Genomic DNA, 57,671 nt, shown 5'->3' with positions numbered 1-57,671 from the left:
GCCATTGATTGGTCGTTTGTGAAAGCGTTCGCACCGAATTTCGATCTTGATGAATCAGATTTCATATTTGACAATCCGGTTGGTATCGAAATGCTCAACGACGTCATTACAAAACCGTATAATGTGACGATTGACACAAAGGTCGATAAACTTGCGGATGATCACGATGAAAGTTTCCTTATGCTTCTCGATAGAAATGGAAAATGGCATGTCAATACAGTTATTAAAGGGTTCGCAACAGGAATTCAAGGCTTTGCATCTTCGTATTCGAATACAGGGGATATTATCTTAATCGGCAAAGATAAAAAAGAAATGCACAATGCCTTCAAGGAAATTAAACGAATCGGTGGCGGTATGGTGCTCTCGGAAAACGGCGGTATCGTCGCGACTCTTCCACTGGCAATCGGTGGCGGTTTATCGGCAGAACCGGTTCAAAAATTGATTGAGCAGGAGATAGAATTGAAACAGGCACTGGCAGATCGTGGTTACACGAAAGGCGATGCAGTCTATACGTTGCTTTTCTTGCAATCAACACACTTACCGTACATACGCATCACACAGATGGGGCTGTACGATGTTATGAAAAAAGAAATGATTGTTCCGGTAACCGGAAGATAGGAGGCGTAAATGGAGAAGAAAATGAGAGGGTGGCTATTGTACATAGCTATCTTAATGTTGCTGTTAGCGGCGTGTTCGAAAGAAGAGAAGGCGGAGGACGTTGTACCCGAGCCGATAGAGGAAGAGGAAGAAGTAATCGTTGAAGAAGAACCTGTACAGGGGCCAACCTTGTATAAAGAACCGTTCACTGGTGTTCTATCAGAAGAGGAAAGTACCCGTCGCGCAGTTCTGATGACGATTAACAATCATCCACTTGCAAGGCCACAATCAGGCATTAGTGATGCAGATATTGTCTATGAACTTGCAGCAGAAGGCAACATTACAAGGCTTTTGGCATTATTCCAAAGTGAGCTACCTGAAGAAATCGGTCCTATCCGCAGTGCGAGGGATTACTTTGTCCAAATCTCAAAAGGACTTGACGCATTTTACGTGGCGCACGGATATAGCCCAGATGCCAAACAAATGCTGCAAAATCGTTTCGTGGATAATATAAACGGTATGCAATATGATGGAACGCTTTTCAATCGCTCCAAAGAACGAAGAGCTCCGCATAATTCATATATAACGAAAGATAATGTGCTAGCAGGTATGGAGAAAACCAATTCGTCGATAGAATTGTCCGTAATACCGGCATTTTCTTTCCTAGATTCGATAGAAGGTGCTAAAATAGGGGATATCGCATCGATGCTTGTTGTTCGTTATGGCACAGACCCGGACTTTACAAGCACGTATTCCTACGATGCCGAAAAAGGAACGTACAATAGAATGGTAAAAGGGATCCTAACAGTCGATAAATCCAACGAAAAGCCAGTGGAACTGTCTAATATACTTATATTCGAAACAGCTCATCGTACAATCGATAACGTCGGCAGACAGTCAGTCGATATTGAATCGGGCGGTAGAGGTATGATGTTCCATGCAGGTATTGAAAAGGAAATCGAATGGGAAAATATTGACGGAATCCTAACACCGATGGAAAATGGTGTTCCTGCGAAACTTGTTCCGGGTAAAACGTGGATTCACATCGTTTCGACTCAACCTGGAATGGAAACGTCTGTCACATATACCCCTTAGGAAATTCATTCAGAGAGAGGGAGACATATGCAAATCGACAAAATCCGTGGTCATCAGACGGACCAACTATTTAAAGCAATGCTCGAATTAAAAGACCTCGATGAATGTTATGAATTCTTTGATGATCTCGTCACGATAAGTGAATTGCAGTCACTCGCCCAACGCTTGGAAGTGGCGCAAATGCTTATGATGAAGAAGACGTACGATAAGATACAAGGTGAGACAGGTGCCAGTACTGCAACTATCTCAAGAGTACGACGCTGTGTGGATTACGGCTCTGGCGGGTATGGAAAAGTACTTGGACGCCTCTATCCGCAAGTGAATGAAGAGGAAGCGGAGACTAAATAAGCACTTCAGGTGCCTTACGCTTTTAGGTAGAACCGGACAGGGAAAGAATCTGTCCGGTTTTTTTGGTATACTAGAGAAACGTACATTATAAGATTGGGTGGTCAAACATGGATTTCACTACATGGCGTCATGCCTTTAAATTAGATCCTGAAAAAACAGTGACAGACGAACAATTGGAACTGCTTGCAGAGTCAGGAACAGATGGAATTATTGTTGGTGGAACAGATGGAGTGACGCTCGATAACGTACTCGATTTGCTCGTCCGTATTAGAAGGTATTCCGTTTCAGTTGCACTTGAGATATCGACAGTTGACTCGGTGACACCGGGTTTTGATTATTATTTCATCCCAACGGTGCTTAACTCAACGAAAGTCGAATGGATTAATGGACTTCATCATTCCGCGCTTCGTGAATATGGACATATGATGGACTGGGATGAAATTCAACCGGAAGGGTATTGCATTATGAACCCCGATTGTAAAGCGGCGAAATTGACTGGAGTGACAGAAGTTCCGGACGAAGAGGATGTCGTCGCTTATGCTCGCATGGCAGAACATCTATTCAAATTACCCATTTTTTATTTGGAGTACAGCGGTATGTATGGTGAACCTAAAATAGTAGAAGCAGCATCACGCGTGCTCGAAAAAACTCGCCTATTTTATGGAGGCGGCATTAGGAATGGTGAAGATGCTAAAAAGATGGCTGAAATTGCGGATACAATTATCGTTGGTAACGTCATCTATGAAGATTTCAAGGCGGCATTGGGAACAGTAGACGCGGTGAAAACGGTTTCCCGTTAAGGCCAAATCAGTGTATAATAAAAGAACAAATGTTCCGAGAGGGCGATAATAGATGAATAAAATAGCAGAAGACTTACTTATAGGTATGAACCCAGAACAAGCACGCGCAGTGAAGAAAACAGAAGGTGCACTGCTTATTATGGCGGGTGCTGGCTCTGGTAAAACACGAGTCCTAACACATCGGATTGCCTATCTCGTCGTTGAGAAAAACATTTATCCTTCCAATATTCTCGCGATTACATTCACTAACAAAGCGGCACGTGAAATGCGTGACCGTATTGATGGACTGCTTGGTGCTGGCACAGGCGAGCGGATGTGGGTTTCGACATTCCACTCAATGTGTGTCCGAATACTGCGACGTAACGTTGATCGAATCGGTATTTCAACATCATTTTCGATTCTCGATTCAGCCGATCAATTGTCGGTTATTAAAAGCGTTTTGAAAACGTTGAACCTTGATGCGAAACAATATGAACCACGTTCAATGCTGAATGCTATTAGCTCAGCGAAAAACGAGTGTATTGATGCAGAAATGTACCGCGCACAAATCAACCCTCATAACCCCTATGAAAAAACGATTGCAGACGTCTATGATGGCTATGCAAAGCGGTTGCGTAAAAACCAATCATTCGATTTTGACGATTTAATCATGATGACGTTGGTCTTATTCGAACGTGTACCAGATGTCCTTGAATTTTATCAAAACAAATTCCAATACATTCATGTGGATGAATACCAGGATACAAATAACGCACAGTATAGGCTTGTTAATATGCTGGCGGCTAAATTTAAAAACTTATGTGTTGTTGGAGACTCTGACCAATCTATCTATAGATGGCGCGGTGCGGACATCGGCAATATTCTGTCCTTTGAAAAAGACTATAAAAATGCCGAAATGATTATGCTTGAGCAAAACTATCGTTCGACACAACGCATCTTACAGGCAGCGAACGACGTCATAACAAATAACAAGAGCCGCTATGATAAAAAGCTACGCACAGATAATGAAGAAGGCGATTCAATTTATGTCTACAAAGCAAGCGATGAAAAAGATGAATCGCAGTTTGTCGTAGGTAAAGTTATTGAATTGCAAGAGCAGGAGAAACTAAAACTCGACCAATTTGCAGTTTTGTATCGTACAAATGCTCAGTCGCGCGTTATCGAGGAATATCTTGTGAAATCCAATCTCGATTACACAATTGTTGGTGGCACGAAGTTTTATGAACGGAAAGAGATTAAAGACTTGCTTGCATATTTAAAACTCGTATCCAACAATGACGATGATCTTGCACTGGCCCGGATTATTAATGAACCAAAGCGCAGTATTGGTGCTACTTCATTCGATAAAATGGCGCGCTTTGCAATAGAACATGACCGCTCCATTTTTGACGCATTACAAGAAGTTGACTTTATGGGCATTACGTCAAGAGCTGCAAATGAAGTTGCCAAGTTCCGAGAGCTGATCGCAGGATTTACTCGAATGCAGGAATACTTATCGGTGACTGAACTTGTTGAGCAAATACTTGATAAATCGGGTTACCGCGAAATGCTTCATCGTGAAAAAACAATTGAGTCAGAAAGTCGTCTGGAAAATATCGAAGAGTTTTTATCTGTAACGGAAGCTTTTGAAAAACGTGCAGAAGAAGATACAGGTGACAAATCATTAGTCGCCTTCCTGACAGATCTTGCGCTCATCGCAGATATTGATTCACTTGATAAAGAAGAGAACAAATCTACAGAGAAAATTGTCCTTATGACGATGCACGCCGCCAAAGGTCTTGAATTTCCTGTTGTCTTCATTATCGGAATGGAAGAAAACGTCTTCCCGCACTCCCGTTCAATGGGAGATGACGAGGAGATGGAAGAAGAAAGGCGTCTTGCGTATGTGGGAATCACGCGTGCAGAGCAAAAACTCTATCTAACTTCCGCATCGTACCGTACGCTTTATGGACGTGCGAGCTATAATAGCCCTTCACGTTTCATTGCAGAAATATCGGATGACATTACGGAAATTGTTTCAAGAGATTCCGGATTCTCCATTGGAGGCGGATCCAAAGCACGTAATGAAGCACCTGTGCGATCTGCTGTTAAAAAGCCTGTATATAATACCAGTGGTGGAGACAAAATGGGATGGAGCCCTGGCGACAAAGCGGTTCACAAAAAGTGGGGAACCGGCATGATTGTCAGCGTAAAAGGGACAGGCGAAGAAGTAGAACTGGACATCGCATTTCCAAATCCAGTCGGAGTCAAACGTCTCTTAGCAAAATTTGCACCAATTGAAAAAGCATGATGGCTGAAGGAGAGAAAAAATCGATGGATCGACTTGAACTCGAAAAACGGGTGGAAGAATTGAATAACCTGCTTCATCAGTATGGTCATGCTTATTATGCGCTTGATAAACCGCTTACTTCCGACGCAATCTATGACCAATATATGCAGGAACTGTTGTCGATTGAAGCGGAAAATCCTGACCTCATTTATCCGGACTCCCCCTCACAGCGTGTAGGTGGAGAGATACTGAAGGGATTTGGAAAAGTCGTTCACGAGTTTCCGATGCTTAGTCTATCGAATGCATTCAATGAAGAAGATTTGAGAGAATTTGACAGGCGTGTCAAGGCGGCAGCAGGACACGATGTTTCGTATATTTGTGAACTCAAAATAGATGGGCTTGCTATTTCGCTCAGATATGTCGACGGAAAGTTTGTACAAGGCTCAACTCGTGGAGATGGTACAGTTGGGGAAGATATAACGGCAAGTTTAAAAACAATCCGGACAATCCCACTTCGACTGAAAGAATCTGTTGCGATTGAAGTTCGCGGCGAGGCTTATATGCCGAAGCAATCGTTCGTGAAATTGAATGCAATGCGCGACGAAGCCGGCGATGAACCGTTCGCCAATCCACGTAACGCGGCGGCAGGCTCACTTCGCCAACTCGATCCAAAAATAGCAGCGAGCCGAAATTTGGCGATATTCGTTTATGGAATCGGTGGCGATGGCAGTTTATTCGGACAAGATAGCCATTCAGACTCACTGGATTACCTTGCTGCGCTTGGCTTTGAAACGAACAAAGAACGCAAGCGATGCGCCACAATTGAAGAAGTGATTGACTATGTTGGGGAGTGGGGGGAAAACCGTTCCGCTCTTGACTATGAAATCGACGGGATTGTTGTAAAAGTCGATAACTTTGAGGATCAGGAACAGCTTGGATTTACGGCGAAAAGTCCGAAATGGGCGACTGCTTACAAGTTTCCCGCTGAGGAAGTCGTCACAACGTTGCTAGATATAGAGCTTAGTGTTGGCAGAACAGGTGTAGTGACTCCAACAGCTATACTTCAACCAGTTCTTGTCGCGGGATCGACTGTAGGACGCGCATCATTGCATAATGAGGATCTCATTAAAGAGAAAGACGTTCGAATCGGCGACACAGTTATTATCCGAAAAGCAGGAGATATTATTCCGGAGGTAGTCGCTGCAATTGTGGAAAAACGTACTGGCGATGAAGTACCTTTTGAAATGCCAACGAACTGTCCTGTCTGTGATTCAGAACTCGTTCGAATCGAGGAAGAAGTTGCGATACGTTGTGTTAATCCACAATGTCCAGCACAGATGAAAGAAGCAATTATTCACTTCGTGTCCCGCAATGCAATGAATATCGAAGGAATTGGTGAACGGGTAGTTGACCTTTTGTACAAGGCAGATCTTGTCCACGACGTCTCGGATCTATATACGCTGACAAGAGAGCAATTAATTGAACTCGAACGCATGGGTGAAAAATCCGTCTCGAATCTACTAACTGCAATTGAAGCATCAAAAGAAAATTCACTTGAAAAAATGCTCTTTGGACTAGGTATCCGCCATGTAGGTGAAAAAGCGGCTGCAATACTTGCAGAGGAGTTCGGAACACTTGCTGATCTAATGGTAGCCGATGCAGAGCGGCTTATAACCATCCACGAAATCGGGGACAAGGTAGCCGATTCAATTACGACCTATTTTAGTAATGAAAAAGTTCTTGAAGTGCTTCGAAAGCTGGAGGCTTACGGATTGAATACAGCCTATAAAGGACGGAGGCGGCAAGATGTCCCGACAGACGGCCTATTTTCTGGCAAGACTGTTGTCCTAACAGGGAAACTATCCATTTTGACCCGTGGCGAAGCGAAAGAGAAAATCGAAGCATTCGGCGGAAAAGTGAGTGGTAGCGTGAGTAAAAAGACAGATCTTGTGATTGCAGGGGAAGACGCCGGCTCGAAATTGGCAAAAGCCGAGGAACTTGAAATTACTGTGTGGAATGAAGCAGAGTTGATTGAAGCACTTGGCGAAAAGGAGTAATTATATGATGAGAAAAATAGGTATACTACCTGGACTTGCAGCCATTCTTCTGCTTGGAGGGTGTCTTCCTTCATTCGGAACAGAGAAAGAGGAAGCCATCCAGGAGAACGACGAAAGCATTGAAGAGACTGTCATGATACCGGATGTCCAATTAAAAGAAGAGTTTTACAAGACACCTATCTCTTTCAAGAAAAGTGCGAGTCGTGGTCTAATCGTAAACAATATCTATACAAAATACGATATGCAGGAAGCAGAGGAAGGGCTCTTACGTCTTTCCAATCAGCATTTTAATCCGAAAAACCATTACTTTCAGGAAGGGCAACATATCGACAAGGAGACTGCCCAGGCCTGGCTATCAAGAAGTTCAGCGAATAAAGCTGGTTTGAATCCGCCCATCGAGGAAGGCATGAACGAAGAGACAGCCTCGGAAGTGGCGCCGAATTATCTGGCCCATATCGTCGAACAGAACTACCTCGTAATGACGGATGACAAGAAACTCCATCTTGCCGGGATTTCCGTCGGTCTAGCACTTAATTCAACCAGCTATTCGAGAAGTGGAAAAGAGACCAAAATAACGGATAAGGTACTTGAGAAGCAAGGTATGAAAATGGCTGAAGAAGTTGTAAAGCGGCTGCGTACACAGGAAGGGCTATCAGATATCCCGATTGTTGTCGGACTGTTTAAGCAAGAGAGCCGCAACTCCATTGTCCCAGGCACTTATTTTGCAACAGCCATCGCTGGAAAAGGGCAATCGGCACCGACAGGTTGGAAAGTAGTTAACGAGAAGTATGTTGTTTTCCCAGCGTCTTCTGCGAATGGCGAATATAGAGAAATGAATACTACATTTGATAGCTTTAAACAGGATATCGATGCGTATTTCCCGAGTTTCGTCAACGTCATAGGCACCGGATTTTATAAAGACAACAACTTAAAGTCGCTTGAAATAAAAGTACCAATCCAATTCTTTGGTACAAGTGAAACGATCGGTTTCACGCAATATATGACGGCACTCGTTAATCAATATTTCCCGAATGTGCATACAGAAGTAAGTATAACGTCCGTCAATGGACCGGAAGCATTAATCGTGAAAGAGGCCGATAATGATAAGCCATTCGTTCATATTTACGGCTATTGATCAACATAACTTTTCATCATAATAGGAAGATGATATGATTAACCGTACAATTCAAAGAGGAGGAGGAGAAACAATGACACAATTGACGATAGATGAAGTGAAACGTCACGCAGGTCTTGCAAGGATTGCTATGACAGACGCTGAGGCAGAAATGTTTGCTGAGCAACTCGAAGACATGATTGGATTTTCCATTAAACTAGAAGAAGTGGACACTGAGCAGATTGCTCCAATGACACATCCACTGCCGCTTTTCAATGTATTACGTAAGGATATTCCGACAGACGCACTTGACAGGGAAGAGATGCTGAAGAGCGTGAAAGAGCATGAAGACGGACAAATCAAAGTGCCGACTATCATTTGATGAATGGATTTAAGGAGGAAGAAAAATGACGTTATTTGAAAAGACGGCAACAGAACTTCAGTCGCTATTACATAATCGGGAAGTATCTGTCAAAGAACTGACGGAGGAGTCACTAGCCCGTATTGAAAAGATGGATGGAAAAGTACAAGCTTTCCTCTCAACAAATGGCGAACAGGCACTCGCTAAAGCGGAAGAATTGGACAACCAGCCATTAGAAGGACGGGGACCTCTATTCGGGTTACCGATCGGTCTGAAAGATAATATCGTTACAAAAGGCATTGTTACAACTGCTGCAAGTAAGATGCTTGAAGGCTTCGTACCAGTTTACGATGCAACAGTTGTTGATAAAATCAATGAAGCAGGTATGGTATCAATCGGGAAACTAAACATGGACGAATTCGCCATGGGTTCAACGACAGAGCGATCTGCATTCAAGACAACGCATAATCCATGGAATCTCGATTACGTTCCTGGAGGCTCATCAGGCGGTCCAGCGGCGGCAGTTGCAGCCGGCGAAGTAGCATTCGCACTTGGTTCAGATACAGGCGGCTCTGTCCGTCAACCCGCTGCATTTTGTGGTGTTGTTGGCATGAAGCCAACATACGGTCGCGTATCACGTTCTGGTCTTGTTGCTTTCGCATCATCACTAGACCAAATTGGTCCGATTACGCGCAACGTTGAAGACAATGCATTGCTACTAAGTGCAATTGCAGGCTTAGATGCAAAAGATTCATCTACATCTCCGCAGGCTGTTCCTGATTTCCGTGCTGCACTAACTGGCGACATCAAAGGCTTAAAAATCGGCGTTCCAGCCGAGTATTTAGGTGAAGGTGTATCTGAAGAAGCGAAAAATGCAGTATTGGAAGCGCTCAAAGTACTCGAATCACTTGGTGCTGAGTGGGAAGAAGTTTCACTTCCACATTCGAAGTATGCATCTGAAGTCTACTATGTCATATCATCTTCTGAAGCATCATCGAATCTTGCACGTTTTGACGGGATTCGTTACGGTTATCGTGCTGAAGGCGTCAAGGATCTTGAAGAATTATACGCGCGTACACGTTCTGAAGCTTTTGGCAATGAAGTGAAAAAACGTATTTTATTCGGTATGTATTCATTAGGGGCAGCTCAACACGGTGGTTTATATGTGAAATCGCAAAAAGTGCGTACACTAATTGCACAAGACTTTGCTACTCTTTTCGAAAAATACGATGTAATCATCGGACCTTCATCTGCGACAACGGCTTATAAAATTGGTGAAAAACTCGAAGATCCGTTGACGCTGTATGCAAACGACATTTTAACAGTTCCGATTAACCTTGCGGGTGTACCGGCAATTTCGGTTCCATGCGGATTTTCGAATGGACTTCCACTTGGTCTTCAAATTATCGGGAAACATTACGATGAAGCGACACTCTACAAAGTTGCACATGCTTACGAACAAGCGACTGATTTCCATACACAAACTCCAGTCATATGGGAGGGGAAATAATAATGAACTTTGAAACAGTAGTAGGACTTGAAGTCCACGTAGAACTTAAAACAAATTCGAAAATCATGTCCCCAGCTCATGCACATTTTGGTGCGGAACCAAACATGAACATTCATGTGATTGACTTGGCTTATCCAGGTGTATTACCGGTGATGAACGAACAAGCAGTTGATTTCGGTATGAAAGCTGCAATGGCACTTAACTGTGAAATTGCGCCTATTACTAATTTCGACCGTAAGCATTACTTCTATCCCGATAATCCGAAAGCTTACCAAATCTCTCAAGATGACCGTCCAATTGGTGCAAATGGTTGGGTAGAAATCGAAGTTGATGGTAAAAAGAAAAAGATTCGTATTGAACGCGTTCACCTTGAAGAAGATGCAGGGAAATTAACACATACCGATGAAGGTCACTCGCTTGTTGACTTAAACAGACAAGGTGTACCATTAATTGAAATTGTAACTGAAGCTGATGTACGGTCTCCTGAAGAAGCGTATGCTTTCCTTGAAAAATTGAAAGCTATCATTCAATACACAGGTGTTTCCGATGTCCGTATGGAAGAAGGATCACTCCGTTGTGACGCCAACATTTCTATCCGTCCGTTTGGACAAGAGGAATTTGGAACGAAAACGGAATTGAAAAACTTGAACTCATTCAACTTCGTTCGTAGAGGAATCGCATATGAAGTGGATCGTCAAGAAGAAGTTTTATTATCCGGTGGTAAAATCGAACAGCAAACACGCCGTTACGATGAAGCAACAGGTAAAACAATTCTTATGCGCGTCAAAGGTCCAGCGAATGATTATCGCTTTATTCCTGAACCTGATTTGACAGATATTCATATCGATGAGGCATGGATGGCACGTGTTCGTGCTGAAATCCCAGAACTTCCGGACGCTCGTAAGGACCGTTATATCAACGACCTTGACTTACCTGCTTACGATGCGATGGTATTGACACTGACAAAAGATATGTCTGATTTCTTCGAAGCAACTGTTACGGCGGGAGCGGATGCGAAGCTTGCATCTAACTGGCTTATGGGTGAAGTTTCAGCTTATCTAAATGCAGAGGCAAAAGAACTTGATGCTACGGCATTAACGCCTGAAGGACTTGCAAGTATGATTAAGCTGATTACAGATGGTACAATTTCATCTAAAATCGCGAAAAAAGTGTTCAAGGAATTGATTGATAACGGCGGAAATGCAGCAGACATCGTCAAAGAAAAAGGACTTGTCCAAATTTCTGATGAAGGCACGCTTCGCACAATCGTCACTGAAACATTAGATGCAAACGAACAATCGATTGAAGACTATAAAAACGGGAAAGAGCGCGCGGTAGGCTTCCTCGTTGGTCAAATTATGAAAGCGACGAAAGGTCAGGCAAACCCGCCACTCGTCAATAAAATTCTTCTTGAGGAAATTGCGAAGAGGTAATCAGAAAAGCGTAAGGCGCCTTGACACCATTTTTAGGCGAAAACTTATTATTTCCTATTTTTAATTGAGACGTTCTGCATAAGACTTTTCCAAGTCCCTGTACAGAGCGTCTTTTTTTAATCTCGTAATTTGATTCGCGGGAAGGGACGACGTACAATTAAAGAAAAGGAGTGTGGATGATTGATGAAAACTGAACAACAATACTTTGATGAAGCCATTTCACTCGAACAGTATATGAATAAGATGGAAAAACATAAAGAAGAAAGTTTTCGCATTTATGAACAATTCGAAGTGCCGGCAGATGATGAATTCATCGAGCTATTAAAAGTAAAGAAACCGAATATCTTAGTCATTACGGAAGATTGGTGCGGAGACGCTATGATGAACAATCCGGTTCTTCGAAGAATAGCGGAAGCCGCGGGTCTTGACGTACGTACGGCATACCGTGATGCAGATACGGACTTAATCGACAAACATCTGACAAATGGAGGTAGGTCGATTCCTGTATACTTATTGCTTGATGAAGACGGGGAAGTCGAGGCGAAATGGGGACCGCGAGCAGCTGCCATTCAAGAATATGTTTTAGAATTGCGCAAAGACTTACCTGCAGCTGGTTCACCAGTTTATAAAGAAAAACAGCAGGCATTCATCGAGCGGATTACTGCCGAATATACATCCAAGCCAGAGCTGTGGTTGACAGTATACGATGACATTCGTAAAACATTCTTACCGGTATTGCAGAAACAATCTTAAGTGCCAAGTGGCATGTCTTATTAATAGAGCATTTTAGCTGATTCTTTTAAAAAACATATGTACGAATAGAGGGAATTACGGATGAAACGAGCAAGAATTATTTATAATCCGACGTCGGGACGCGAAGCATTCCGCAAACACCTGGGTGAGGTACTCGAGAAGCTTGAAAAGGCCGGTTATGAAACATCTTGTCATGCGACAACGTGTGAAGGAGATGCAACAGAAGCAGCTAAACATGCTGTAGAAGCTGGTTTTGACCTTGTAATTGCTTCAGGTGGGGATGGCACATTGAACGAAGTCATCGCGGGCGTGAGTCCATTTGACAAACGTCCGAAAGTTGGACTTATTCCTACTGGAACGACGAACGACTTTGCGCGCGCGTTACGTATTCCTCGTGATATTAACGAAGCGGTAGATATTATCATTCGTGGAGAAACGATACCTGTCGATGTTGGTTTAATGAACGATCGCCACTTTATTAATATTGCAGGTGGCGGCAGATTGACCGAATTGACATATGATGTCCCAAGCAGATTGAAGACAGTACTTGGGCAGCTTGCTTATTATTTAAAAGGTATTGAGATGTTGCCGTCGATCCACTCTACTCACGTCAAGATTGAATACGATGGTGAAGTATTTGAGGATGAAGCAATGATGTTTCTCGTCGGCTTAACGAATTCAGTCGGCGGCTTTGAAAAACTTGCCCCAGGTTCAAGCATTAATGACGGGAAATTCACTTTGCTCATCCTGAAAAAGTGTAATATCGCCGAATTCATACGTGTTGTTTCGCTTGCTCTCAGAGGTGAGCATCTAGATGATCCGCTTGTTATTTCAACTAAAGCAGAAAAGATTACAGTGACATCCACTGAAAAGGTCCTCCTCAATCTGGATGGAGAATACGGTGGAGTATTACCGGCAAGGTTTGAAAATCTTTACAGGCATATTGAGATGTTTGTTCCTATGAGTGAATTACGGAACGAGGATCGAGTAGACCTACCGGATTCTTCTGTAGAGTCGTAAATTGCAGTCAGGATTAGGTAGTTAGTGGATTGGACAAAATGAGCTGTAAGGATGCCGAAAGTGGGCATTCTTACAGCTCATTTTCTAAAAGATAAGAAAAGATAAGAATTTCACTTTGGAGTAGTGTCTAGGGAGGTGCCTTTAAAGTACATCACAGCTGTGGCCTTGAAGTAGGCCCTGCAAGGATACAGGTATTAGTGGGGAGGGATTTGAATTACATCCCTCCTTCTTGTTGTGACAGGACGGCGCCTTTCGCTTTTCTTAAATAAATTCTATTGCCTGATCTTGATTGGCGGCTAGTTCGGGCAACTTGTTGATGGGTACCCAGCGATGGCAAAATATCATACCGTCGTCTTCACCACCTCCATATACACGGTGTTCCCACCCATCATGTTCTTTACCGATAAACGTGAGGTGGAAAATATTCCTCTCATAGATAACATTCTTATGTTCAGGGAAGTAATTCGATTTAATAACTTTCCCTTTCAACTCTAAATTTTCTCTATTAATACCTGTTTCTTCTTCGATTTCCCGATATAATGCGTCTATCAGAAGCTCGACCTCTTCAATTGTTCCTCCGGGGACCTGTAAGCCGGCGTTAGGATTATCTTTATGCTCGAACACCAGAATTTCACGCTTGGTACCCTCACCTTTTGTAATATAAGCTAATACTTTTCTTTTTAGTTCCACTGTGTTCACCCCGCTTTAGTTTATTAAATATACACAATATTCCGTCCTCCGGCAAGCAGGTACTTTGCTACATATTTGTTGAAATAAAGAATTTCATTGAATTCATTAAAGCTATTCATTGTTGAACGCCTTCGTTCACTTTTTATATTGGTATTCACTTGTTCAACATGTCTAGTCACAAATAGTTCATGTAAATCGTTTTAAACGTAACTACTGGGTGGTATAGAGGGTATACAATAGAATCATGATGTATTTGAAAGGACATGGTGCAAGTGTACAAAATACATGAAAAAAGACTTATATGGCTTGCATTTATTATTGCAGGAATTATGCTGTTATCAATTTTCGGTAAAATCTTCGGGAGCTAAAGGGGGATACGCAGATGGGAAATGAAGAAGCAGTCTTTTTTTCAAGGGTCTTAACCGAAACGACTTTATCATTCCATATTATTTATGCAACAATTGGCGTCGGAGTACCGTTGATGATTATGATCGCACAATGGGTTGGCATAAAGAAAAACGATGATCATTATATTTTACTTGCACGACGTTGGGCAAGAGGTTTTATCATTACAGTTGCCGTTGGTGTCGTAACAGGAACCGCAATCGGTTTACAATTATCATTGTTATGGCCTAATTTCATGGAACTTGCAGGGAACGTCATTGCACTCCCGTTATTTATGGAGACGTTTGCATTCTTTTTCGAAGCAATTTTCCTCGGTATTTACTTATATACATGGGATCGGTTTGAAAACCAGAAGAAACATTTTCTATTACTCATTCCGGTTGCCATCGGAGCATCCTTTTCTGCGGTGTTCATCACAATCGTTAACGCATTCATGAATGCACCAAGAGGGTTTGATATCGTTAATGGTGAATTCGTTAACGTCAATCCGCTACTTGCGATGTTCAATCCGGCAATGCCGACGAAAGTGGCACACGTTGTTGCGACTTCTTATATGACAGCTGCTTTTGTGCTTGCAGCGATTGCAGCGTTCCGCCTGTTAAAAGGTTCGAATCATGAGTACCATAAAAAAGCACTTTATCTAACGATGAAAGTGGGGCTTGTCTTTGCAATTGCATCCGCAATTATCGGTGACTTCTCAGGGAAATATTTAGCGGAGTATCAACCTGAGAAATTGGCTGCCGCAGAATGGCATCTTGAAACAAGTGAAAATGCGCCGCTGATAATGTACGGCATTCTCAAAGATGGAGAAGTTAAATATGCCATCGAAATACCATATGCATTATCATTCCTTGCACACGGTAGTTTTACTCAAGAGGTAGCTGGTCTGGATCAATTCCCTGAAGATGAAGTTCCGCCACTTTACATCCATTACTTATTCGACATAATGGTGTCGATTGGTATTTGGATGACCCTTCTATCGGGCGTATTTTGGTTGGGGGTTCAACGAGGTTGGAAAATGGTTTCTACGAAATGGTTCCGCTGGCTTATCGTACTCGGTGGTCCGCTTACGCTAGTAGCGATTGAAGCCGGTTGGTGGCTTGCTGAAGTTGGTAGACAGCCATGGATTCTAAGAGGCATTATGCGAACGCAGGACGCTGCTACGACGAGCGGACATGTTGACTCCATGCTTATCTTGTTCTGCTTGCTTTATCTTGTCCTAGGAGTCGGTAGTATAGTTGTACTGAGAAAAATGTTCCGCAACAATCCAGTTGAACGTGAAATTGAAGATCGTGATACGGAGAAAGGCGGCGACGTGCTATGACACTTGAGATACTAGGCATATCCGTTCTATGGACTTTCCTGTTCGGTTATATACTGATTGGTGCCATTGATTTTGGAGCAGGTTTTTTCAATGCCTACAGCACGCTCACTGGCCGTCAGCATATTTTGACCAACATTATTCAGCGCTATTTATCGCCTGTTTGGGAAGTGACCAACGTTTTCTTAGTGTTCTTCTTTGTGGGGATTATTGGGTTTTTCCCGAAAACAGCGTTTTATTATGGAACGACGTTATTAATCCCCGTCAGCATTGGGATTATCCTACTGGCCATCCGTGGTTCCTATTATGCATTTGAGACATATGGGGCGCGTGGACACAAAGGGTATTCGTTCATGTACGGCCTTGCCGGAATACTTATTCCAGCATCGCTGTCCATCGTACTTACCATTTCTGAAGGTGGATTTATCGACATGGTAAACGGCAATCCCGTACTCGATTATTGGAGGCTGTTCTCCAGTCCGTTGACCTGGTCGATCGTTGTGCTAAGCATCGCCGCAACGCTTTATATATCGGCGGTATTCCTGACTTGGTATGCGAATAAAGCACGTGATGTTGCAGCGACGAATATGATTCGGAAATATGCGCTCATCTGGGCATTGCCGACGATTATCACAGCAGGGGGCATTATATTCGAACTAAGAAATCACAATCCGGAACATTACTCTAACATCCAAAACTTCTGGCCGATGTTCCTTATCTCGTTTATCATGTTCATCGGAACGGTTTGGCTAATCTGGAAGCGCCGTAATTACGGACTCGCGTTCCTATTGCTAGTGGGACAGTTCGCCTTCGCCTTCTTTGGCTATGGTGCGTCCCATTATCCATACTTGTTGTACCCGTACTTGACGATTTACGACAGCTTCACGAACCCGGCCATGGCCATCTCGCTCATCGTGGTGTTCATCATGGGACTTGGTCTGCTGATTCCGTCATTGTACTTGCTCATGCGTCTATTCCTATTCGATAAAGACTACGTCCGCGGAAAAGGCGACTACCACGCATAAGGAGGAATGGTCCATGAATCACTTTTTAATGTTTTACGCACCTTTCATCGTCCTCATCGGGGGACTCGTCGTTGCGTTCGTTATCGCACCAATGGACGGAGCCATAAAGAAGCAGATTGAAAAAGAAAAGTAAAAGAGAGCAGACGTCGATTGTGGCGTCTGTTTTTTGTTGGTGATCGGTAGGCGGGCGTATGTGTGTGCGAACCGATCATATAAGAAGGCAACTGATCCTAAGCGTGTGCGAACCCGATCATAAAAGTAGGCAACCGATCATAAGTGCGTGCTGACCGATCATATAGGTAGGCAACCGATCACAAGCGTGTGCTGACCGATCCTAAAAGTAGGCAACCGATCATAAGTGTGTGCTGACCGATCATATAGGTAGGCAACCGATCACAAGCGTGTGCTGACCGATCCTAAAAGTAGGCAATCGATCATAAGTGTGTGCTGACCGATCATATAGGTAGACAACCGATCACAAGCGTGTGCTGACCGATCATAAAAGTAGGCAATCGATCATAAGTGCGTGCTGACCGATCATAAAAGTAGGCAACCGATCCTAAGCATGTGCGAATCGATTATAAAAGTAGGCAACCAATCCTAAGCGTGTGCGAATCGATTATAAAAGTAGGCAACCGATCCTAAGCGTGTGCGAACCGATTATATAAGTTGGTAACCAATCATAAGTGCGTGCTGACCGATCATAAAAGTAATCAATCGATCGTAAGCGTGTGCGAACCGATCATAAAAGTAGGTAACCGATCATAAGTGCACACTGACCGATCATATAGGTTAGTTTACCGATCATATGGGTGGACCAACCGAGCATATACAAGTGCAGACGAACCAAACAAAACCCGTTCCCACAGTAAAGTACATGTATTGTCTAATAGATGCCCACGCGACATCTGTTTTTTCACCCTCAGCATGGTAAACTAAAGACATCTGAAATTTGGAGGAAAATATAATGTCATATAGTGTAAATAGAAACGATCGTCTCAGCGTCTACGTAGAAGATTTAACGCACGATGGTTCGGGCGTAGCAAAAGTGGACGGCTATCCGCTTTTCATCCCCGGTGTGCTTCCAGGCGAAGAGGTTGATATACAAGTAGGTAAAACATTGAAAAATTACGGCTTTGGCAGGCTGTTAAATATAACGAAAGCATCCCCTGATCGTGTAAAACCGCCTTGTCATGTATTCTCAGAATGCGGTGGATGTCAGATGCAACACTTGTCTTACGAAGGTCAACTTGTGCAAAAGCGTAAAACAGTACGTGATGTAATGGACCGTGTCGCAAAACTCCCCCATGTGCCAGTGCACCCAGTAAAAGGGATGGACGACCCTTGGCGCTACCGTAATAAATCACAAATCCCTTTCAGTGAGCGGGATGGCAAAGTTGTTTCTGGATTTTATAAATCGCGTACACATCACATCGTCGACACGGATATCTGTCTCATCCAAAGTCACGAAGCAGATGACCTAATGGCTATGTTGAAATATGAGCTACATGCAATCGGCGTTGATGCCTATGATGAAAAGACTCACTTAGGTTTGCTTCGTCACTTAATTGTCCGTAAAGGACGTACCTCAGGCGAAGTGATGGTTGTTTTAGTAACGCGCAAAAAGAAATTTACGCAGAAAGATGCAGCCATAGAACTTATTAAACGTGTCGTTCCAAATGTAACGTCAATTATGCAAAACTTTAACACCGAGAGAACGAACGTTATTTTCGGTGATGAAACAGTTTTGTTATACGGGAAACCGGTTATTGTCGATTCAATCGGCAACATCGATTTTGAAATATCTGCACGCTCTTTCTACCAAGTGAATCCTGTACAGACGGAAGTCCTTTATGGACAGGCACTAGAATATGCTCAGTTGACAGGAAACGAATCCGTCATCGATGCGTATTGCGGTATTGGTACAATTTCGTTGTTCATCGCACAAAAAGCAAAAGAAGTTTATGGCGTCGAAATCGTTCCCGAAGCAATCGAAGACGCTAAACGTAACGCGGAATTGAATGGCATAAATAACGTTCATTTCGAAGCAGGCCCTGCTGAAGTCGTCATTCCGAAATGGTATGCAGACGGCAACCGATTTGACGTGCTAGTTGTTGACCCACCGCGTAAAGGCTGCGACGAAGAACTTTTGAAAACAATTTTGGAGTATAAGCCAAAACGTGTTGTTTACGTATCGTGTAATCCAGGTACACTTGCACGGGATTTACGCATACTTGAAGATGGCGGTTATCGCACGCAGGAAGTACAGCCGGTTGATATGTTCCCTCATTCGAGTCATGTGGAGTGTGTGGCTTGGTTGGAGATTTAATTTGAGGATAAGGAAACCGGGAAAAGGTGAATCTTTTCCCGGTTTTAAAATCATAAAAACTCAGACAGTTGCTGTTGACGTTTATCGAGCATAATTTGTTCTGGTTTGATCCCTTGTTCACGCAGCAATTCAATATTCTGCATGAGGAATTCGTCACTGCCAACTATATAGAACTGTCCGTCTTTATCGGCAGTTAGATTTTTCACTTCTTCATAGTAGTCTTTCCGATTATCGACGAACCGTGATATGAATTTCTTATCAGGTGCAGATTCAAAAATAGTAGAGAATAGGAAATCCTTTGACGAATCGATGTTTAAGGAATGAACTTGATTGACGTTTTCCGCACGTTCAAAGTAATCAAGTACAAGTGGTCTGAAAGTTGCCAGGCCAACGCCTGATGACAATAGATAAACATTTTTGTTTTCTCTTTTAAGTGGTATATTCGAATGAGTTTTAAATATTGCAACTTCATTGCCAACTTCAAGATTTCTTAAGGTCGCTTTAAACTCGGAGCAATGTTCTCTGATACGTGTTGTAATGCCAATTGAATTTTCATGAGGTAAAGTGGATATTGACATGTGGCGAATTAAGCCACGGTTCGGCTTATCTCCAGCGTTAAAACCTTTAAGTGCGAAATGAGTGTGGGAACCTTCCTCCCATGAAAAGTCCTCCGGACGATCGAGCAAGTATGTTTTCACTTCAGGAGTTTCTTCAATAATTTTATTTATTTTAGTCCAGTATATTTCCATTATACTCTCCCTTTACATTTATATTTTCTGTCACTATTAAATATATAGTAGTTGATAACGATTATCAATTAAATGGTTTTTTATTTCAAGTCTTGCAAAAAAACTTTAATTAAATCAGGTTAGCTAGAATGCTTAATAAAAAGTTCCTATGTAACATTGAACTATGAATCCAATGTTGCGTGCGAAAATTAATTTCTTCATGCTCACTTCTTGTTAGTTAAAGTATTTGATGACAAACAACTATTTAAAAGGGAAGCAACTGAAATAATTACATGAACGATGGTTTAGGTGAATACACATATGTCGAATGCGTTGCATGGTTGGAGATTTGAAACGAGATATTGAATGAAAGGTGAAGAATCGTTTTTAACTTGATTCTTCACCTTTTATGTTGAGTAATATATGCCACTCACCATGTAATTGGCTCTTATACAGACATAGTCAAACGATAAATAGGCAGGGTAATTGTGAATTGGTATGGGGAATTTCATCGGTAAACTGGTTAGATAGGATAAATAGAGAGGTGTAGCCAAAGTATATAGTGCCATCTTTTATCCAATTGGAGATTTTTATATAATTTCTTTGATGCAATTCGAAACGAACAGTTTTATATTGTTCCTTAAAAGCTTTATTCGAAGAGGTGGCATGGTTAGACTTACATACTATATAAATGTAAAAAGCTTGAGGATTCAAATTTGAATCCTCAAGCTTTTTACAATTCCGGTGATTAATATGTCGAATTTAAGAATTAATAAGAAACTAAATAAACAACATAATTGATTTAAAGATTTTAAGCTCTTCATAACGGGTATAGAGGTAATCAATAGGGCGTCCAAAATCAATTAGATTGCCCAAATAATCGGTCATCATCCCTTTACAGTTAATAGTTATAGGTCTGCTTACAAAGAAGGGAATATCACTCGGTAAACCTTCAAAACCATCAGTGGAACAAAAGGCGGTTCTTTTGGAAACTGTGTTCTACGACATGACGAGATGATTACACAGCTTTGTGTGAGACTATAAAATTGAAATCATGTATTCAATCTACTTAGAATAACTGTGAAATAAATGGAAGGTATTTAAGTTTTAGTTTTAACTCATCCTAAGTTATCTTGTCGAGCATTAATTCTTAACAATTTTTAACATAAAGTATCTTGCTTTTAATGAAATTTACAAAAGCTTTACAAAATACCTGTTGAAAATTTACACTAGGCGATTATTCTAGTATTAGACAAGATACGACATAGAAAAGTTCCTAACCTATTTCTAGGAGGTCACAAATGACTAGGTTGAAAAGAGTGAAAACGGGATTATTAATGCTGTCTCTAATTACTATACTATCCGCATGTACAAGCAATGATGAACCTAACGCACAAGCGTCAAAAGGTAGTAATGCCACCGTGTCTATTTCGGGTTCAACATCTGTAGGGCCGCTTGCTGAAAAACTAGCCCACAAATATTCAGAGCAAGACAATACGAATATTGAAATAAACCAAATTGGTTCATCTGCGGGTATTACCAACGCAATCAGTGGCGTGTCTGAAATCGGTATGTCTTCACGAGATTTAAAGGATGAAGAAATAGCGAGTGGATTGAACGAGGTCGTTATTGCTTATGATGGAATTGTAGTAGTGACTCATCCAACTAACAAAATAAAAGATCTTACGATGGAGCAAGTAAAGAAGATTTTTACTGGAGTTGTGACGAACTGGAAAGAACTTGGTGGAGATGATATGGAAATCGTTGTTGTCTCTCGCGAGGATGGTTCAGGTTCACGTGATGCTTTCCAAGAAATTGTCGATTACAGCTCTGGCGAATTAATAAGAAATGCAATTATTGCAAGTGGTAACGGTAATATTAAAACAACAGTAGGGAACAATAAACATGCAGTGGGCTTTATTTCATTTGAATATATCGATGACTCCATTTCGACAATCGACATTAATGGCGTAGCAGCAAATGCAGAAAATGTTCTAAAAGAACAATACAGTTTGTCTAGACCATTCTTATTTCTATATAAAGAAGGTCAATTAACAGAGGATGGCCAACGATTTATAGATTTCATCTTAAGTGAAGATGGACAACTCATTGCAGCTGAAGCAGGAGCCATTCCTATAAAATAAAAGATTCTTAAAGAAAACGGAACCATAATTTTGAGTGTGATTTTGGAGGAATAAAGTGTGTCTATCCCAACAACTAACGAGCAGGCCGTAGCAATCGGTAAAGCAAATAAAAGGAAGTATTTGTTAGAGAAGGTGTCTTCAAGAATTTTCTTGATTTGCGCACTTCTTTCAGTTATCACTTTATTGTTAATCATTGGATTTGTATTTTATAAAGGAGCTCATCCCTTTGTAGCAGGTGGCTATAGCTTTATAGATTTTATTTTTGGTACTGATTGGGTACCGAGTGAAGATAAATTCGGTATATTCCCAATGATTGTTGCATCAATTTATGCAACAGTTGGAGCATTAATTATTGGGGTTCCTATTGGCTTATTTACAGCAATTTTCTTGGCGGAAATTGCTTCTAAAAAGGTAGCTAGAATTATTTCACCGGCCATTCAATTACTAGCTGGTATTCCATCTGTATTATACGGTGTATTTGGACTTGCGATCATTGTTCCATTTTTACAAGATACGTTCGGTTTAGTGAAAGGACAAAGTTTACTAGCTGTTATTCTTGTGCTAGCAATCATGATGTTACCCACAATTGTGACTGTAGCAGAGACGGCGATTCGTGCGGTCCCTCATACATATCGTGAAGGATCATTAGCGCTTGGCGTATCTCATATTGGAACAATATTTAAAGTCATTGTCCCAGCAGCTAAGTCAGGAATTATGACGGCAATCGTATTAGGTTTAGGTAGGGCCATTGGGGAAACGATGGCAGTTATCTTAGTAGCTGGTAATAGTTTAATCGTCCCTACGAGCTTAACAGATAGTGTTCGTCCACTGACGACAAATGTTGCTTTAGAAATGGGCTATGCATTCGGTACACATCAAGAAATGTTGTTTGCAACGGGAATTGTTTTATTCTCATTTATACTAATTTTGAATTTTGTATTAGCCAGAATCAGTGCGAAGGGTGGCAACTAAGATGAGGCAATTTAAAGATAACTTGTTACGTGGACTTTTATGGTTCTCGGCTTTCTTATCGGTTGCTGTCCTCGTTATGATTGTGGGGTTCATCTTTTATAAAGGATTTCGTTTAATCAGCTTCGATTTCATCTTTGGCGATTATTCACCAACTGGAGGCGGCGGTATTTGGCCAATGATTGTAACAACGGTCTACACAATTGTTATTTCATTGATCATCGCAACGCCCATTGGGATATTAGCGGCCGTTTACTTGCAAGAATACGCGAAACAAGGGCGTTTGGTAAGAATCATACGTTTTGCAACAGAAAGTTTGACAGGAATCCCCTCGATTATTTACGGTTTGTTTGGGGCAGTATTCTTTGTAACAACCTTAAAGTTAGGTATGTCCATTATTGCTGCTTCATTAACATTAACGATTATTGTTTTGCCTGTCATCATCCGAACAACAGAAGAAGCATTGAAAACAGTACCGGCTTCCTATCGTGAAGGTTCGTTAGCACTTGGAACAACGAAGCTACAAACCTTATACAAGGTGATTTTACCTAATGCCATGCCGGGGATATTATCGGGTATCATCCTCTCTGTTGGACGAATTGTTGGGGAGTCAGCTGCTATTTTCTTAACAGCCGGAACTGTTGCTGCCATGCCAAATGGAATCTTTTCTTCGGCTCGAACGTTAACGGTTCATTCCTATTTAGTCACACAAGAATCGGGAGACATTGAACTTGCTGCAGCAGTGGGGATCGTCTTAATCGTTCTCATTTTGATCATCAACCTTTCAGCAACCTACATATCAAAAAAGTTAAACAAAGGAACCAACAAATAAGGAGTGCTTATCAATGAGTACAGCAGTAATGGAACCAGCAATCACACAAAATCAAGTAGGAAAGGTATTTGCGCATATGGAGCAACATAAAGTAGGTACATCGAAAATTAATGTAACGGATTTGAATTTATTCTATGGTGAGAAACAAGCGCTGTTCGGCGTCGATCTTGCTATTCGTGCAAATGAGGTTACTGCTTTAATCGGTCCTTCAGGTTGTGGCAAATCCACTTTTTTACGAACATTAAACCGAATGAATGATTTAATTGATGGTGTGAAAATTACAGGTGAAGTTGTCATTGATCAGGAAAAAATTTATAATTCAAGTGATGTAATTAAATTACGCACAAAAGTGGGAATGGTATTTCAAAAACCAAATTTATTCCCAATGAGCATTTACGATAATGTTGCCTATGGTCCAAAGGGGCAAGGCATAAAAAATAAAAAAGAATTAAATCGAATTGTGGAAGAAAGTTTACGCGGAGCCGCGATTTGGGAAGAGGTAAAAGACCGTCTTAAAACATCAGCACTAGGTTTGTCTGGTGGTCAGCAACAACGTGTTTGCATTGCACGTGCCATTGCAATGAAACCAGATGTTATATTAATGGACGAGCCTACTTCCGCACTCGACCCGATTTCTACATTAAAAGTCGAAGAACTAATCACGAAATTGAAAAAAGAGTATACGATTGTTATTGTTACTCATAACATGCAACAAGCTGCACGAATCTCTGATAAAACAGCGTTTTTCTTAAATGGAGAAGTTGTTGAATACGATGATACAGATAATATTTTCTCTACGCCAAAAGATCAAAGAACCGAAGATTATGTCACAGGTCGATTCGGATAACAGGGGGTAACAAAGGATCATGCGTGAAAACTTCGAGAAAAATTTAGAGGAATTAAAAAGTAAAATCACCGAAATGGGTGAACTATCAATTATTGCCTTAGAAAAATCAGTTAAAGCCTTGAAAACACAAGATGTTGAAATTGCTATAAAAACCATAGAGGGAGATACAGCAATAGATAAACTTGAAGTGGAAATTAACCAGTTTGCAATCTGGATTATGGCAAAAGAAGCGCCTGTTTCAAGGGATTTACGCGAAATTATTGGTGTACTTAAAATTTCGTCTGAAATTGAACGGATTGCGGATTTTGCCGTAAATATTGCAAAATCAACCATTAAGATTGGTCAGGCAACATCTTTACTGGAACTTACACATATAGAGAAGATGAATAAACTATCAATTGAAATGCTCCGAAAAGCACTCCAATCTTTTTTGGAGGAAAATATGGTACTTGCTAAAGAAGTTGGCGACTTAGAGGATGAAGTGGATCAATGCAGTCGTGAAAACTATAAAAAACTGACTACGTATCTAAGTGAACATCCAGAAGAAACAAATCAGCTTGTTCAATTATTATTTGTAAATCGTTATCTTGAAAGAACAGCAGACCATATCACAAATATCGCTGAAAGCGCAGCGTATTTGATTAAAGGTCAAATATATGATTTCAATTCATAAAAATAAACCGGAGGAGAAAAATGAAAATTTTTCTCCTCCGGTTTTATTTAAGGTAGCTCGTTATAAAAATTAAGGGTATTCTATACATAATGAAAAAGTAGGGGAGGAAACTAGTATGACAAAGAGAAATAAGGAGTTGTCACTAGAACAAGGTGAAGAATTACTCGAAATATTGAAAGCTCGTTTTGAGAAAAACATGAATCGCCATAAAGAACTTGAATGGAGTAAAGTCCAAGCGAAGTTGGAAGCGAATACTGAAAAACTATGGTCGCTTAATGAGATGGAAATAACCGGTGGTGAACCGGATGTAGTTGGTCATGATAAAAAGTCGGACGAATATATTTTTTATGACTGTTCAATAGAAAGCCCTAAAGGTCGTAGAAGCGTTTGTTACGACCTTGAAGCGTTGGAGTCAAGAAAAAAGCATAAACCAGAAAATAATGCTCTTGATATGGCTTCCGACATGGGCATTGAGCTTTTAACGGAAGAACAATACCGGGAGTTGCAGGAACTTGGAAAGTTCGATATGAAAACATCGAGCTGGGTGCAAACACCTGCTAATATTAGAAAACTCGGTGGGGCTATCTTTTGTGATTGGCGCTACGACACTGTCTTCGTGTATCACAATGGAGCAGAATCCTACTATGCTGCCAGGGGGTTCCGTGGCTCGCTGAGGGTCTAAATTTTGCACCCACTAAGCTTATAGACGATGAGATAGAGTGATGGGTGCCAGGTTCTTATTGATTTGTGAATTGTTTTAGAACCTGGTACCCTTCACAATGGTTTATTAAGAAGTTACTTTTTCATGGATATCTAGTGTTCGTTGTAGTGAACTTAGTTGTTCATCGTTTAAAGGAATCATAGGTAAGCGGACACCACCGACAGGGATTCCTTTTAAATTCAAAGCTGCTTTTACAGGTGATGGATTTGGAGCAGCAAAAAGCGCTTTCATTATTGGTAGTAGTCTACGATGATCCCTAGCTGCCTCTTGAATATTACCGCTTTTGAAATGTTTAATCATCGTTTGCATTTCACTTCCTATAATATGGGATGCTACAGAAATAACACCTGTTCCACCAATTGATAACACTGGGATTGTTAAACCGTCATCACCGCTATACAATGAAAAATCTTCAGGTGTATGAGTAATAATTTCGACCATCGCATCTAAATCACCGCTTGCCTCTTTAATAGAAACGATATTAGGTATTTTTGAAAGGCGAATGACTGTTTCAGCAGATATGTTGACAACACTGCGTCCGGGAACATTATAAAGTATAATCGGTAAAGATGTGACCTCCGAAATTGTCTTAAAGTGTTGATATAATCCTTCTTGAGATGGGTTGTTATAGTATGGCGCAACGAGCATAATACCATCGACACCTACATCTTCTGCAAGTATTGTTAGTTCAATTGATGCTTTTGTGTTGTTCGAGCCTGTACCAGCAATCACCGGAACTCTGCCATTCACAACGTCCACTGTAAACTTAAATAATTTGACCTTTTCTTCTTCTGTTAACGTCGGAGACTCTCCTGTTGTACCAGATACCACTAAGCCATCTGTTCCATTAGCAATTAAATAATTAATTAAGTTTTTTGTAGCTTGAAAATCAATTTCACCATTTTCATCAAAAGGAGTCACCATAGCAGTTAATACTTGTCCGAAATTCATTATTTCTCCACATCCTATAATTTATTTTAAAAAAATAGAGGAAGAAGGGCAGTTAGTGAATGAACGCAAAAAAGCAACAACAAGGGCTCGTTGTTGCAGTAGAAATAATAAATTATTTCTTTGCATAAGATAGCCCTCCATATAGTTTCCTATATGACAATTCTGTGTTTATTCAACACAGAACCAGCTTCAAGAAAATGAGATTCTCTCCACTTCGGCAAATTCCCCTTTCCACAAATGTCACAGGATCTCATCATCCTCCACGTGTGTACTGATGGTCTTTGCGCCTCTATCCTTACTTCAAAATTTTTGAAATAAGTGAATTTCTAATTAGACAAACCTTACCTCTATTCTAACGCAATTGCAAGGGAAAGGTGTCGAGTTCTAGAAAGGTTCTGAATTTAATGGGGACTTGATATTCTTTTAAATGTTATCACGTCTATTGATGACCCATTTATTTGAATAAAATACTAGTGAGAAGGGCTTGATGACCTTCATTTTCACTGGACTATTTCGGGTACTCTTGAACGTTGCATAATGTGCTTCTTGCTTACTTTTAAGAAAGACTATGCATCTAATCATGTGATGCCTAATAGAAAGTGACACTTCTTTACTATTAAAAAAGAGAAAATCATAAAGAAAGTTTCAGCCGACAAAATTGTATCTTTGGCGGATTATATCCAGATAAGAAGAACTGCTGTTCTTTCGTCCCAAAAAGCAGTTGTACACGAAGCGCCTGAATTACTCTACGGAGCGTTTGTTGCCAGAATGGTTAATACACACTAAGATGAATGTATCAGGAAGCGAATCGATGGATTGTGGCTAAGAATAGAAAGAAAACAGCGGATTAGTTAATAAACAAGAGTTAGGAATAAATGTATAAAGGTGATGTTAGTTATGAAAGTTGAAATTGAAAATGAAATTATAGAATTTAATATTCAGTATGGAAATAGGAAGAAGCTAGCGATTCAGATAGATTCGTTTGGTTTCATAACCGTTAAAGCTCCAAATGGCACAAGTAAAGAAATGATTGTCAGTGCAATAGAAAGTAAAGGGAAATTGATACTGGAGAAAACCCATGAAATTGCAGTAGCTCGAGAAGCCCCTAAGGCAAGAGAGTATCACGCTCAAGGGAAGTTCTTATACCTTGGGAAAGACCATTTTCTTCATGAGTTAATAGATAGTAGTGAGTTAAATGAAGAGGTACTTAAAAGAAATCTCAAGAAGTTCTATATCGCCAGCTGTAGGACGATTATAGAAGAACGGATAAAAATATATCAAAAACAACTAAAAGTAAAGCCTAAAATCATCGAAATCGTAGAGTCTAAAGCCAAGTGGGGTAGTTGTAGTTCGGATAAAAAGCTAACTTTTAATTATCGTCTAGCTATGGCTCCGGTTGAAGTCATCGATTATGTGATAATCCATGAACTTTGTCATATACATCATATGAATCATGATCGCTCATTTTGGAGACGTGTCGGAAGTATTATGCCGGATTATAAAGAGAAGGAAGAGTATTTGGCGAGGCATGGGTATTCAATGTCACTTTAATAAAAACGATCACATTTCGAAATGTGATCGTTTTTTTGTGTTCGAAAACGTATTCTCTATTGTTCTTGGTGATGTTTTACTTGTAGTTCCCCGATGGTTGAGGTCACAACTTACTTCAATTTGGTTAAATTGGAAGAGGTGAACAGATCCAGGGGATTTTAATCAATTTATAAAATTCGCATTGTTTTCTGCGAATTTAAATTAGTTTATGGTATTATTTACCTTGTATGGGAAGGGGGGAAGACATGAAAACTGAAAAAATCATTAAGACCACATTAGAGATAGTAGGTTTTCCGTTTGTAATGGCAAACATGTATTTTGATAAGAAGAATAGGGTAAGAGAAATAGGTGATTTAGTAAATATAAAAGATAGGGTAGTTCATACTGTTGTTTCTGAATGTGAAGAGGCTAAATGTACTGTAATATTAGACGCGGGGTTAAGTGTAACCGCTATACTAAAAGAGACAGTTTTCGCTCGAATGCCTTGAACACTTTCGCCAACAATCATGCCATCTAGTAAGCTAGGATTATTAGTTTACTGGAGGTAAGGACTTGGAGGAAAAGTTAGTGTTATACATCGAAATTCAGCAACTATACAAACGGAAAATGAAGATTGCACAGATTGCAAAACATTTGAAAGTAACGCGTGGAACTGTTTATAAGTATTTGAATATGTCATTTGAGGAAGCACAAGAATATTTGGGGAATCCTTTGAAGAAACCTAAGAAATTGGATCCCTACAAGGATTGGGTTGTCGCATGGCTAGAAGAATACCCACATTTAAGTGCAGCACAAATTCAAGATTGGTTAATCGAGCGCTATCCTGATTTGGTAATCGGAGAAAGCACAGTTCGTACCTATGTAAAAGAGATCCGTGAGATTTATCAAATTGAGAAAAAAGCGATTGTTAGGCAATATGAGGCCGTTCCTGAACAGCCGATGGGCAAACAGATACAGGTGGATTGGGGAGAAACAAGACAGAAAACGACGACGAAAAAAGAAGTGAAATTATACTTCATTGCCTTTGTTTTAGCACATTCGCGGTATAAGTACATGGAGTGGCAAGACCGACCTTTCACTACGAAGGATGCCATTCGTTGTCATGAAAATGCCTTTCGCTTTTTGGGTGGTCGTACGGAAGAAATTGTGTATGACCAAGATCACTTACTATCAGTCAGCGAAAACGCTGGGGATATCGTGTTAACAGCAGAATTCCAAGCGTATGTAAAAGATCAAAAGTTCCGTGTTCATTTATGTCGAAAAGCCGATCCTGAATCAAAAGGAATGATTGAAAATGTAGTGAAATACATAAAGGGAAATTTCGCAGACAGCCGTGTTTTTAAAGATATTGAGGACTGGAATGAACGTGCGCTCCAGTGGTTGGAACGCACAGGAAATAAAAATGTGCATAACACAACAAAAAAGAGCCCAGTCGAAGTGTTTCTCGTCGAAAAGCAACACTTAGAACCAGTCTCTTCACTACTTTCAAATGAAAGTACACATGCATATATTATAACAAGAAATGTAGGCAAGGACAATACGATTCGCTTTGCGTCCAACCGTTACTCAGTTCCATTAGGAACTTATGGAGTATCACCAGAGAATCAGGTTGTTTTAGACATACAAGGTGAGCAACAAGATACGTTGGTTATTCGTAAGCAGTCAAACGGTGAAGTGCTGGCCGAACATCAAATTAGTAGCGAAAAAGGAAAGCTTATTCAAAATCGTAATCATACCCGAGACCGTTCTAAAGGAATTGAAGAGTTAAAGAAAACCGTCATTTCATATTTTGAAGAACAAGAAGACGCATTGATGTATGTGGACGAAATTTGTATGAAATACGTGCGTTATCGTAGAGATCAATTAATAATTCTACAAAAGGTGATTAAAGAAGAACCCGAATGGATTGATTCAGCACTTCAAAAGTGTATGCGTGAAAAATTATATAGTGCGAATGACTTTAGAGACGTAGTGCGTTACTTGAAGCAATCGAATCTAGAGGAATCAGCCCTACTCCATGAGCAACAGAATGTTTCAATGACTCCAACGAATATTCAAGTAGAAACACGCCCCTTAGAAACGTATACACGAATTCTAGGAGGGATTGTCTCATGAATAAAACGGTGAAAGACTTACAGAATCATTTTCGTCAGCTACGGCTGTCAGAAACGGCAGAGGAGCTCCCGCAGCTCCTTCGCGAAGCTGAAAAAGAATCATGGACTTACTTAGAATTTTTGGAAGCTATCACATCATTTGAGCTAGGCAAACGCGAGGAAAAAAGTATAGGACGTCGTATTAAATGGGCGCGCTTCCCCTACATTAAAACGTTACAAGAATTTCAAGTAGAGGAGCAAACAGCTCTTACATCTCGTCAACTGACACAGTTACAAGAGTTCAGCTGGTTAGAGCAGCAATACAACTTAATCTTATTAGGCCCACCTGGTGTTGGCAAAACATTTCTAGCGATAGGGTTAGGCTTAGAGGCTATTCATAAAGGGTTCCAAGTGTACTTTGTGACAATGGGAGAATTAATTCAGCTTCTGAAAACCCAAGAATTTGCGCATAAATCGCAGGTTCAAATGAAACGACTTCAAACATCTGATTTAGTGATTATTGATGATTTAATGTACATGGCAATGGATCAGCGTGAGGCAAATCTATTCTTCCAGCTCATCAATTATCTATACGAACGAAGTTCGATTATTCTAACGTCGAATAAGAGCCCAGAACAATGGACGGAGTTAATGGGGGATCAAGGGATTATGACAGCCATTCTAGATCGGCTGTTACATCGTGTCGAAGTGATTCACATGAATAGTGATAGCTATCGAATGAAAAATAGGCAGCATATATTTTAAGCGAAAGTGTTCATTTCAAACGAGCAGAAACTGTCGTTTTGACCTTGACGGTTACATTAAGTTGCTGTTCAATTGATTGGTATTATATTCAGCCTCAATTATCTAAGTTTTGCAGGGTAATCTCATTTGATAGAGCGGGATATGGTTGGAGCACTGCAATAGAGAAAGCATACACAAGCGAAGATGTTGTTAGTGATTTATCGGAGATTTTAGAGAAACTTCAAATAAATCCACCATATATCTTAGTAGGACATTCCTTTGGGGGTCTAAATATGCGATTATTTGCTAGTAAATATCCAAATAAGGTAGCAGCTTTAATCTTAATTGATTCTGTACATGAAAATAGATATTTGAGTGCTGAATGGGACACTGTTCGAAGGAAAATGCATAGGAAAAATCTGAAGTTATTCAAGTTCGGTTATCTCACCAGTGGTTTAGGGCTTCCGAAATTATTAAAACTTCCTGTTGGAAGAAAACAACTTCCAGAACCATATCAGAAGTATATTAAGTATATAGGATACCGTTCAAAATCTTATGAAGCTGTTTTTAAGGAATTTCTATATAGCGAAAAATCTGCTATGCAACTTAAAAAGTCCGAACCACTGAATTTAAACTTATCCGTAACAATTTTAAGTTCTAATAATATAGACCCAATTTGGATTAAACAACAAAAACTTCTTAGTAATTTGACAAATAATACTGTGCAAATTAAAACTAACAATAATCATTCAATACATTTAGAAAACCCAGAATTAGTTATAGATACTATAAGCAGAGCTGTAAAACAGTTAGATGACAATATGTCTTTGTTGTGCTAAGGGATATGTAATCACATTAATCACTGGTGTCGCGTAGTTGTGAGTAGGAGAAAAAGATGCAGTAAATTGAAATCTAGTGCTTGTGAAAATATAAAAAGGTATTTTGAGTTGTTTGGGCCGTGTGTATCTTTCGCTAAGGAGAAGGGAGAAGGAATACTCTTGGGAACCCCTTTATGTATCGTGGATTGGGTAGAACAAAATGAAGTTATGGATGATCTATTAATTCAAGGAGACACCTTAACCATGCAGCCAATGGATCATGGATTTGAAGCTGAAGTCATGAAGATATGTTCAGGTAAAGATAGCTTTGTATTGAAAGTATGGAGTAAGAGTTCCAAACCCGATATTAGTTTTCAATATCGATTATTGAATGTCCTATTGGAACGAGGAGTATCAGTCTCTAAACCATTAGGCTGGGGGATAAATCTAAACGGAGATAAGGTGTTGTTAACAACATTTGACGGAATACCTGCGCTTAAAGCAAACGAAAAGAAAATGACAAAGATTGCAAATATCTTATCAAAAATACATCAAATTCCCGTTAAAGAGATTGGAAATATAAAACTTCCAAAGTACGATTTCATTGACTATTTTTTTCCTGGAGTAAGAGAACACTCTGACATATATAAAGCATTGATTTCTCTTGTTCAAACAACCCAAATAAAGCAAGAACATATTATTCGTGGCGATTTTCATGTGAATAACATTATGGAGGAAAATGACCAGTATACTGTAATCGATTGGACGAATGGGCAATTAGGGGACCCGAGATATGATTTTGCGTGGTCACTTACTTTACTAAAAATATATGTCTCAGAGAGATATGCTTATGTGTTTCGTTCTGCTTATCTTTTAGAAAATGATATTCAGCAGAAGGAACTTGAAGTTTTTGAAGCCTTGGCTTGTCTCAGGTGGCTCGTGCTTAATAGAAGTGGTGGGGTACCCAGAGATTCTAATACAATAGAAAGAGTAAAAGGTTTAGTGACAAATAATCCTTCTTTAAAAGAATTTGAGTTTACTATATAAAAGGAAGGGGGTGATTATTTCCCTTTCCTTTTATATAGTCATACGCAACGAATGTCAAAATAGATATGTAGCTCTAGAAATGAAGACAGTTACATCTTAATTTATTCTACCGTCAGCACCCAACGCAGGTTGGATGAGTTACATGGTTGGAGATCTAATTATATATTAATGAGGAATCAAACCCAAAAAAAATAATCTCTTTACTATAACTGGGGTAAAGGTTTATTGGGTATTCATGTATTGCAAAAGGTACTAGGTTAAAAACAATTCCCAATTGTTTTTAACCTAGTACCTTTTTTGTGTCCAGTATTCGACTCAATAACAAATCATTTCATCCTCTCGGTACTCAAATTATTATTAATTGATTTGATGTTTGGCATGTTGTTAATAATGTGAAACGGAAATGCAGTCTAGAAAAAAGTGTTTTTTTGTGTGGTAACGAGTAATTGAATACGAATGTAATTGATTCCAATACGGGTTTTAATTTAATTATTTCTTTCAGGATTTGTGAGGTGAGAAAAGCCTGAATTAATAAGGGATGAATAACATATTTTTTCAGTAATCAGACTATAAAACATTTAATAATAATAAGGTATTCATTATTTTTATATAAATGAAAAGTGAACTTGTTGAACGTTTTGTGACGTAATTACTAGCCTTTCGGTGAAGAATTGATGAAGTTTTGATGAAGTTCGCTTTAGGTAATTGTTTTTAGTATTTCATTATAATAAGATGAAAATATGTTGTGAGAGTAACCGACTAATATGGTTTTTTATTATGCTACTAAAGCTTATAGAGTAAAAGAAAGGGGTACCTTCATGAGAATGAAATGGACTTTTTTAGGTTTGATTATCAGTATTATCGCAGTGTTAGCTGGCTGTGAACCAGTAATGGTTATGGATCCAAAAGGGCCGCAAGCTGAAACGATTTCTAATGTTATTTGGATATCGATTGCTACCATGGCGTTAGTTGTGGTCGTGGTTTTCGGTATGTTAGCATACATCGTAATAAAATATCGTGCGTCGAAACAGAGCGCAGATTATGAGCCCCCACATATCGAAGGTAATCCGGTGGTTGAAGCGATTATTGTTGGTATTCCGGTTCTGATTATCATTTTCCTTTCAATCATCACTGTCAAATCCACTTATGAAGTTGAGGCGACACCAAAGGGTTATGAAGGTCAAAAGCCATTGGTTGTTTATGCATCTTCCTCTGATTGGAAATGGCATTTCAGTTATCCGGAAGAAAATATCGAAACTGTTAACTATTTGTATATCCCAACAGATCGACCGTTGGAATTTAGACTTTACTCATACGGACCCATCACGAGTTTTTGGATTCCACAACTTGGCGGACAAAAATATGCAATGTCGGACATGGTGACCACGTTACATTTGGCAGCTAGCGTTCCGGGAGAATACATGGGGAGAAATGCAAACTTTAGCGGTAAAGGGTTCGCTGAGAATATATTCCATGTGGAAGCGATGCCTGAATCGGAATTCGATAAATGGGTAGAAGAAGTGAAAGCGACTGCGGATACTCTTACTGAAGAGAGATTTGAAGAGTTATTAGAACCGGGTCATCTTGGCCAATTAACGTTTAAAAAAACTCACTTGGAATTCTCACCGGCTCCAGAAGGGGAGCATGGGGGACATCAACATGGATCAAGTAATTCCGATGATAAAGCAAAAAAAGACGAATCTACCGATGTTGATGGTGGATCAGACATGGAACATCAACATTAAAATTTCCAAACAAATCACTTTGCATATAGAGTCTAATTTTCGAAAGGAGTCATAAAAGTATGGAGTACTTTGATCGTTTTGCGATTCCACATCCAAGTCCTGCGATTTACGCATCAATGGTTGCCATTGGCCTAACCATGATTGCGATTCTCTTCGGATTAACATATTTTAAAAAATGGGGTTATTTATGGCGTGAATGGCTGACAACCGTAGACCATAAGAAAATCGGTATTATGTACCTGATTGCTGCTTTGATAATGCTATTCCGTGGTGGAGTAGATGCGATTATGATGCGGGCACAAACTGCTGTACCTGACAACAAGCTGTTAGATGCTCAGCATTACAATGAGGTTTTCACCACACATGGAGTTGTTATGATCATTTTCATGGCTATGCCATTTATCTATGCATTAATGAACTTCGTTGTTCCATTGCAAATTGGAGCGCGCGATGTAGCATTCCCTCGTTTGAATGCACTTAGTTTCTGGTTGTTCTTTATGGGGGCGATGTTATTCAATATTTCATTCGTAGTTGGTGGCTCTCCTGATGCCGGCTGGACTTCGTATTTCCCACTTGCAGGGAATGACTTCAGTCAATCTGTAGGAACCAATTATTACATGCTGGCGATTCAGATTGCCGGTATTGGTACATTAATATCAGGCATTAACTTCACGACTACGATACTCAAAATGAGAGTACCTGGAATGAAATTGATGAAAATGCCAATGTTCACTTGGACTGCTTTAATCACGAATGCAATTGTCGTTTTCGCATTTCCTGTACTGACAATTGCGCTTCTATTGGGAACGATGGATCGGCTATTCGGCACAAATATCTTTACGATGACGAATGGCGGGATGGATATGCTCTGGGCGAACCTGTTCTGGATTTGGGGACATCCGGAAGTTTACATTCTGATTTTGCCGGCATTCGGTATTTATAGTGAGATCATTTCCACTTTTTCCCGTCGTAACCTTTATGGGTATAAATCAATGGTTGCATCAATCGTAATCATTTCGTTTTTCTCATTCTTGGTTTGGACTCATCACTTCTTTACAATGGGACAAGGTCCACTGACAAACAGTATTTTCTCAATCACGACAATGGCGATTGCCGTTCCGACCGGGATTAAGATATTTAACTGGCTGCTTACGATGCGTAAAGGGAAAATTGAATTTACTGTTCCGATGCTTTATACAATAGGATTCATTCCGATTTTCACAATCGGTGGAGTGACCGGGGTAATGCTCGGTATGGCCAGTGCCGACTATCAATACCATAATACGATGTTCTTGGTCGCGCATTTCCACTACACAATTATTCCTGGTGTTGTCTTCGCGATGATAGCTGGTCTCACGTATTGGTGGCCGAAAATGTTTGGCTTCATGTTAAGTGAAAGAATTGGGAAATGGGCATTTTGGTTTATCGCGATTGGCTTTAACGTAACATTCTTCCCAATGTTCTTCACTGGATTGGATGGACAAGCACGTCGGATGTACACGTACTCTGAAGCATCGGGGTATGGAGCGCTTAATTTACTGTCCTTTGCTGGAGCAATTGTACTGGCGATAGGCTTTGCTTTAATTGTCTATAACATCTATCACAGCATTCGCTATGCATCAAGAAATATCAGTTCAGATCCGTGGGATGCACGTACGTTGGAATGGGCCACTCACAGTCCGGTGCCATCGTATAACTTTGCGAAGACACCTCAAGTTAATTCCATTGAAGCGTTCTGGGATCATAAGAAAAAAGGACAACCATTATTCAATGACAAAATTGAAAAGATTCATATGCCAAATAACAGCGGTATGCCGTTCATTATGAGTTGTATTTTCTTCGTATGGGGCTTCTCGCTCATATTCAACATGTGGCTTCCTGCAATTCTTGCGACAATTGGAATCTTTGCGTGTTTGGCTTACCGTTCATTCGAGAAAGACCACGGGCATTACATTTCCGTTCAAGAAGTAGAAGACACTGAAAAAGATTGCGAGGTGCGGGCTGATGAAAACAGATAACTCGCTTCCACTTGAATATGGTACAGAACAAAATAAATTGAACATTTTAGGTTTCTGGATTTTCCTTGGAGCCGAAGTAATGCTGTTTGCAACACTTTTCGCAACCTACTTCATTTTAGAGCATCGTACGGGCAACGGACCGTCCGGAGCTGAGATTTTTGAACTCACTCCAGTGCTCTTTGAAACGATTTTACTGTTAACAAGTAGTTTTATGATTGGTCTTGGTGTTCATGCAATGCGTCTAGGTAAAAAAAATGCAATGATGACATTCTTTGCGATTACCTTGCTACTTGGTCTTGCATTCATAGGCGTAGAAATTTATGAGTTTACGCATTATGTCCATGTTGGAGCTGGCCTTCAAACGAGTGCATTCACAGCTATCCTATTAACTACATTAGGGACACATGGAGCTCACGTTACACTTGGTTTCTTTTGGGGATTATTCATCATCCTTCAAGTGAAAAAGCGTGGTTTGACGCCTGAGACAGCCAATAAATCATTTATCTTTTCACTTTACTGGCATTTCTTAGATGTTGTCTGGATCTTTATTTTCAGCTTCATCTACTTGAAAGGAATGATGTAACATGAGCGAATTATTCCCGCGCAAACAAGTAATGGGCTTTATCTTTTCGTTAGTTCTTACTGCAGCTGCACTGACTGTCTATTTCTTAGATTTTTCATTTGCAGTGGGGATGACAATTCTTTTAGTCACAGCATTCGTACAAGCAGCAGTTCAACTCGTTGTCTTTATGCATGCTGGTGAAACTGAAGATAAAAAGGCGATTTATATGAATATCTATTATGCAGTTGCCATAGCGCTTGTTACCATCTTGGGTTCATTACTAATTTTGGCTTGGGATATGTAACAGAATAGATCAAAAAGGAGCGCCTAAAATGGCGCTCCTTTTTTGACTTTATTGAGGAATAATAGGACAGCGGACTGCTATCGCTATATTTCTCGTAAGCCACTATTCTGATAGAAAAATATTATATATATGAATAAAAATCGTTGGGAATCGGGATTTGTAGCAAAGAGTTTATTTTAAACATCAGAAGGAAATGACTTCTCTTCAGAATTAATGATTGAAGACATAGCAAAATGGAATGAACAAGCTTTGATGAAGTATAAATTGAACAGCTGAATCTTATTTACGAGAAAATAAATATGAATTCTATTGACATTCATAATTAATCTGTTAAATTTATAAAAATGGAAAGAATTAGATTACTATAGATTCAGTAGAAATGGATGAGCAAATGAAACAAAAACAGGTTGGCAGAGTAACTATTTATGATGTTGCCCGTGAAGCAGGTGTTTCTAAAACGTCTGTGTCCCGTTATTTAGGCGAAAGGTATAACGAACTATCTGAAAAGACAAGAAAGAAAATTGAAGAAACCATAATAAGAATGAACTACCGGCCGAATACAATGGCGCGGGGCTTGAAATTTGGTCAGAGTCATTTAATAGGAATGGTTGTGGCTGACATTACGAATCCACATACGACGGCAATGATTCGGGGGGCTGAGGACTTATGTAATCAAAATGGGTATAGCTTAATGGTTTGTAACACTGACAATAATGCAGTCAAAGAACAGGATTACATAAAAATATTACAATCACACCGTATTGAGGGCTTAATTATTAATACAACAGGAGGAAGTAATGATGCCCTTTTTCAAGTGAAAGAGGAAGATGATATTCCTGTTGTATTGATTGATAGAAAAGTGCCAGAGTTAGAGTTGGACACTATAGGTTTAGACAATCATCAAGCTACGGAAAGTGCGGTTACTTATTTGGTGAAACAAGGTTATGAAAGAATAGCATTTTTTAGTCAGCCTATTCATCAAGTTAGCACACGATATGAGCGTTTCATGTCTTTTCAAAAAACGTTGCGAAATGTTCAACATACAAGTATAGAGGATGTTTATGAAATTCAAATTGAACCAGAAGATTCAGTACAGCTGCAACTTCAAGAGTTTCTTGAAAGTTCAAATGGTCAAACAAGAGCTATTCTTACAGCTAACAGTGTAGTACTGCTTAAGATTATTCTTGAGTTAAATAAGCAAGGGTTCTCTATACCAAATGATGTAGCTTTGATGGGATTTGATAATCCTAAATGGGTAGCTGTTGTTGGATCGGGAATCTCAACCATTGAACAGCCAACCTACCAGATTGGTGTAACAGCTATGGAAACATTGTTAAAAAGGATTAATGGAGATAATTCTAATCCTCAAACAATTTCATTTGAAGCTACGTTAGTTATTAGAGGTTCAACACCACTAGTTAAAAAATAAGTCTTCCGTAAAAGAGGAAGACTTTTTCAAAACAGCAAAATGGTACCGGTACCATTTTGCTGTTTTGAAAAAAGATCGTAAATAAATTTCGAATAGAAATAACATCAATACGAAAAGAAGGGGAGAAGTTTATGACTAAAATTCTAATTGCAATGAATTCATTTAACGCTGATATGCATAATCAATACGGACATTCATCTTTAGTAGAAAGAATAGCGAAATCAGGAGCAGAAGGTGTGGAGATTAGGAAAGAACTTCTGCCGAGTACTTTGCCCCTTTCATCCATAAAAAAAGCGATTCAGTCAAACAATTTATGCAGTGTTTATTCGGCACCAGTTACACTTTTTAATCGGAATCATCAAATAAATGAAAGCGTTTTATTAAATGTCTTTAAAGAAGCACATGAACTTCAATCGAGTAAACTTAAGATTTCTTTAGGACATTTTCATAACGAAAAATCACTGATTAAAAATGTGAGAAATACAATGAATCTACTTTCGCTTACCTACCCAGGTATCCAATTAACCATTGAAAATGATCAAACAATACATGGGGGATCCATTGAACCGCTCACTCAGTTTTTCGATACTTGTCAACATGAACAAATACCCATTGAGATGACTTTTGATATTGGGAATTGGCGCTATGTTGGAGAAGATCCTTATCGAGCAGTTGAACAATTGAAGTCATATGTTCAGTATGTTCATGTGAAACAAGTTCTTGAGGAAAAGGGAAATTGGATAACCACAGCACCCTCTACTAGGACAACTGAATGGCAAGAATTAATTTCTATGTTTCCTGATACAACTCCTGTGGCAATTGAGTTTCCAATAACTGAGGAAACAATGAACGAATATGTTCAATTGATTCGCAGAACAAAGGGGGGAATAAATTGAGACAAACGGAAGTACTAACATTTGGGGAAGCAATGACGATGTTTATTGCAAAAAATAGCGGTGATTTAAGACAAGTATCTGAATATACAAAAGCGATGGCAGGTGCAGAAACGAATGTTTCTATAGGTTTGTCCCGGCTCGATCATTTTGTGAAATGGGTAAGTAAAGTAGGAGATGACTCGTTCGGAACTTATATCATGAAGACACTAGAGAGCGAAGGGGTAGATATTTCTTCTGTTCAAATTGATTATTCTAACCCTACTGGTTTTCAATTGAAATCGAGAGTGGAAAATGGAGATCCTGTCGTGGAATATTTTCGAAAGAATTCAGCTGCAAGTAAAATGTCTATCGAAGATTTTCAAATGGAATGTTTAACTGAAGCTAAGCATTTGCATATGACAGGAATTCCGCTAGCTTTATCTAAATCTGTGAGAGAATTTTCACTTTATGTGTTGCAGTCGATGAAGGCAGCTGGAAGAACGGTTTCATTTGATCCAAACCTTCGACCTAGTCTATGGAAAAGTGAAGAAGAAATGATTGAAGTAATTAACGATGTGGCATTTCAAGCCGATTGGGTTTTACCCGGTATAAAAGAAGGTCGGATTTTAACCGGATATCAAGATAAGGAAGATATAGTAGACTTTTATCTCAACATGGGGGTGAAGCTTGTTGTTGTAAAGCTAGGTGAGGCTGGCGCATATTTTGCCACTCCAACTGAAAGAGAGGTCGTGTCAGGATTTAAAGTCGATAAAGTCGTGGATACAGTAGGTGCAGGAGACGGTTTTGCAGTAGGCGTTATTAGTGGAATAACTGAAGGTTTAGCTGTACGTGAAGCTGTTGCTCGAGGAAATGCGATAGGCGCTCTTGCCGTCATGTCAGCAGGAGACTCTGATGGGTTACCTACCCGAACGCAACTTGATCATTTTATGAAAAGGGGAGTGTTAGTAAAATGAGAAAAGAGAAATTGCAAATAGCGAACAATAGACGTTGGTTAAGATTGATTCCTCTAGTTTTTATCACCTATAGCTTAGCCTATCTCGATCGAGCTAACTACAGCTTTGGAGTGGCTGGTGGGATGGGGGAGGATTTGAATATTACTGCTGGTATTTCTTCTTTCATTGCTGCATTATTCTTCCTAGGCTACTTCTTTTTCCAAGTCCCTGGAGCACTCTATGCCGAAAAGAAAAGTGCTAAGACATTAGTTTTCTGGAGCTTGATTTTATGGGGAGCACTTGCAACAGCAACAGGTCTTGTACCAAGTGTAAATTGGCTATTTCCAATTCGTTTTTTCTTAGGTGTTGTCGAAAGTGCTGTTATGCCAGCAATGCTCATCTTTTTAAGTCATTGGTTCTTAAAAGAAGAACGTTCTCGGGCGAATACATTTTTGATTTTAGGAAATCCGGTAACCGTGTTGTGGATGTCAGTTGTGTCAGGTTATTTAATCCAGGCTTTTGACTGGCGCATGATGTTCATTATTCAGGGTGTTCCAGCTATAATTTGGGCATTTTTTTGGTGGAAGCTTGCAAAAGACCGCCCTAATGAAGTGAATTGGCTTTCATCACAAGAAAAGAAAGAACTTGAAGCAGCTCTAAAAGCAGAACAATCTCAAATTAAACCGGTTAAAAATTACCGTGAGGCATTTAAATCCAAACAAGTTATTCTCTTATGTTTTCAATATTTCACTTGGAGTATTGGTGTTTACGGCTTTGTAATGTGGTTGCCTTCTATTATAAAGAATAGCTCTAATCTAAATATTGTGGCAACAGGGTGGCTTTCTGCTGCTCCATATCTTTTAGCTGTCATATTAATGCTAACTATTTCTTATTTTTCAGACAAAACGTTAAATCGAAAAACGTTTGTATGGGTATCTTTACTTGTTGGAGGATTGGCATTCTATGGATCGTATAGTCTTGGCGATACAAATTTTTGGCTTTCCTACACGTTATTAATTATAGCGGGTGGAGCAATGTATGCCCCATATGGTCCGTTTTTTGCAATCATACCTGAGATTTTACCAAGTAATGTAGCAGGTGGAGCGATGGCTCTTATTAATAGTATGGGAGCACTTGGTTCCTTTGTTGGCGCTTACTTCGTAGGGTATCTAAATGGGTTAACCGGTGGGCCAAGTGCTTCTTACATGTTTATGGCTGGTTCATTATTTGCATCTGTTCTATTTACTCTTGTGGTAAAAACGCCATCAAATAAAGTCGGAAAAGAAAAACAGAAAAAGGCGCTTTCTTCATGAAAATACAACTGGCGTTAGATCGACTATCCATTCAGGAAGCCATTGCCATTGGTGAAGAAGTGAGAGAATATGTAGATTGGGTTGAAGTAGGTACTTCATTAATTAAAGAATATGGAATGGACAGCGTTAGAGCGTTAAGGAACGCATTTCCAGAGAAGACTATTATTGCTGATATGAAAACTATCGATAACTCACGCTATGAATTTGAGCTATGCTATCGGGCAGGAGCTGACGTAGCAACAGTTATGGGGGTATCCCCTGTGGTGACTATTGCAAATTGTTTAGAGGTCGCTCTATCTTATAACAAAGAAGTGATGATTGATTTGTTGCAAGTATCAGATCTCCATTTTAAGGAAATTTCGACTTTTGATAAAGCTATTTTTTGTCAACATTTGAGTAAGGATCTTCAAGAAGATGCATCAAACACATTACTAGATAAACCTATTTTTAAAAATGAAAAGTTAAACTATGCAGTGGCTGGAGGGATTTCTAGAACATCATTTCCAGAAATCATGAACATGAATCCGAAAATAGTTATTATAGGATCAGCGATTACTCAGTCGGATAATCCGAAACAAGCTGCAAAATTCTTTTATGAATTGACAAGAGAGAAGGGGAATTGTACATGAGTGAACTTAAAACTATTTTACTAGAAATGAACAATGTGTTAAGCCAGCTTACAGATCAGGGGTTAAATGAAACTTTAAAATATATTGACCCTCAAAAGCGAATGTTTATTACAGGGGAAGGGCGATCTGGATTTATGGCCAAGTCATTTGCGATGCGGCTTATGCATTTAGGGCTACAGGTATACGTTATAGGTGAGACGATTACTCCTTCGCTTTTAAAAGGAGATGTGATAATTGCTATTTCAGGTTCAGGTACAACAAAAAGCGTACTCCAAACTGTGATTAAAGGGAGAGAATTGAACTGTTCTATACTAGCCATTACAACAAATTCTGAATCAGAATTGAGTAAACATGCTGATGAAGTATTCATTATTCCAGCTGCTACAAAACACCGTAAAGAGCATGAAGCGAAGAGTATGCAACCGTTAAGTTCATTATTTGATCAAACTGTGCATATCGTATGCGATACCATTTGCTTAAAGTATGCTAATCAACAGGCACTCGACCATCAAGCGGTTTTGGCACGCCACAGTAACGTGGAGTAAAGAAAGGATGTAGCACTACATCTCATTATTATTGTTCACCACAGTGAGCATGTTGCATGGTTGGAGTTGCGCTGCTGAAGTGAAATTGAATAATCCAAATGCCTGCTAATAATCCCATTTGGGTTTATTAGCAGGCATTTTTCATTAACTCAAAGAAGAAGGCTATAATTGTATCTAATGATTATTGAAAAATACATGCATAGTCGAACAAAGGAAATAAACTTTAAAAAAGTGAATCGGAAAAGGCTTGGGGTGCGTCAGTAGGATGAAGGTAGGTGAGGTTGTGACGGAAATTGAAGAAGTTATTGCCGAACATGGTGATTATTTATTGCGTGTCGCCTATTTGTACGTGAAAAATAATGCAACCGCTGAGGATATTGTACAAGATGTGTTCATTGCCTTTTATGAGAAACAGGATCAGTACAGGGGGGAGGCATCGCTGAGGACCTACTTGGTGAAAATGACGGTTAATCGCAGCCATGATTATTTACGAAGCTGGAAGAACAGGCGAACCATACTGTTTGAGAAAATTAAAGGGAGAAGCACAACTCATACGCCTGAACGTGCAATGATTGAGAAAGTGGAAAAGCAGGAATTAGTGGATGCCTTGTTTACATTATCAATCACCTATCGTGAAGTGCTCATTCTTTATTATTTTCAGGAGATGACGACGGTAGAAATCGCGGAATTATTGGAGCGTCCGGAAGCTACGGTAAGAACTAGATTACAGCGTGCGCGAAAGCAACTGGGAAATCGGATAATTGATTATGAATGGGAGGAACTAGGCCGTGAATCAATTTAAGGAAGATTTAAATCGTGAGCTTCAGTCTGTGTCATTATCCAAAGAGAAGAAGCAGCTAATTGCAACGAAGGCAAAAGCAAAATTACACAACCACAAGAGACACATCAACTTACAATATCGATTTGTGCTCGCGATTTTCACGATATTCGCAATAGGCTTCAGTTATTTGCTATGGCAACAGGAGAGACCTGCAAGTAAGGCACAAGGTGCAACACCGATTGAACCTATAACGACTACGACTTGGTCAATGCTTACTAATGATTTTTCAAAAGCGGTACTCTACATAAGCTTCTTTATTATTCTGCGGGACTTGTTAAAGAGACGCTTGCAAAAAAGTGGAAAAGGCTTACCGATTTGTGTGGAATGTGGTGAAGAATGGTCCTATCGAGAGGCCTTGAAACAAAGCATGAAAAACACAAAAATGACATGTCCTTGTTGTGGTCAAATACAGTACCGAACGAAAAAATCAAGATTAAAAGGTGGTATGTTAAATATATTTATACCTTTTATGATTATCGCACCTCAGCTATTTGATAATATATTGCTAGGTAGTATTGTACATGTCTCATGTGCTGCGTATATCATGTTTAGCCTAGGTCCATATTATTTGGAACTCCAGAAGAAAGATCCTATCAATGATCCTTTATGGTGATAAATTACTGTCGCCAGGACAATTCAGGTGCAAATTCGGGTTTTGAAGTGTCAGCGTACCGGAACAATTGCAAACGCCCAATTTGACCAAGTCCATTGCGGCGTCAAGATTGTCTTCAGCCAGGTTGGTGGTGCAAATGAAGTTTGCATAAGTGCTAGGAACATTTAGGGATGGAATTCCTTTCATATATAGGATGTGTAAATATTAAGTTGAATAGTACTAGCAACCTGTAAAAGTTCTATCTGCTTCATCATTTTTACTTATTTTTCTAGTTTTTTTAATGCTAACTGTACCATATGAGTTTATTGGTAATTAAAAGATCGGAAAAAAATGATTTAAAGCACCTAGTTCTAAAATACGCTGAATTACTTTAGTACCAAGTGCCTTTCATTATCTATAAAAGTTGCAAGTGAAAATCTTTTGTAGTTTCATATAATTATAAAGCATACGGGCGTGTCTTCCTTTTTTAGTACATGGATCTATTTTAGATCGTAGCCGATTAAGAAATTCTCGGTCACATTCACATGGGTTCCTACCCCTACGATAACAATCATCATGTGCTTTACAAGCTGCATCTAGATCATTAATAGGTGCGCCTGGCCCATTACAGCCAGGTCCACACCAATTATAGCCTGGTAGAATACAAAAACGAAATCTTCCATTTCTCCTCCGTGACAATATAAAAACCTCCTCTGATGGCTAAGTCACTACTTACTATAGATTATTCATTGGTACGAAATAATGTATAAGCTGTTACCTATGAACTTCGCAATTATATTATCAAAAGAGGAAAGAGTGATTGAGGTATAATGAAGACATTCCTCAACTTTACTATTCAAACATCGACAATGAGTTTCAATTCAATCAGCATGATGTCATAGCATATAATGTCGAAGTATATTGAACATATGAATACATAAAAAAAACTGAGCGAAATTGCTTAAGAGGGTGGATCGAAGCGGGTTTGAAGGGAATCATTATGACCTTTATGCCATCTGGTGATTTTTTACCGCTTTTTTCTCCATGTTGCTAGTGATTACTTCATCTATATAAAAAGGTTATAGAACCTGCATATTAAACTTTCGAAAGGATGTCTTTATTTTGATTACAGTAATACTGCTTTTTTTATTTGCGGGTCTAGCGGAAATCGGTGGAGGTTATCTTATTTGGCAGTGGTTAAGAGAGGGTAAACCGGCTTACTTGGGTCTTATAGGCGGGCTTGTTTTAGCGATGTACGGAGTGATTGCCACTTTCCAGCACTTCCCGACTTTTGGCAGGGTGTATGCGGCTTATGGCGGGGTATTCATTGTGCTATCTGTACTTTGGGGATGGGGCGTCGATAAAAAGATGCCGGATACATATGATTGGATTGGCGCTGCAATTTGTATAGTGGGTGTATCCGTTATGTTATGGGCGCCTCGAAGTTAATGTATAGCGAAAAGCACCTGGTATCCAAATGGTTATGAAATGTTTGGATGCCAGGTGCTTTTTATTGAGGAGGAAGAAATAGCAATTTATTTGTTGGTATTATTAATTTATGATTAAGCCCAGAACACCCGTGACTTCAGTCTCGGGAAATTCATTCAGGCTCTACATGGACATGAACATCGTATACACCATGATCATTTATCAAGACTTTTTCAACATGGCTGGCTATATCATGAGAGTCTTTAATATTTAACGAGGAATCAACTAAAATTACAATATCTATTACTTCATTATTTCCGTAATACCTCCCTTTAATTGTTTCTATACCTAGAACTCCATCCACTTTTTTGACTATATCCTGATAGAGTTTAATTTTTTCTACATCAAATCCATCCGAAAGTTCATGTGAAGCTAGTTTGAAGATATCCCAAGCCGTTTTACATATTAATAGTCCAACAGTAATGGCAGTTAGCGTATCCAACCATGGCATATTTAATTGTGAACCGAATATACCTATAGCCGTTCCTATACTTACCCAGGCATCTGAAATGTTATCTTTTGCAGCGGCCATAACCGCTTTGCTATTAATTTTTTCGGCTAGTTTTTTATTGTAACGGTAGACAAAATACATAACTATTGAAGAAAAAACACCTACATAAGCGGCGCCAATATGAGGGGTCTCTTTGCCTCCTTGAAACATGGAGGTAATTGCCTCATTCAATACTTGAATACCAACTGCTAGCATAATGAATGAAGCGACCATTGAGGCAATTGTTTCACTTTTCCAATGACCGTAACCATGATCCTTGTCAGGTGGTTTTTGTGAAAGTCTTAGTCCGATAAGGACAGCAATTGATGCAACAATATCAGTTGTATTGTTTAGTCCGTCTGCCCTCAATGCGGCAGAGTCACTCATGTATCCAACAACCAACTTTATGATAGAAAGAAAAACATAAGCAATAATGCTAATGATTGCTCCACGTTCTCCTAACTTTAGGTTTTTATACTTTTGATTCTCCATTTTTTTGCCCCCCTATCGAATTCAAAACATGATTCATAAATTGAGCATAACTAGGAGAATTCTTTCCCTTACGCAACAAAAACCCTCGACTGATTCCAGTCGAGGGTTTTGGGTTTTGAAATATAATTTTGAGTTAAATCCAAGTTGGGGCACAGTTATCACTCACTAAGTTTAGACGTATATATATAGTAGCAGATGAAGGTAATTATAGCTCGATATTAACCTGTAAGAAAAGTCGGTTGTCTTCAGCTAAACAAGGTGAGGTATATAGAAATGGAGCCTCTGTGGGTACGATTTACATTGAAAGGCTGAAGCGGTTATTGCATCAGGCAAATGAACCTATCATACCCACCCACTCTCGTAGAGTTCAAACATTGTGTCCGTTGGATAAGCAGGTATAAATGGAAGACTGTCGATGTAGGTATTATATGTGGACTATTCAAGAGATGAGGAATACTAGATGACAAGGCAAAGAGTATTTTAGAAGGAATCGGAATTGGACTTTTTAATACAGCAAAAAAATGGATCAAACTATAAAACAGCAATCCAATCGCTCAACTGCATAGTAGCATTATAATGTTTTAGTTCATTTGAGAAATATGTTTAATTTATCTATCTTCTGATAATTTTATGCAAAATGCCTATCAGTAATCTTGCGAATGGTGTGGTAATTGGAAGTAAAATGAAAGCATATATTGTACCCCAAATCAATGTACCTTCAACGTTTATCGTTTTCATGCCACCTCTAACGATAGTTTCGCCAAAAATTGCGCCTATCGTTCCGCTATATAAAGCTACAAGAAATGCACTTAGAAGGCTTAAGAGCCAAAGTTTTTTGTTGGAGATTTCGTTTTTATTGTAAAAATATCCTCCTAACACTGAAAAGGTAATTGCGAAAGGAATTATCACTGAGAAATATAACCAACTTTCACCCCTGAATAAAGTTATGCCACCAGCCAACGTTTGTCCTATTAGCATAAATAACAATGCAGTAACGAATGAAAATAGAACACCGAAAATAAGACCTTTTAACGAAGAAATGTTTTTCAAAATCTAATCACCACCTAATACATAATGTGAGATATAGCGAATTAATCATTTTGATTGTTTACATTATTATTATATCAGAAAATATAAACATAATAAAAATCATCCCTAAAGCGACAACACTTAAGGAAACAGATAATTCTATAAAGTCTATTTGTTGAGAATGGTATAATGGAAATATAATCAAATCCATCCTCCAGAAAATATAGGCAATGTTGGTGCAAAAACTAATGTAGGATTAATCTCTCGAAAGCGCTTTACGTATCGTGGTCGTTGGAGTCAGGCAAACGGGTTGCTTTAGTGAAGATTAGGTTGCCTTTCATTGCAGCTTTTTCTAATTGAGTAATGGAGTTAAATCCTTCAGTCAATTAGGGGTATGTCAACTCATTATGAATGGTGTATACAAAGTCGTTCAGCGAGTGAATGGATGTTTTTCAGTTAGATCTTATGGAGCTATTCTAGTTTCTTGTGTAACTATGGACAAGTTAGTGAAATGAATAATATGGATTATTATGGTGGTGTGAGTTGAGAAGGAGCTGTCAATGTAAAGGTGGTTCTTCAGGCTATTATTGGTTCAATATTAATTCATGTATCTATATAGCTTGTATGAAGTTAGTTGGATATTTTAAAACGAACGCTTATAAACCAGATATTGTTGTTGCGTGGGACAAAGTAGAAATACTTCAAAATGAAGTTGTGTTTGGTAAGATTATTTCATCTAATTTTGCTTTGTTGTCTTTTGTGGGATCATAATTATTTCATGTGGGAAAATGTTCAAATAACAGGACAGATTATGGAGGGGTAGAAATGACAAGGTTTATTGACGATTTAGCTGGAGCTATCTATGATTTCTTTAAGTTTATTTTTACGAGTATTTGTTATCTAATTGCTGGAATGTTAATTGTCGGAGTCCCACTTTATCTAATTGCTTTAGTATTTAATATGCTGCAATAACGGTGGGCTTTGGTGAAGATATAGCTGCCTTTCATAGTAGCTTTATATTTTTGAGTAATGGAGTTAAATACTTCCGTGAAATGGCGTTATGTTAACCTGGTGCGTGTGGACTATGCAAGCCCGTTCAATGATTGTAATAAATACGTCGAATTCATAAATGAAACAGAACTCTATATTTTGGAGGGAGATAGGGGCATGAGGATACTATTTACTATTAGCATTTTTATTTCTGGATTAATTACTGCTTTTGGGTTTTTCTTTGCACATAGATTAACTGTTCCATTTGACCCCACAAACGATTTATTAGGTGGTGGTAATGGTAATGCAGCTCTGTTTTTTGTTATGGCTCCAGGTCCAGTTATTTTCTATTTCTATTTTTCTTTGATTTTTGTATTCGAGAAATTGCATAAAATCCTTTCGTTAACAAAGCAGAAATGGTTCAAGTATAGTTACTTAATTGTTTTCATTATTATTGGGGTGATTACTTTTTATAGAGCAACAATATACCGGAATTATATTAATACAAATCACCCATATATGGAGGTAGGATTGCTTAGTCAATTTTCGAACAATATTTTCTTTAATATATGGACATTTGTAGCATTGTTATCTTTTATAGGGTTTATATCTTTTTGGACCAAGAAAAAATGAATAACAAGGGAAGTTATTGGAAATTAGCCTAATCGAAAAAGGCTCGAATAGTTTTATCCCGCATTAATGGGTAGTAAGACCCTCACTTCAAGTATTCAAGGACACAAGAAGAATAAGTGGGGGATCGACTGCCCGTAAAAGCCCGAATGGTTAAACTAACAATCAGTGGGGGATGAAGAACCCCCCCCTCTGATTGAAGATTAACTTTATTAACCGTGCAACTATTGTTCAACTAACTGTACAGGGTCGTACAATAAGAAAGTAATAATAAAAGGGGAGAACAGATTGAAAAAATTAATACTGTTTTTATCTCTACTTGGTTTTCTGTTAGTTACTTCGGGTTGTTTGAATGAAATGGTTGGGCAAAAAATAACTGTACAGAAACGAACTGGTGAAGAAAATGTTTTTGAAGACATCAAAGAAGTCACTAAAAAAAATCAGGTAAAAAAAGCGATAGATATAGTTGGAAATGCTAATTTTGAAAATGAAAAGGTAGAAATGGCACACTATGCTGACTACCAATTTCAATTTCCTTCTAAGAATCGCTACGGCAGCGAAGACAAAATAGCGTCTTATCTACTATGGATTAGCTCAAATGGTGAAAATCTAGAGATAGTTAACGATAGCGATAAATATGTGAAATTAACAAAGCAAGATTCAGCAGACCTATATGAAATTTTAACAGGAGAAGAATTAGTAAAATAATTCCCTATCTTCGTATACTCTTCAATTAACGAGTGCGTTTGTGAAGTGGGTTATGTTTACCTTAAGCACATGGGATAAGGGAGATCGTTCAGCAATCGAATGGCTGTTAACAGGTAGAATCTCATGGAGAGACTTCTAATAGACAACAATATAAGAATAGAGGTTATTATACATGGACATATATATTGAAAAATTACAGGATACAGATGCTGAAGGTTTGTATAAGTTTGAACTTGATAACAGAACATTTTTCGAAGAAATGGTACCTACTCGTGGAAATGACTATTATAACCTTGAGGTTTTTAAAAAAAGACACGAAGATTTACTTGAAGAACAAGTTCAAGGAGGTTCATATTTTTATTTAATTAAAGATAAAGATAGTTCAATTCTAGGAAGAATAAATGTCGTGGATATTGATAAATCTCAAAAAACGGGTCATCTCGGTTATAGGGTAGGGCAAGCACATACTGGAAAAAATATTGCGACTAAAGCATTGAAGTTATTAATTGAAACAGTAACTGACATAGACATAAAACAAATTAAAGCGAAAACAACAACTAACAATATAGCTTCTCAAAAAGTTTTAGAGAAAAATGGATTTGAGAGAACAGCTACTGATAGCGGAGAATTCGAAATGAATGGCCAGAGGTTAAACTTTGTTTATTACATTTTGACTATTAAAGTTAAGTCTTATTGAACTTCCATGAAATAAAAAACGCTTATTATTGATAATAATGTATAACAAAAAGCAAAGACTTGAGAATGATAATATTGAATGGATAGGTAAATTAAGCAACAGCTTCATCCTTCATATAATATAGGCAAGGCTGTTCCGGTAACTAAAGTAGGATTAATACTCCATAAGTTGCTACCCATATTGGGTGCAATAGTCTGTGATGTACCATAATCGTTGGAGTTAGACTAACGGATGGGGGCTCTATGGCAACATAGTTGATTGTCCTTCTTCATCAGTCGTAGTATCTAATATCCGTTCTGCATACATTTTTATCCTCTGCGCTGTAACGCTGATTTTGCGCTACATGTATGTCGAACGCTCCTTGTAGTTTAATTATAATTTTTTCGGAAAAGTGAAAGTATCGGTTATTGCACCGATGCTTTTTTAGTCGTTTCAATAAGCGTTTTTGTTAATGTTTTTTTCTCTAATGTACCCAAAAGAGAATCCATTATCAGTTGAGTAGTTCTTTATTTCAAAAAAGTGCATCTTTTTTTGATTGAAAACTCTCTAATAGTCAGGACGGTGAAAAAAAATGACGGTTAATGACAAGAAAGTAATAAAAGCGATTGGAGGAAATCAACAAGCGTTGTTGTTTTTGCTTCAACAAGAAAAAGAGAAAATTTATCGTACTGCATTTAGTTATGTTCGAAATAAGGCGGATGCTTTAGACGTTTTCCAGCAAACTGTGCTATCGGCAATTGAGTCTATTCATCAGTTAAGGGAGCCAAAGTATTTTTCGACATGGCTGATGAAAATTTGTATCAATGTATCACTTGGTGTACTTCAAAAACAAAAGAAAGTGGTTTTGATGGACGATCTAAAATTTCAATCCCTTTCCACTGATATGGCAACATCTGATGAAAAAATGGACTTACTTGATGCCATTTATAGATTAAATGAAAAATATAAGACAGTACTAATTTTGAGGTATTATGAAGATTTAACTTTTGAGCAAATAGCAGAGATACTTGGCGAACCAATCGGTACAGTCAAATCGAATGGCAAGAGAGCGTTAGCGAAACTCAAACCGATATTAAAAGGAGTGTATATAGATGACCGAGCAAAACCGCTTTAAAGAAGTGATAAATGAAATTCCCGTTCCTTCTGAAGAGTTAGATGCTATTTTGATAGATGCTTTTAAACAGGAGAAAAAGATAATAAAATTCCCCTTCAAACGAATGGTTAAATATACTGCAGTTGTAGGGATTCTGTCTATTTGTACGATTTCCTCTGCTTATGTGTCACCAGCATTTGCTAACTTTGTTACGCAAATTCCAGTCATTGGTCATGCATTCGACTATTTCATCTTACAAGAAGACTATTATCAAGCGTATGAGGAAATCAGTACAGATATTGGTTTAGTTGAAAAAAGTAATGGCGTCGAACTAATTATTGAGAAAGCATTTTATGATGGGAATACGGTGACGCTTTCGTATGTACTGCGAACAGAAGAAGATTTAGGTTCATTTCCAACTTTCGAAAATCTGCCCACTAATATAAGTAATGCTGGCTATGAAGGAGAGTATGTCGATGGAGTCGGCTATGTTGGCATGATGACCTTATCAATGCTGGAGGACGCTAAGGAGACGGTAAATGTTATTTGGAAACCAAATTCGATTTCTTCAGATCAAAAGACAATAGAAGGGGATTGGCAGTTTGCATTTTCTTTAAATGCGCTAAAGGGATCACATATTTCGATTAATGAACAAGTAAGTAAAGAAGGTATTACAGTCGAATTAATTGACGCAATCAAAACAGATGTTAATTTAACAGTAAACTATTTACAAAATGTCAAACCATCCGTTCATAACAACTGGATGTACGTTGAAGCGGAGTTATATGCAATTGATAATTTAGGTAACGATTATAAAGTGCCTTATACTGGCGGAACTGGAACAAAAGGTGGAGATTCCAGTGAAGATATCACATGGAATGCAACGATTCATGGTCTTGCCCAAGAAGCAACATCCATTACATTTTATCCATTCGCACATGTAAGTAATAGTCAAAGCGATAATAAACGTATTGATTTCGAACCGATTATCGTGGAATTAGAGTAGCTATCAGGTGATTTACTCAACAGTGCTGTTCTCAAACGTTTAAACTGAATTCAAAAAAGTATTTGCGGCTAAAGGAAAAGGCGTGATTTATGTGAGTTACCTAGGTCATGCAGATATGAATACTGTTTTGGAGATAGTGGAAGATAAACTAGCGTTCAATAAGAAATAAGTTCAGAAATATTTCGAATGAAAGCCGATAGACATGTTTAACTACTTATCCCCCATAGCCTCATCATTGTTTCCTGAAAAACTATAAAGTTAGGGAATAATCGGTTGTGTGGATACGATCAGGTATACAGGAAAGACTTCGTTCATTCAGAAAACTAGACATTACCAAACAGAATAGCAGATACAACTTAAAAGAGCGGGAGACATCTCTCGCTCTTTTATTTCATCCAATTGTGCAACAATGAGTCAACCAGAGCTAACAGCAGGTTCCATCACAGTTATTGTCCGGTTAACTGTATTCATATTCAAGGTTGCCCCAATAGGTATTGTAGCTTTATAAATGCCATGTCCAGTTGCTAGATTGGACATGAGTGGTTTACCTAAAGGTACTAGAAAATCGTTTATAAGATCGTTATAGGACTTTCCATATGCATCTACACAATTTGTACATTCCCCCATTATTATCCCTACGCAATCATCGAACTTCTTGGCTAATAAAAGATGATTCAAATACCTGTAAACTGTGTTAATCGGTTCATGCGTTTCTTCAAGTACGATAATTTTCCCTTCCGTATTGATTTCAAAAGAAGTTCCTAACGTACCGATGAAAGATGTGAGATTGCCTCCGACAACGGGACCGGTTACGTTTCCAGGAACTAAGCTTTCGAGAAGCATACCAGGTGGATTATTTATTAGCCAAGGCGCGGTTAGTGTTGTGGTTGCTGAGAAGAATTGATTGAAATTATATGCCGGAGTATTTGGATTGAAATCTAGCAGGAGAAGGCTGTGAAATGAAATTAAGTCCGCATATTCGTACAGTACATTTAGTAGTACTGTAATGTCACTGTAGCCTGAGACGATTTTCGGATTTTGAGAAATGATAGAAAAGTCGAGGAAAGGGAGAATGCTTGCTACACCAACGCCGCCCCTTGAAGGCAATATCCATTTCACTTCTTTATTCTGAAACATGTTCATCAAATCCGACGCCATTTGTTGGGGCGTCGCTGCGAGGAATCCATTCGATGAATAGACATGCTCGCCTACAAGTACTTTAAACCCCATATTCCGTAAAGTTGTTATTCCTGCATCTATTCTACTTGCTGCCAATGGACTCCCCAACGTAACAATCCCAACAGTATCTCCTGGCTGCAAGTGAGGTGGTTTTATAGCCATATTTTACAGCTCCCTTTTAAATAAAATATGATCATACGAATCATTGTATTTATCAATAAAAGAAATAATTTATGTTGAACAAATGAATACCTATATGAACTGAGTGAAGGCATCCCCGAGCGCCGTAGCGAATTCAATGGAATTCTTTATTTCAATATATATATAGATTATCATTGGAACTATTTGTAACTTTAAGCCTAGTAAGAATTAACAGTTACAGGACCTTCCGCATATGCTATAATAAATAAAAAGAATGATTAGAATAGTTAGTATTCATCATTTGGTCTGAGGTTATAATTATGGGGGAGTTACAGAAAAAGAAGCTATTATTCGTCTTTGTAAGTATATGTATGCTACTTCTAGTTGGTTACGAAGCACGACCTTTTCATCATGTAGAAATGAATGGAATGATTAGTGTTGCGCATCGCGGGGCTTCTAATTTCGCTCCAGAAAATACGCAGTCCGCTTTTCGAAAAGCATTAGAGCTTGGGGCAGACTTTTTAGAATGTGATGTGCACCTGTCGAAAGATGGAGAGTTAATCATTATGCATGATGACAAAGTGGACAGGACAACAAATGGTTCTGGCTATGTGAAAAACTTCACGCTTGCCGAATTGAAAGAGCTAGATGCAGGAGGGAAATTCCATTCTTCATTTGCCGGAGAAAAAATTATTACTTTAAATGAATTGCTCGAAGAATTTTACGGGGAAACTGGTTTATTAATAGAGATTAAGAAGCCATCCATGTACCCGGGTATCGAAGAGCGAGTAGTGGCTTTGTTGGGTGAATATAATGATTTGAACAGCATCATTGTTCAATCTTTCGATATCGAATCGATGAGGAAAATGAACACGTTGCTTCCAGAATTAGAAGTGGCCCTACTCATAAAACCATCTATTCAATCTCTGTCCTCTCAAAAAATAATTGACCTGACATCCTTTGCGACATATATTAACTTTAATGTATCATATGTGAATAAACGTGAGATCAATCAAATACATAATCAAGGTAGAAAAGTATTAGTTTGGTCTACGAAAAATCAGGGATGGGTGGACAAAGCTTATCAATACAACGTTGACGGCATCATTACAGATTTTTCAATTTGGCCAGTTGAGGGCCCCATTCAGCTGGTGCAAGAGTAATCCACATCTGTTGATTAACCAGCAAATAAAGTAATCAAACACTAGGCGCTCCTTGTATGGCTACTTTTGGATTGCTTTGGACTTAGCGACTTCTATACACACTTGTCCCTTGGTAAAACTGCCGTGATTATTGTCGCCGAAAGCGAGCCGGAAACGTACTAGTCCACATAAAGCCTTTTGCGCCTAACTTACCTATATGTTATGAAAGAAAATGGTTGATAAATAGGCGTGAGCGTAATCCATAGTATGAAAAGGGAATCCAGTATCAGCCTTTCAGGGCGGTACTGGATTTCTTTGTGTACACTCTTATAATTGGCTTCCTTGACAATGAAAAACAGGAGCCATACACTTATGAGTAGAAAAGATAGTTGGAGGATAAAATGACAAATAATTATTTCATACCAATCATTATCGGAACAGACATGAATGCTTACAACATGGCGATCTCATTCCATGAAGAGTATGGGATCAACCCAATTCTAGTAGGAAAAGAATCTTTATCATTCACCAGTTTAAGCTCAATTATAAAGACGATAGAACTCAACCCAAAACTGCCTGAACAACAAGTATTCGTGAGCTTCTTGAAAGAGATTGCAGAGAAGTATGCGGAGCCAGGGAAAAAAATGCTGCTTATCGGAACAAATGATCTTTACGTCCGGATGATTATTGAAAATGCGGACGAGCTGAAAAGTCATTTCGTGTTTAATTATATTTCGGAACCACTTATGAACGATGTGCTCGTTAAATCGAATTTTTATAAGTTATGCGCAGAACATGGTATTGAAGCACCGGCTACATATTACTATTCTTGTCGGGATGAAAAGCCATTCTCAGAAAAGGTCATGTTCCCAATCATTATCAAACCAAGCAACGGTGTCGAGTACTATAAGAATCCGTTTGCAGGCATGGAAAAAGTGTATAAGGTCGATTCCTACGATGAAGTCCATAACGTTATTACAACGATTAAAGCGGGCGGCTATAGAGAGGATCTCATTATCCAGGACTATATTCCTGGGGACGATACATACATGTGGGATTCCGTATTCTACATGAACAGTCAAGGGAAAGCTGAGCTGATCACTTTCGCACAAGTCGTGCTACAAGAGCATACAGTCACTGCAATAGGGAATTATACAGCGCTTATCACTCGATATAACGAAGAGATGATGTTGAAACTAAAAGGCTTCCTTGAAGCATTGAACTACGTCGGTTATGCGAACTTTGATTTGAAGTATGACGAGCGGGACGGTAAGTTCAAAGTGTTTGAGGTGAATATACGACAAGGACGATCAAGCTACTATATTACGGCATGTGGACATAATATGGCGAAGTATTTAGTCGATGACGTCATTCATGGTCAACAGAAAGAGCTGACGCTACTGAATGAAAAATTCCTATTCACTGTCGTACCTAAAATCGTACTGAAGAAATTTGTGTCAAACCAAGAAGTTCTCAAAGATGTGAAAGCGTTGCTTAGAGCAGGGAAGTACGGCAATCCATTGTTTTATAAAAAA

56 protein-coding genes and 1 riboswitch (2 of these 57 cut by a window edge) are annotated in these 57,671 nt (G+C 39.1%); of the genes, 49 read left to right on the top strand and 7 right to left on the bottom strand.

Going from position 1 to position 57,671, the window contains the following annotated elements; genetic code table 11:
- The 12 genes from MKZ26_RS11730 to MKZ26_RS11675 all read left to right on the top strand — a co-directional run.
- Positions 1-618, top strand: partial view of an adenine deaminase C-terminal domain-containing protein gene (locus tag MKZ26_RS11730; RefSeq protein ID WP_340766301.1) — the 3' portion only. 1,101 nt of this gene lie to the left of the window's left edge; 618 of the gene's 1,719 nt are visible here — the last part of the coding sequence; its start codon lies beyond the left edge, outside the window; its stop codon occupies positions 616-618.
- Positions 619-627: 9 nt separating this feature from the next.
- A complete protein-coding gene (locus MKZ26_RS11725; RefSeq protein WP_231885759.1) occupies positions 628-1,692 on the top strand; it encodes a DUF3048 domain-containing protein in 1,065 nt (354 codons plus the stop codon).
- Between the two features lie 27 nt (positions 1,693-1,719).
- Positions 1,720-2,040 (top strand): YerC/YecD family TrpR-related protein, encoded by a 321-nt coding sequence (locus MKZ26_RS11720; protein ID WP_067205613.1) that lies wholly within the window; start codon positions 1,720-1,722, stop codon positions 2,038-2,040.
- Between the two features lie 107 nt (positions 2,041-2,147).
- A complete protein-coding gene (locus MKZ26_RS11715) occupies positions 2,148-2,840 on the top strand; it encodes a heptaprenylglyceryl phosphate synthase (protein ID WP_340766300.1) in 693 nt (230 codons plus the stop codon).
- Between the two features lie 52 nt (positions 2,841-2,892).
- Positions 2,893-5,130: a DNA helicase PcrA gene (gene pcrA / locus MKZ26_RS11710; protein ID WP_067205617.1), complete on the top strand. Its 2,238-nt coding sequence runs from the start codon at positions 2,893-2,895 to the stop codon at positions 5,128-5,130.
- A gap of 23 nt (positions 5,131-5,153) precedes the next feature.
- Entirely contained in the window at positions 5,154-7,166 is a 2,013-nt protein-coding gene (ligA, locus tag MKZ26_RS11705) for an NAD-dependent DNA ligase LigA (protein ID WP_340766299.1), read from the top strand.
- 4 nt (positions 7,167-7,170) lie between these two features.
- Positions 7,171-8,301, top strand: a complete 1,131-nt coding sequence (locus MKZ26_RS11700; RefSeq protein ID WP_340766298.1) for a CamS family sex pheromone protein — start codon at positions 7,171-7,173, stop codon at positions 8,299-8,301.
- A 73-nt stretch (positions 8,302-8,374) separates the two neighbouring features.
- Positions 8,375-8,662: an Asp-tRNA(Asn)/Glu-tRNA(Gln) amidotransferase subunit GatC gene (gene gatC / locus MKZ26_RS11695; RefSeq protein WP_067205624.1), complete on the top strand. Its 288-nt coding sequence runs from the start codon at positions 8,375-8,377 to the stop codon at positions 8,660-8,662.
- Positions 8,663-8,687: 25 nt separating this feature from the next.
- Positions 8,688-10,151, top strand: a complete 1,464-nt coding sequence (gene gatA, locus MKZ26_RS11690; RefSeq protein WP_340766297.1) for an Asp-tRNA(Asn)/Glu-tRNA(Gln) amidotransferase subunit GatA — start codon at positions 8,688-8,690, stop codon at positions 10,149-10,151.
- A 2-nt stretch (positions 10,152-10,153) separates the two neighbouring features.
- Positions 10,154-11,584, top strand: a complete 1,431-nt coding sequence (gene gatB, locus MKZ26_RS11685; protein ID WP_187046607.1) for an Asp-tRNA(Asn)/Glu-tRNA(Gln) amidotransferase subunit GatB — start codon at positions 10,154-10,156, stop codon at positions 11,582-11,584.
- A 183-nt stretch (positions 11,585-11,767) separates the two neighbouring features.
- Positions 11,768-12,337: a thioredoxin family protein gene (locus tag MKZ26_RS11680; protein WP_340767646.1), complete on the top strand. Its 570-nt coding sequence runs from the start codon at positions 11,768-11,770 to the stop codon at positions 12,335-12,337.
- An 81-nt stretch (positions 12,338-12,418) separates the two neighbouring features.
- Positions 12,419-13,357: a diacylglycerol kinase gene (locus MKZ26_RS11675; RefSeq protein WP_340766296.1), complete on the top strand. Its 939-nt coding sequence runs from the start codon at positions 12,419-12,421 to the stop codon at positions 13,355-13,357.
- A 261-nt stretch (positions 13,358-13,618) separates the two neighbouring features.
- On the opposite strand, the gene MKZ26_RS11670 is transcribed toward MKZ26_RS11675, so the two are convergent.
- Positions 13,619-14,047, bottom strand: coding sequence for an NUDIX hydrolase (locus MKZ26_RS11670; protein WP_340766295.1), 429 nt, complete (start codon positions 14,045-14,047; stop codon positions 13,619-13,621).
- Between the two features lie 382 nt (positions 14,048-14,429).
- Between MKZ26_RS11670 and MKZ26_RS11665 the strand changes: the two genes are divergently transcribed.
- The 4 genes from MKZ26_RS11665 to rlmD all read left to right on the top strand — a co-directional run bounded on the left by MKZ26_RS11665 (position 14,430) and on the right by rlmD (position 19,127).
- Positions 14,430-15,776, top strand: a complete 1,347-nt coding sequence (locus MKZ26_RS11665) for a cytochrome ubiquinol oxidase subunit I (protein ID WP_187046609.1) — start codon at positions 14,430-14,432, stop codon at positions 15,774-15,776.
- Positions 15,773-16,798, top strand: a complete 1,026-nt coding sequence (locus tag MKZ26_RS11660) for a cytochrome d ubiquinol oxidase subunit II (protein ID WP_340766294.1) — start codon at positions 15,773-15,775, stop codon at positions 16,796-16,798. Before MKZ26_RS11665 ends, MKZ26_RS11660 begins: the two co-directional genes overlap by 4 nt.
- Before the next feature lie 13 nt (positions 16,799-16,811).
- The gene (gene cydS / locus MKZ26_RS22365; protein ID WP_399630682.1) at positions 16,812-16,931 is read left to right on the top strand and encodes a cytochrome bd oxidase small subunit CydS; all 120 of its coding nucleotides are present in this window, start codon (positions 16,812-16,814) and stop codon (positions 16,929-16,931) included.
- Between the two features lie 834 nt (positions 16,932-17,765).
- The gene (gene rlmD / locus MKZ26_RS11655) at positions 17,766-19,127 is read left to right on the top strand and encodes a 23S rRNA (uracil(1939)-C(5))-methyltransferase RlmD (protein ID WP_340766293.1); all 1,362 of its coding nucleotides are present in this window, start codon (positions 17,766-17,768) and stop codon (positions 19,125-19,127) included.
- Positions 19,128-19,177: 50 nt separating this feature from the next.
- Here the strand turns inward: rlmD and MKZ26_RS11650 are convergent, their stop codons facing one another.
- Entirely contained in the window at positions 19,178-19,876 is a 699-nt protein-coding gene (locus MKZ26_RS11650; RefSeq protein ID WP_340766292.1) for a dihydropteridine reductase, read from the bottom strand.
- 1,280 nt (positions 19,877-21,156) lie between these two features.
- Between MKZ26_RS11650 and MKZ26_RS11645 the strand changes: the two genes are divergently transcribed.
- The 6 genes from MKZ26_RS11645 to MKZ26_RS11620 all read left to right on the top strand — a co-directional run bounded on the left by MKZ26_RS11645 (position 21,157) and on the right by MKZ26_RS11620 (position 26,002).
- On the top strand, positions 21,157-21,999 hold the full coding sequence (locus tag MKZ26_RS11645) for a phosphate ABC transporter substrate-binding protein (RefSeq protein WP_340766291.1): 843 nt from the start codon (positions 21,157-21,159) through the stop codon (positions 21,997-21,999).
- A gap of 57 nt (positions 22,000-22,056) precedes the next feature.
- Positions 22,057-22,971, top strand: a complete 915-nt coding sequence (pstC, locus tag MKZ26_RS11640; protein ID WP_340766290.1) for a phosphate ABC transporter permease subunit PstC — start codon at positions 22,057-22,059, stop codon at positions 22,969-22,971.
- 1 nt (position 22,972) lies between these two features.
- Positions 22,973-23,800 (top strand): phosphate ABC transporter permease PstA, encoded by an 828-nt coding sequence (gene pstA, locus MKZ26_RS11635; protein ID WP_067205651.1) that lies wholly within the window; start codon positions 22,973-22,975, stop codon positions 23,798-23,800.
- Between the two features lie 76 nt (positions 23,801-23,876).
- A complete protein-coding gene (gene pstB / locus MKZ26_RS11630) occupies positions 23,877-24,647 on the top strand; it encodes a phosphate ABC transporter ATP-binding protein PstB (RefSeq protein ID WP_340767645.1) in 771 nt (256 codons plus the stop codon).
- A 19-nt stretch (positions 24,648-24,666) separates the two neighbouring features.
- Entirely contained in the window at positions 24,667-25,320 is a 654-nt protein-coding gene (gene phoU, locus MKZ26_RS11625; protein WP_340766289.1) for a phosphate signaling complex protein PhoU, read from the top strand.
- A 115-nt stretch (positions 25,321-25,435) separates the two neighbouring features.
- Positions 25,436-26,002 carry a DUF4256 domain-containing protein gene (locus MKZ26_RS11620; protein WP_340766288.1) on the top strand — a complete coding sequence of 189 codons (567 nt, stop codon included), beginning with the start codon at positions 25,436-25,438 and terminating at the stop codon, positions 26,000-26,002.
- A gap of 105 nt (positions 26,003-26,107) precedes the next feature.
- On the opposite strand, the gene dapA is transcribed toward MKZ26_RS11620, so the two are convergent.
- Positions 26,108-26,992 (bottom strand): 4-hydroxy-tetrahydrodipicolinate synthase, encoded by an 885-nt coding sequence (gene dapA, locus MKZ26_RS11615; protein WP_340766287.1) that lies wholly within the window; start codon positions 26,990-26,992, stop codon positions 26,108-26,110.
- 122 nt (positions 26,993-27,114) lie between these two features.
- A riboswitch (Lysine riboswitch) is annotated at positions 27,115-27,292 on the bottom strand.
- A gap of 597 nt (positions 27,293-27,889) precedes the next feature.
- Between dapA and MKZ26_RS11610 the strand changes: the two genes are divergently transcribed.
- The 18 genes from MKZ26_RS11610 to MKZ26_RS11525 all read left to right on the top strand — a co-directional run bounded on the left by MKZ26_RS11610 (position 27,890) and on the right by MKZ26_RS11525 (position 45,072).
- Positions 27,890-28,543 (top strand): M48 family metallopeptidase, encoded by a 654-nt coding sequence (locus MKZ26_RS11610; protein WP_340766286.1) that lies wholly within the window; start codon positions 27,890-27,892, stop codon positions 28,541-28,543.
- A gap of 245 nt (positions 28,544-28,788) precedes the next feature.
- Positions 28,789-29,031 (top strand): hypothetical protein, encoded by a 243-nt coding sequence (locus tag MKZ26_RS11605; protein ID WP_340766285.1) that lies wholly within the window; start codon positions 28,789-28,791, stop codon positions 29,029-29,031.
- A gap of 79 nt (positions 29,032-29,110) precedes the next feature.
- Positions 29,111-30,658 (top strand): IS21 family transposase, encoded by a 1,548-nt coding sequence (gene istA / locus MKZ26_RS11600; protein WP_340767593.1) that lies wholly within the window; start codon positions 29,111-29,113, stop codon positions 30,656-30,658.
- Complete coding sequence (istB, locus tag MKZ26_RS11595; RefSeq protein WP_338655207.1) at positions 30,655-31,401, top strand: IS21-like element helper ATPase IstB; 747 nt, start codon at positions 30,655-30,657, stop codon at positions 31,399-31,401. The genes istA and istB overlap by 4 nt, the downstream gene beginning before the upstream one ends.
- A gap of 38 nt (positions 31,402-31,439) precedes the next feature.
- Positions 31,440-32,219 carry an alpha/beta fold hydrolase gene (locus tag MKZ26_RS11590; protein WP_340766284.1) on the top strand — a complete coding sequence of 260 codons (780 nt, stop codon included), beginning with the start codon at positions 31,440-31,442 and terminating at the stop codon, positions 32,217-32,219.
- Between the two features lie 66 nt (positions 32,220-32,285).
- Positions 32,286-33,245, top strand: a complete 960-nt coding sequence (locus tag MKZ26_RS11585; RefSeq protein WP_340766283.1) for an aminoglycoside phosphotransferase family protein — start codon at positions 32,286-32,288, stop codon at positions 33,243-33,245.
- An 818-nt stretch (positions 33,246-34,063) separates the two neighbouring features.
- Positions 34,064-34,990, top strand: coding sequence for a cytochrome aa3 quinol oxidase subunit II (gene qoxA, locus MKZ26_RS11580; RefSeq protein WP_340766282.1), 927 nt, complete (start codon positions 34,064-34,066; stop codon positions 34,988-34,990).
- A 59-nt stretch (positions 34,991-35,049) separates the two neighbouring features.
- On the top strand, positions 35,050-37,008 hold the full coding sequence (qoxB, locus tag MKZ26_RS11575; protein ID WP_340766281.1) for a cytochrome aa3 quinol oxidase subunit I: 1,959 nt from the start codon (positions 35,050-35,052) through the stop codon (positions 37,006-37,008).
- Positions 36,995-37,591 carry a cytochrome aa3 quinol oxidase subunit III gene (gene qoxC / locus MKZ26_RS11570; protein WP_067205669.1) on the top strand — a complete coding sequence of 199 codons (597 nt, stop codon included), beginning with the start codon at positions 36,995-36,997 and terminating at the stop codon, positions 37,589-37,591. Before qoxB ends, qoxC begins: the two co-directional genes overlap by 14 nt.
- Position 37,592: 1 nt before the next feature.
- Positions 37,593-37,874 carry a cytochrome aa3 quinol oxidase subunit IV gene (gene qoxD, locus MKZ26_RS11565; RefSeq protein WP_067205671.1) on the top strand — a complete coding sequence of 94 codons (282 nt, stop codon included), beginning with the start codon at positions 37,593-37,595 and terminating at the stop codon, positions 37,872-37,874.
- Positions 37,875-38,265: 391 nt separating this feature from the next.
- A complete protein-coding gene (locus tag MKZ26_RS11560) occupies positions 38,266-39,303 on the top strand; it encodes a LacI family DNA-binding transcriptional regulator (protein ID WP_340766280.1) in 1,038 nt (345 codons plus the stop codon).
- 131 nt (positions 39,304-39,434) lie between these two features.
- Entirely contained in the window at positions 39,435-40,199 is a 765-nt protein-coding gene (locus MKZ26_RS11555) for a sugar phosphate isomerase/epimerase family protein (RefSeq protein ID WP_340766279.1), read from the top strand.
- Positions 40,196-41,152 carry a sugar kinase gene (locus MKZ26_RS11550; protein WP_340766278.1) on the top strand — a complete coding sequence of 319 codons (957 nt, stop codon included), beginning with the start codon at positions 40,196-40,198 and terminating at the stop codon, positions 41,150-41,152. The genes MKZ26_RS11555 and MKZ26_RS11550 overlap by 4 nt, the downstream gene beginning before the upstream one ends.
- A complete protein-coding gene (locus MKZ26_RS11545; protein WP_340766277.1) occupies positions 41,149-42,444 on the top strand; it encodes an MFS transporter in 1,296 nt (431 codons plus the stop codon). Before MKZ26_RS11550 ends, MKZ26_RS11545 begins: the two co-directional genes overlap by 4 nt.
- Positions 42,441-43,073, top strand: a complete 633-nt coding sequence (hxlA, locus tag MKZ26_RS11540) for a 3-hexulose-6-phosphate synthase (protein WP_340766276.1) — start codon at positions 42,441-42,443, stop codon at positions 43,071-43,073. Before MKZ26_RS11545 ends, hxlA begins: the two co-directional genes overlap by 4 nt.
- Positions 43,070-43,618, top strand: coding sequence for a 6-phospho-3-hexuloisomerase (hxlB, locus tag MKZ26_RS11535; RefSeq protein WP_340766275.1), 549 nt, complete (start codon positions 43,070-43,072; stop codon positions 43,616-43,618). The genes hxlA and hxlB overlap by 4 nt, the downstream gene beginning before the upstream one ends.
- 265 nt (positions 43,619-43,883) lie before the next feature.
- Complete coding sequence (locus MKZ26_RS11530) at positions 43,884-44,420, top strand: sigma-70 family RNA polymerase sigma factor (protein ID WP_340766274.1); 537 nt, start codon at positions 43,884-43,886, stop codon at positions 44,418-44,420.
- Positions 44,407-45,072, top strand: coding sequence for a TIGR04104 family putative zinc finger protein (locus MKZ26_RS11525; protein ID WP_340766273.1), 666 nt, complete (start codon positions 44,407-44,409; stop codon positions 45,070-45,072). The genes MKZ26_RS11530 and MKZ26_RS11525 overlap by 14 nt, the downstream gene beginning before the upstream one ends.
- 390 nt (positions 45,073-45,462) lie before the next feature.
- Here the strand turns inward: MKZ26_RS11525 and MKZ26_RS11520 are convergent, their stop codons facing one another.
- Entirely contained in the window at positions 45,463-45,750 is a 288-nt protein-coding gene (locus MKZ26_RS11520; protein WP_335339513.1) for a phospholipase, read from the bottom strand.
- Between the two features lie 423 nt (positions 45,751-46,173).
- Between MKZ26_RS11520 and MKZ26_RS11515 the strand changes: the two genes are divergently transcribed.
- On the top strand, positions 46,174-46,500 hold the full coding sequence (locus tag MKZ26_RS11515) for a YnfA family protein (RefSeq protein WP_067205681.1): 327 nt from the start codon (positions 46,174-46,176) through the stop codon (positions 46,498-46,500).
- Positions 46,501-46,651: 151 nt separating this feature from the next.
- Here MKZ26_RS11515 and MKZ26_RS11510 read toward each other — a convergent pair whose 3' ends face one another.
- Both MKZ26_RS11510 and MKZ26_RS11505 read right to left on the bottom strand, forming a co-directional pair.
- Positions 46,652-47,521, bottom strand: a complete 870-nt coding sequence (locus tag MKZ26_RS11510; protein ID WP_340766272.1) for a cation diffusion facilitator family transporter — start codon at positions 47,519-47,521, stop codon at positions 46,652-46,654.
- Between the two features lie 612 nt (positions 47,522-48,133).
- Complete coding sequence (locus MKZ26_RS11505; protein WP_340766271.1) at positions 48,134-48,571, bottom strand: hypothetical protein; 438 nt, start codon at positions 48,569-48,571, stop codon at positions 48,134-48,136.
- Between the two features lie 804 nt (positions 48,572-49,375).
- On the opposite strand from MKZ26_RS11505, the gene MKZ26_RS11500 reads away from it, so the two are divergent.
- The 6 genes from MKZ26_RS11500 (at position 49,376) to MKZ26_RS11475 (ending at position 53,674) form a co-directional block, all read left to right on the top strand.
- A complete protein-coding gene (locus MKZ26_RS11500; RefSeq protein ID WP_340766270.1) occupies positions 49,376-49,522 on the top strand; it encodes a hypothetical protein in 147 nt (48 codons plus the stop codon).
- A 75-nt stretch (positions 49,523-49,597) separates the two neighbouring features.
- Positions 49,598-50,173, top strand: a complete 576-nt coding sequence (locus MKZ26_RS11495) for a hypothetical protein (RefSeq protein ID WP_340766269.1) — start codon at positions 49,598-49,600, stop codon at positions 50,171-50,173.
- Positions 50,174-50,458: 285 nt separating this feature from the next.
- On the top strand, positions 50,459-50,878 hold the full coding sequence (locus MKZ26_RS11490) for a hypothetical protein (RefSeq protein ID WP_067205688.1): 420 nt from the start codon (positions 50,459-50,461) through the stop codon (positions 50,876-50,878).
- Positions 50,879-51,050: 172 nt separating this feature from the next.
- Positions 51,051-51,575: a GNAT family N-acetyltransferase gene (locus tag MKZ26_RS11485; protein ID WP_340766268.1), complete on the top strand. Its 525-nt coding sequence runs from the start codon at positions 51,051-51,053 to the stop codon at positions 51,573-51,575.
- A gap of 571 nt (positions 51,576-52,146) precedes the next feature.
- Positions 52,147-52,689 (top strand): sigma-70 family RNA polymerase sigma factor, encoded by a 543-nt coding sequence (locus tag MKZ26_RS11480; RefSeq protein WP_340766267.1) that lies wholly within the window; start codon positions 52,147-52,149, stop codon positions 52,687-52,689.
- Positions 52,667-53,674, top strand: a complete 1,008-nt coding sequence (locus tag MKZ26_RS11475; RefSeq protein WP_340766266.1) for a DUF4179 domain-containing protein — start codon at positions 52,667-52,669, stop codon at positions 53,672-53,674. The genes MKZ26_RS11480 and MKZ26_RS11475 overlap by 23 nt, the downstream gene beginning before the upstream one ends.
- 414 nt (positions 53,675-54,088) lie before the next feature.
- On the opposite strand, the gene MKZ26_RS11470 is transcribed toward MKZ26_RS11475, so the two are convergent.
- On the bottom strand, positions 54,089-55,015 hold the full coding sequence (locus tag MKZ26_RS11470) for a S66 peptidase family protein (protein WP_340766265.1): 927 nt from the start codon (positions 55,013-55,015) through the stop codon (positions 54,089-54,091).
- 299 nt (positions 55,016-55,314) lie between these two features.
- On the opposite strand from MKZ26_RS11470, the gene MKZ26_RS11465 reads away from it, so the two are divergent.
- Both MKZ26_RS11465 and MKZ26_RS11460 read left to right on the top strand, forming a co-directional pair.
- Positions 55,315-56,157, top strand: coding sequence for a glycerophosphodiester phosphodiesterase (locus MKZ26_RS11465; protein WP_340766264.1), 843 nt, complete (start codon positions 55,315-55,317; stop codon positions 56,155-56,157).
- A gap of 380 nt (positions 56,158-56,537) precedes the next feature.
- Positions 56,538-57,671: the 5' portion of a carboxylate--amine ligase gene (locus tag MKZ26_RS11460; RefSeq protein ID WP_340766263.1), read on the top strand. 81 nt of this gene lie beyond the right edge of the window; 1,134 of the gene's 1,215 nt are visible here — the first part of the coding sequence; its start codon is at positions 56,538-56,540; its stop codon lies off the right edge, out of view.

Source organism: Sporosarcina sp. FSL K6-6792 (genome assembly GCF_038004885.1).
Lineage (GTDB): Bacteria > Bacillota > Bacilli > Bacillales_A > Planococcaceae > Sporosarcina > Sporosarcina psychrophila.
This window is presented reverse-complemented; position numbering and strand designations above follow the sequence as displayed.

Bases quoted from the DNA above. Each gene is read 5' to 3' on its own strand.
- MKZ26_RS11645 (WP_340766291.1), top strand. From the start codon at position 21,157: ATGACTAGGTTGAAAAGAGTGAAAACGGGATTATTAATGCTGTCTCTA.
- MKZ26_RS11715 (WP_340766300.1), top strand. From the start codon at position 2,148: ATGGATTTCACTACATGGCGTCATGCCTTTAAATTAGATCCTGAAAAA.
- MKZ26_RS11500 (WP_340766270.1), top strand. From the start codon at position 49,376: ATGACAAGGTTTATTGACGATTTAGCTGGAGCTATCTATGATTTCTTT.
- pstA (WP_067205651.1), top strand. From the start codon at position 22,973: ATGAGGCAATTTAAAGATAACTTGTTACGTGGACTTTTATGGTTCTCG.
- gatC (WP_067205624.1), top strand. From the start codon at position 8,375: ATGACACAATTGACGATAGATGAAGTGAAACGTCACGCAGGTCTTGCA.
- pstB (WP_340767645.1), top strand. From the start codon at position 23,877: ATGGAGCAACATAAAGTAGGTACATCGAAAATTAATGTAACGGATTTG.
- MKZ26_RS11465 (WP_340766264.1), top strand. From the start codon at position 55,315: ATGGGGGAGTTACAGAAAAAGAAGCTATTATTCGTCTTTGTAAGTATA.
- MKZ26_RS11610 (WP_340766286.1), top strand. From the start codon at position 27,890: ATGAAAGTTGAAATTGAAAATGAAATTATAGAATTTAATATTCAGTAT.
- MKZ26_RS11530 (WP_340766274.1), top strand. From the start codon at position 43,884: ATGAAGGTAGGTGAGGTTGTGACGGAAATTGAAGAAGTTATTGCCGAA.
- MKZ26_RS11700 (WP_340766298.1), top strand. From the start codon at position 7,171: ATGATGAGAAAAATAGGTATACTACCTGGACTTGCAGCCATTCTTCTG.
- MKZ26_RS11555 (WP_340766279.1), top strand. From the start codon at position 39,435: ATGACTAAAATTCTAATTGCAATGAATTCATTTAACGCTGATATGCAT.
- MKZ26_RS11650 (WP_340766292.1), bottom strand. From the start codon at position 19,876: ATGGAAATATACTGGACTAAAATAAATAAAATTATTGAAGAAACTCCT.
- MKZ26_RS11545 (WP_340766277.1), top strand. From the start codon at position 41,149: ATGAGAAAAGAGAAATTGCAAATAGCGAACAATAGACGTTGGTTAAGA.
- MKZ26_RS11605 (WP_340766285.1), top strand. From the start codon at position 28,789: ATGAAAACTGAAAAAATCATTAAGACCACATTAGAGATAGTAGGTTTT.
- dapA (WP_340766287.1), bottom strand. From the start codon at position 26,992: ATGAATTTCGGACAAGTATTAACTGCTATGGTGACTCCTTTTGATGAA.
- MKZ26_RS11720 (WP_067205613.1), top strand. From the start codon at position 1,720: ATGCAAATCGACAAAATCCGTGGTCATCAGACGGACCAACTATTTAAA.
- MKZ26_RS11510 (WP_340766272.1), bottom strand. From the start codon at position 47,521: ATGGAGAATCAAAAGTATAAAAACCTAAAGTTAGGAGAACGTGGAGCA.
- MKZ26_RS11620 (WP_340766288.1), top strand. From the start codon at position 25,436: ATGACAAAGAGAAATAAGGAGTTGTCACTAGAACAAGGTGAAGAATTA.
- MKZ26_RS11675 (WP_340766296.1), top strand. From the start codon at position 12,419: ATGAAACGAGCAAGAATTATTTATAATCCGACGTCGGGACGCGAAGCA.
- MKZ26_RS11680 (WP_340767646.1), top strand. From the start codon at position 11,768: ATGAAAACTGAACAACAATACTTTGATGAAGCCATTTCACTCGAACAG.
- rlmD (WP_340766293.1), top strand. From the start codon at position 17,766: ATGTCATATAGTGTAAATAGAAACGATCGTCTCAGCGTCTACGTAGAA.
- istB (WP_338655207.1), top strand. From the start codon at position 30,655: ATGAATAAAACGGTGAAAGACTTACAGAATCATTTTCGTCAGCTACGG.
- qoxC (WP_067205669.1), top strand. From the start codon at position 36,995: ATGAAAACAGATAACTCGCTTCCACTTGAATATGGTACAGAACAAAAT.
- MKZ26_RS11560 (WP_340766280.1), top strand. From the start codon at position 38,266: ATGAAACAAAAACAGGTTGGCAGAGTAACTATTTATGATGTTGCCCGT.
- qoxD (WP_067205671.1), top strand. From the start codon at position 37,593: ATGAGCGAATTATTCCCGCGCAAACAAGTAATGGGCTTTATCTTTTCG.
- phoU (WP_340766289.1), top strand. From the start codon at position 24,667: ATGCGTGAAAACTTCGAGAAAAATTTAGAGGAATTAAAAAGTAAAATC.
- qoxA (WP_340766282.1), top strand. From the start codon at position 34,064: ATGAGAATGAAATGGACTTTTTTAGGTTTGATTATCAGTATTATCGCA.
- MKZ26_RS11470 (WP_340766265.1), bottom strand. From the start codon at position 55,015: ATGGCTATAAAACCACCTCACTTGCAGCCAGGAGATACTGTTGGGATT.
- cydS (WP_399630682.1), top strand. From the start codon at position 16,812: ATGAATCACTTTTTAATGTTTTACGCACCTTTCATCGTCCTCATCGGG.
- MKZ26_RS11485 (WP_340766268.1), top strand. From the start codon at position 51,051: ATGGACATATATATTGAAAAATTACAGGATACAGATGCTGAAGGTTTG.
- MKZ26_RS11665 (WP_187046609.1), top strand. From the start codon at position 14,430: ATGGGAAATGAAGAAGCAGTCTTTTTTTCAAGGGTCTTAACCGAAACG.
- gatA (WP_340766297.1), top strand. From the start codon at position 8,688: ATGACGTTATTTGAAAAGACGGCAACAGAACTTCAGTCGCTATTACAT.
- qoxB (WP_340766281.1), top strand. From the start codon at position 35,050: ATGGAGTACTTTGATCGTTTTGCGATTCCACATCCAAGTCCTGCGATT.
- gatB (WP_187046607.1), top strand. From the start codon at position 10,154: ATGAACTTTGAAACAGTAGTAGGACTTGAAGTCCACGTAGAACTTAAA.
- MKZ26_RS11660 (WP_340766294.1), top strand. From the start codon at position 15,773: ATGACACTTGAGATACTAGGCATATCCGTTCTATGGACTTTCCTGTTC.
- MKZ26_RS11725 (WP_231885759.1), top strand. From the start codon at position 628: ATGGAGAAGAAAATGAGAGGGTGGCTATTGTACATAGCTATCTTAATG.
- MKZ26_RS11475 (WP_340766266.1), top strand. From the start codon at position 52,667: ATGACCGAGCAAAACCGCTTTAAAGAAGTGATAAATGAAATTCCCGTT.
- pcrA (WP_067205617.1), top strand. From the start codon at position 2,893: ATGAATAAAATAGCAGAAGACTTACTTATAGGTATGAACCCAGAACAA.
- MKZ26_RS11480 (WP_340766267.1), top strand. From the start codon at position 52,147: ATGACGGTTAATGACAAGAAAGTAATAAAAGCGATTGGAGGAAATCAA.
- hxlB (WP_340766275.1), top strand. From the start codon at position 43,070: ATGAGTGAACTTAAAACTATTTTACTAGAAATGAACAATGTGTTAAGC.
- ligA (WP_340766299.1), top strand. From the start codon at position 5,154: ATGGATCGACTTGAACTCGAAAAACGGGTGGAAGAATTGAATAACCTG.
- hxlA (WP_340766276.1), top strand. From the start codon at position 42,441: ATGAAAATACAACTGGCGTTAGATCGACTATCCATTCAGGAAGCCATT.